Below are 51,289 nucleotides of genomic sequence, written 5' to 3'. Positions count from 1 at the left end.
GGTTGCGGGCGCGGGGGCCGGGCTGGCCGGGCCGTCGGGTGTCGGCGCCGGTCCGGTTGCGGGCGCGGGGGCCGGGCTGGCCGGCGGGGGGCCGGTACAGCCCGGTCCGGGGGCGCGGATCGGGGGCGCGGCGGCCGGCGGGGGGCCGGTCGCCGCGCCGCCGTCCGCCCCGGGCCGGCCCGGGGTGCCGTCCGCGCTGCTCGCGGGGTGGGTGCTCGGCTGGGCGGGGCACGGTGTCGCGCTGGCCCTGGCGGCCGGCTGCGCGCTGGTGCCGCTGGCGATCGGGCGGGCGGCCGGCACCCCGCTGCTGGCCGGCGGTCCGCTGCTGGTGATGGCGCTCGCCCTGGTCGCCGGTGCGCTGGCGGCGGGCGGCCGGACCTACCGGCTGGTCACCGCCGGGCTGCTGGTGCCGGTGCTGGCCGCCGCGCTGGTCCGGCCGGTCGCCGCGCTGCGTCCCGGGCTGTTGCTGCTGGCTGCGGGCCTGGTGGTGGTCGCGCTGGCCGGCGCGGTCCGGGCGCTGCCCGCCGGGATTCGGACCGGCCCGCGACTGGGCGCCCTCGTGGTGGCGGCCGGCCTGGGCCAGGTCGCGACCGTCCTCACCGGACTGGTCGCCGCGGCCACCGCGGCCGCCGCGTTCCCGGCCTGGCAGGGCGGGCGGGCCGCCGCGCTCCCGTCCTGGGGCTGGCAGCTCCCGGTGGCCGTGCTGTGCACCGCCGGGGCGGTCGCCCTGCTGGTGCCCCGGGTCGCCCGGCCGCTGGTCGGGGTGGTCGCTGGCGCGCTCGCCGTGCTGGCGGCGCCGGCCGTGGCGGCCCCCGCGTGGCCGCTGGTGCTGGTCGCCGACCTGGCGGCGGCCACCGTGCTGCTGCTGGCAGTGGTGGCCCGCCCGACCCGGCGGTGCCCGACCGTGGTGGTCACCGCGCTCACGGCGGCCGTCCTGCTCGGGCACGCCCTCCTGGTGGGCTGCGCCGCACCGGCCGGCGCGGGTGCCGTCCTCGCCGTCCTGGCCGTGCTCGGCCCGGTCGTCGCGGCGCTGGGCCGGCGGGGCCGGGGCGCGCAGCCGGCCGTCGGCGGGGTGGCGCTGGCCGTGGCGCTGCTCGCCGTTCCGGCGGGGGTGGCCGTCGCGCTCTTCGGCCTCGGCGCGCCGCCCTGGTGGCAGCTCCGTGGGGCCACCGCGGCCGTCGTGGTGCCGGTGGTCGCCGTGCTCGCCGTCCGTCGCCACTGGCCCGACCTGCACGGGTACGCCTCGACCGGCCTCGCCGCGGCGCTCGCGGGGGCCGGCCTGGCGCCGCTCGTCGCGCCGGGCGGGGAGCCGGTGGCGCTCTACGCCGCCGCCGGGGCGGTGCTGGCGCTGGTCGCCGGGGGCGGTGCCCGGCCCGGTCCCGCCCCGCGGGCGGTCGGCGCCGCGCTGGGCGGCCTGGCGCTGCTCGCCGCCGCTCCCGTCGCGCTGGCGGTGCTGCTGGACCTGCCGGTCCGGCCCTGGTCCGGAGTGCCCGCCGCCGAGCCCGCGCCGGAGGCGGCCCGCGCCGGGCTGGTGCTGGCGCTGCTCGGCGCGGTCGCGGCGGCGTACGCCCGGATCGTGACCGCCCCGGGCGCCACGGGATCGGACGTGCCGGGCGCGGACCGTCGCCGCTGGCTGCCCGCGCTGGCCGCGCTGCCGTTCGCCGCGGTGGCCCTGCCGGTGCTGCTGGCGGCGGCCGGCGCGTTCTGGCCGGTGGTGCCCGCGCTGGTCTTCGGGACCGGGGTGGCCGCGCTTCTGCTGGCCGCGCTGGCCGGACCGCGCCCGGTGACGCCGCTGGTCCTGCTGCCGCTCGGGTTCGCCCTCACCGCTACCGGGTCGGGCGGCCTCGTCGCCACCCGGGCCGGGACCCTCGCCGCACTGGGGGTGCTGGTCGTCGCGTCCGCCGTGACCGGGGCGGCCGGACGGCCCGCCCAGGCCCGGCTCGCCGGCTGGCTGGGCGCCGTGGCGGCGGCCACCGGCTTCGCGGTCACCGCGGCGCTGGCCGGCGGGCTGCCGCTGCGTACCGCCGGGTTCGCGGTGCTGGCCGTCGCGGCGGTGACCCTGCACGCGGCGCCCGCGCTGCGCACCCGGACCCCGGCCGTGGCGGTGGAGGCGGCGGCGCAGGCCGTGGCCCTGCTGGCGTTGCTGCTCACCGGTGGCGCGCTCCGGCACGCGGCGGCGGTCTGCGTGCTGTGGGGCCTGGCCGTGGCCGTCCGGGTGCTGCGCCGGGGCGAGACGCCGGCCGGGCGGTGGGGGTTCGCGGCGGTCGCCGGGGGCAGCGAACTGCTCGGTGGCTGGCTGCTCCTGGCCGCCGGTGGGGTGGCGGTGCTGGAGGCGTACTCGCTGCCGGCGGCCGCGCTCGCCGTCGGCGCGGGCCTGCTGGCCCTGCGGTCCCGGCCGGGACTGAACAGCTGGCTGGCGCTCGGCCCGGGGCTCGGCGCGGCGCTGCTGCCCAGCCTGGTGTCGGTGCTGGTCGCGCCGGACCCGCAGCCGGCCCGCCGGCTGGTCCTCGGCCTGGTGGCGCTCGGCGCGGTGCTCGGCGGCGCGGTCCGGCGCTGGCAGGCGCCGGTCCTGCTGGGCGCGGCGACCCTGGTGCCGCTGGCCCTGCACGAGCTGGCCCGGGGCTGGGACCTGCTGCCCCGCTGGATCTTCCTGGGCCTCGGCGGGCTGGCGCTGATCGCCCTCGCGGCCACCTACGAGCGGCGCCGGCGGGACCTGGCCCGGCTCCGGGCCGCGGTGGGCGGGATGAGGTAGGGCTAGCACCACCCCGGGCTGGGGGGTGTCCAGGATTACCCAGCGCAGTCAACTTCCGCAGAATTGGTTACGCAGAGTCGCGCCGTTGGCGTGGCGCATCAACCGAGGAGCGGGGGAGCGGATGACCTCATCGACGTTGACGGCACCGGCGGCACGGCGGGGCAGCGACTACGCCCGGCTGTCCCGCCGGGTCGCCGCCGAGGGCCTGTTCGACCGGCGTCCCGGCCGGTACGCGGCCCGGATCGCGCTGACCCTGGGCGCCTTCGTGGCCGGCTGGGCCGCGGTGGTGGCAGTCGGCGACTCCTGGTGGCAGGTGCCGATGGCGGTGCTCATGGCGGTGGCCACCACCCAGGTGGCGTTCCTGGGGCACGACGCGGGCCACCGGCAGATGTTCCGCCGGCGCGGCCCCAGCGAGGTCGCCGGCCTGGTCGCCGGGAACCTCGCGGTCGGGCTGAGCTACGGCTGGTGGGTGGACAAGCACAACCGGCACCACGCCAACCCGAACCACGCCGACGAGGACCCGGATGTCGGGGCGGGCGCGCTGGTCTGGACGTACGAGCAGGTGACGGCGACCCGGGGCCTGAGCCGGTGGATGGCGCGGCGGCAGGCGTGGCTGTTCTTCCCGCTGCTGCTGCTGGAGGGTCTGGCGCTGCACGTGGCCAGCGTGCGGGCGCTGATCGGCCGGGAGCCGGACGGCCGGTGGAGCACCCCGGTGCGGCACCGCGCCGTTGAGGGGCTGCTGCTCCTCGCGCACACCGCCGGCTACCTCGGCCTGCTGTTCGCGGTGATGTCGCCCGGCCGGGCGCTGCTCTTCGCGGCCGTTCACCAGGGGCTGTGGGGGCTCTACATGGGCTGCGCGTTCGCCCCGAACCACAAGGGCATGCCGATGCCCACCGCCGAGGACGACCTCGACTACCTGCGTAAGCAGGTGCTCACCTCGCGCAACGTCCGCGGCGGGCGGTTCGTCGACGTCGCGCTGGGGGCGCTCAACTACCAGATCGAGCACCACCTCTTCCCGAACATGCCCCGGGCCAACCTGCGGCGCGCCCGGCCGATCGTCCGCGCCTACTGCGCCGAGCAGGGCATCCCGTACACGGAGACCGGGCTGTTCGAGTCGTACCGGCAGGCGCTGGCGCACCTGCACGAGGTGGGCCGTCCGCTGCGGCGAGGCTGAGCGACAAACGTCGATTTCCGGCGTGCGTCGAGAGGCGCCGGCGGGCCGGGCCGGTAGGGTCGTCGCATGGCAGACCTGCTCACCGCGACGGCGGTGCGAGGCGAGGCGGGGCGGCCGGCCCCGGCTCGGCGGACCGACGACACCGTCCGGAGCGCGGCATGAGATTCGAGATCAGCAAGGTGCTGGACGCCATCGAGGGTCGGGTTTCCACCGATCCCTCGCTGGCCCGGGCGGTGGTCGACCTGGCCGAGGTGATCCGCTGGCAGGACCTGGACGGCGGGCGGCCGGCCAGCCTGCTGCGGCTCGGCATGGTGATCGACGCGCTCTCCCGGCAGATCGAGGAGGACAGCGTCCCGGTCTACGCGATCGTGCACCGGGCCCTGCTCTCCGACGCGGACCTGACCTCCAACGAGCGGATGGTGGTCCGGCGCTGGGCCGACGACGGCCTGGTCGAGGTGCTCGACCATCCCGGCGACCGGATGCTGGAGGTGGCCGACCTGCTCGGCCTGCCGGTTCTCAGCCGGGCCCGGTTCGACGGGCTGGGCGGCCGCTGGCCGTGGCTCGGCCAGGCCGGGCGGGTGCTCGCCCCGGTGCCCGGCGCGGGCGGCCCGGTCTTCATCGCGCACGTCGGCGGCGGGCAGACCCCGGCCACCGGCAGCCGCTCGCCGGTCGGCGCGAAGCTGCTGGCCCGGCAGTGGCGCTGCCCCGAGCCGGGTTGCGCGCTGTTCGGCGGCGGCGGGGGCGGCGGCGCCTTCGCCGACCTGGCCCGGGTGGACCGCGCCCCGGCCGGGCAGCCGCCACCCACGCTGCGCAACGGGGTGCCGACCTGCCCCCGGCACGGCGCCCGGCTCGGCGACGCCGGCCCGCGGCCGCGTACGGCCGTGCTGGCGGTGCGCATCGGCGGGATGGTCCGGCAGCGGTTCGCGCTCACCGAGACCCAGCCGGTGCTGGTCGGGCGGGCTCCCGACGCCACCGGCGGGATCGTGCTCGGGCAGTGGCTCAACGACGAGGCGCGGCGCTGGATCAGCCGCAGCCACGTCCGTTTCGAGCTGCGGGTGGGTGAGGTGATCGTGACGGACACCAGCACCAACGGCTCGGGTGTGCGGCCGGGCGGCTCGATGGCCGAGCCGGACCGGATCGCGCTGGCCCCGCAGCAGTCCCGGGTGCTGGGCGAGGGCGACCTCATCGAGCTCTACCCGGGCGTGCAGATCGGCCGCGCCGACGAGGTGACCAGCGACGCGAAGTTCAGCCCGACCTCGGTGATGGCCGAGGCGCCGACCATGGCGATGCGGCTGCCGCGCCCCTGAGGCGACGCGAAAGGGCGCCGGGACCGTCGCGGTCCCGGCGCCCTTTCCCAGGTACGCGGATCAGCCGGCCAGCACGGCGGCGAGCTGCGCCACCGCGTGGTCGATCTCCTCCTCGGTGATCACCAGCGGCGGGGCGAGGCGGATGGTCGAGCCGTGGGTGTCCTTGGCCAGGACGCCCCGCTCCATCAGCCGCTCGCAGGCCTCCCGGCCGGTCATCAGCGCGGGGTCGATGTCGAGACCGGCCCAGAGGCCCCGGCCCCGGACCGCGACCAGGCCCTTGCCGATCAGGCCGCGCAGGCCGGCGTGCAGCCGCTCGCCCAGCTCGGCCGAGCGGCGCTGGAACTCGCCGGCGGCCAGGAGCCGGACCACCTCGGTGGCGACCGCGCAGGCCAGCGGGTTGCCGCCGAAGGTCGAGCCGTGCTGGCCCGGCTTGAGCACCCCGAGCACGTCGGCGTTCGCGGCCACCGCCGAGACCGGCACGATGCCGCCGCCGAGCGCCTTGCCCAGCAGGTACATGTCCGGGACGACGCCCTCCTGCTCGCAGGCGAAGGTGGCGCCGGTGCGGCCCAGGCCCGACTGGATCTCGTCGGCGATGAAGAGCACGTTCCGCTCGGTGCAGACCTCGCGGACGCCCGGCAGGTAGCCCTCCGGCGGCACCACGACGCCCTGCTCGCCCTGGATCGGCTCCAGCAGCACGGCCACCGTGTTCTCGTCGATCGCGGCGGTCAGCGCGGCCAGGTCGCCGTAGGGGACCACCGTGAAGCCCGGCGTGTACGGCCCGAAGTCGGCGCGGGCGTCCTCGTCCGTCGAGAAGCTGACGATGGTGGTGGTCCGGCCGTGGAAGTTGCCCTCGGCGACCACGATGTTGGCCTGGCCCGGGGTCACGCCCTTGACCTGGTAGCCCCACTTGCGGGCGACCTTGATGCCGGTCTCCACCGCCTCGGCGCCGGTGTTCATGGGCAGCACCAGGTCCTTGCCGCAGAGCGCGGCCAGCTCGCGGCAGAAGTCGGCGAACTGGTCGTGGATGAACGCGCGGCTGGTCAGCGTGAGCCGGTCGAGCTGCGCGTGCGCGGCCTCGATCAGCTTCGGGTGCCGGTGGCCGAAGTTCAGCGCCGAGTAGCCGGCCAGGCAGTCCAGGTAGCGCCGGCCGTCCACGTCGGTCAGCCAGGCGCCCTCGGCCGACGAGATCACCACGGGCAGCGGGTGGTAGTTGTGCGCCGTGTGACGCTCCGCGTCCCGTACCGCGGAGGGCGTCCGCAGCATGTCGTCGATGATCACTTGACTGCCTTTCCCTGACGGAGTCGCAATGTGCAGCACTTCGGTCCGCCGCCGGCCTTGCGCAGCTCGGACAGGTCGATACCGATGGTCTCGTAGCCCCGGTCGCGCAGCTTCGCGGCCAGGTCGGTGGCCTGCGCCGGCAGCACCACGTGCCGGCCGTCGCTGACCGCGTTCAGCCCCAGCACCTCGGCGTCGGCCATGGTGGCGTGGACCGCGTCCGGGAAGAGCCGGCGCAGCACCGCCCGGCTGCCCGGGGAGAACGCCTCCGGCAAGTACGCCACAGTCCGCTCGTCGAGCACGGTGAGCGCGGTGTCCAGGTGGTAGAAGCGCGGGTCCACGAGCTGCATGGTGATCACCGGGTAGCCGAAGACCTCCTGGAGCTGCGCGTGCGAGGCATGCGCGGTGCGGAAGCCGGTGCCGGCGAGCAGGTGGTCGCCGGCCAGCAGGACGTCGCCCTCACCCTCGTTGACATGCTTCGGGTCGTACATCTCGAAGCCGGCGGCCTCGAACCAGGCCCGGTACGCGGGTGCCTCGTCGGCGCGCTGCGGGTCGCGGAACTGCACCGCCATGGCCTTGCCGTCGATCACGGTGCCGCCGTTGGCCGCGAAGACCATGTCCGGCAGGCCGGCGACCGGGTCGATGAGCTCGACCTCGTGGCCCAGGTCGACGTACGTCTGGCGGAGCTGCTCCCACTGCCGGATGGCCAGGTCGGCGTCGACCGGGGCGGTGGGGTCCATCCACGGGTTGATCGCGTAGTCGACGGCGAAGTACGTCGGCCGGCACATCAGGAAGCGCTGGCGGGTCGCGTCCATCGTCATGTCGTGCTCCCAGGGGTCGGGCGCGCCCGGCCACCGTCGGCCCACGGGCTGGCGCCGTGGTCCAACGGTATGCGGCGCGGGCCGACGACATCCACCGCCGGAAGTTGCGTTCGGCGACGGATCGTTGCGTCTGGCTCCGCTTCACCGGACGATCGTTGCGTCCACCACCCGGAACGTCGTCGGCCGACCCCGGACATACTTCGGGGGCGGCGAACCGCCGCCCCCGAAAGAGGTGTGCCCGGCTGGTGAACCACCAGAGCTGATCGGGCGTGCCGGCGCTGCGCCGGCGAGCGAGAAACTGCCCGTCAGAAGAGCTCCGCAAACTGTGAGTCGAGCCACTCCCGGAACCGGCCGATCCACTCGCCGTCGGTGGTCGGCCAGTCGAACTGGCCGGTCATCGCCACGACACCGAGCACCACGGCGGCGAGCCCGACGGCGATGCCGATCAGCGCGTCGGTCTTGCCGGCCACGTGCCGGCGCCGGGTGGCGACCAGGCCGAGCACGGCGAGCACCGCGCCGACCGCGCCGAGGCCGATGCCGTAGCCGGCCAGGGTGCCGGAGAGCACGAACAGCGCGCCGACCACCGAGACGATCAGGCCGAGGGTGGCGAGCAGGCTGGCCCGGGGGCGCTTCGTGGTGAACGGCTCCACCCGCTCCACGGCCGGGTCCCGGTCCACCGGCCGGTCCGGCCGGCCGTCGCCGTTCAGGTCGACGGTGCGCTCGGTGGCCGGTTCGGGGCCGGCGAGCCGGGTGCTCGGGTCGGGCCGGCGGCCGGCGGCCGCACGGGCCGCCGCGGCCCGGTCGGCCGCGCGCCGCTCCGAGTCGGTGACGCGCTCGCCCTCGGCGGTCGAGGCGGCGTCGCGGGCGCGCTCGCCGTCGGTCGCCGTGGCGGCGCTGCGGTACGTGGTCCGGTCCGCGTCCCGGTCGGTGACCACCGGTCGCCCGTCGGTCCGCTCGTCGACCCGGTCGCGCTCGTCGACCACCCCGTCGTTGTTCACGTCGTCAGTTCGCGCCGGACCGTTCCGGCGGGACAGAATCTTCACTTCGACACCTCCTGAACTCCGGCGCGGAGACCGCGCGTGATGCTCGTGACGTACCCCGTTGGCGACACGTCGACACCCGTCGACGCCGTGCCGCTCCTGGTCGGCGGTGTCCGGGGCGGCGGGCTACCGTTGCCGTCGTGCCAGAGGGACACACCATCCACCGCCTGGCGGCCCGCCACGCCGAGCTGTTCGCCGGCGACAAGGTGCACGCCGCCAGCCCGCAGGGCCGCTTCGCCGATGGCGCGGCCCGGCTCAGCGGCACCGTCCTCGACGGCACCGAGGCGTACGGCAAGCACCTGCTGCACCACTACGCCGGCGAGCTGACCCTGCACGTCCACCTCGGGCTCTACGGCAAGGTCACCGACGGGCCGGGCGAACCGCCGCCCCCGGTCGGGCAGATCCGGCTGCGGCTCACGAGCGACGGCTCCAGGTCGCGGCGCGGCGGCAGACGCGCCGAGCTGGAGTCGTCGGACGACCGGCACTGGCTGGACCTGCGCGGGCCGACCGCCTGCGAGCTGCTCACCCCGCCCGAGGTGGCCGCGCTGCGCGACCGGCTCGGGCCCGACCCGTTGCGCGCCGACGCCGACCCCGAGCGGGCGTACGCCCGGATCCGGCGCAGCACCACGCCGCTGGCCGCGCTGCTGCTGGACCAGACCGTGGTGGCCGGCACCGGCCTGATCTTCGTGGTCGAGGCGCTGTTCCGGGCCGGGCTGCCCCCGCTGCTGCCCGGGCGGAAGCTGACCCCGGCCGGCTGGGCGGAACTCTGGGCCGACCTGGTCGCGCTGATGACCGTCGCCGTCGAGCGGGGCCGGATCGACACCGTGCGCGATGTGCACCTGCCGGAGGCGATGGGGCGGGCGCCCCGGGTCGACCGGCACGGCGGCGAGGTCTACGTCTACCGCCGCCCCGGCGTGCCCTGCCACGTGTGCGGCACCGAGGTCAGCCGGGGCGCGCTGGCCGGCCGCAACCTCTACTGGTGCGCCACCTGCCAGGCCGGCTGACCGGCGCGGTCAGCCGACGGCGCGAAGGGTGCCGTGCCGGCGGTGCCGGAGCCCCTCGACGGCCTGCGCGGTCGCCTCGTCGGCGGGCAGGAGGACGACCAGTTCCTGGGCGTCGGTGCTCGGTAGTTCCAGCTTCTCCCGGTGCCAGCGCAGCTCGCCCGCGACGGGATGGCCGAGCCGGAGCGGGACCTGGGGCGGCGGCAGATGCTGCCGGAGCCGCCGGGTGAACTCCGGACCGGCGACGGGCGCGAGCTGGACCGTGAACCACTCGGAGGCTTCGGCGGACGGCCCGAGCCACAGGTCGAAGGCCTGCTCGTCGGCCACCTGGTCCCACTCGGGGAACACGGTGCGCGCGCGGGGGTCGGTGAAGACGTAGCGGGTCAGGTTCGGCGGATCGGCGTCGAGCAGCCCGGTGGCGCTCATGAGCAGCTCGAACCCGCCGGTGTGGGCGAGCACGTCGCCGAGCCGGTTGGTGACGAACGCGACCCCGGGATCGAGCAGCCGGAGGGTCTCCCGCACGGTGGGCCGGACCTCGCGGTTGGGCGGCGCCGGCAGCCGGTGGCCGGGGCAGGCCCCACCGGTGATCTTCGCGAGGTAGCGCAGGTGGTGGCGCTCCCCGGCGTCGAGGCTCAGGCCGTCCGCGAGGGCGTGCAGCACCGAGTGCGAGGGGTTGCGGTCCCGGCCCTGCTCGATGCGGGTCAGGTATTCCACGCTGATGCCCGAGCGGGTGGCCAGCTCGGCGCGGCTCAGGCCGGGGGATCGGCGCCGGCCCCGGTCCGGCAGGCCGAAGGACTCCGGTTGGAGGCTGTCGCGCTTGGCGCGGACGAAGTCGCCCAGTGGCGTACCCATGGGTCGAGAGTCTAGGCCGGTTCCCGGCCGCCGCGGCCGGCCCAGCGTGGCCCTGCGGGGGCCAGCCTGCGCCCGGTCTGGTTGCCGCCGTTCCGGCGGCGGACCGTGGACGGCATGAACGAGAAGCGCAGGTTGGTCATTGTCATCGGAAGCGTCCGCGAGGGCCGGTTCGGCCCGGTCGTCGCGTCCTGGGTCGCCGAACGGGCACGCGAGCACGGCGGGTTCGACGTCGACGTCGTCGACCTGGCCGACGTCGAGATCCCGCTGGCGCTGCCGGCGGAGTCACCGAAGTTCGCGGGCGACGCCTACCCGCGCCCGGCGGGCATGGCGCCGCTCACCGCCCGGCTGACGGACGCGGACGCGTTCATCCTGGTCACCCCGGAGTACAACCACAGCTATCCGGCCGCGCTGAAGGCGGCCATCGACTGGCACTTCACCCAGTGGACGGCCAAGCCGGTCGCCTTCGTGAGCTACGGCGGCGCGGCCGGCGGCCGGCATGCCGTCCTGCACCTGGAGAACGTGCTCACCGAACTGCACGCGGTGACCATCCGGGACGGGCTGGCCTTCCCGAACTACTTCACCGCCTGGCAGGACGGCCAGCCGCTCGACCCGGCGGCGGCCGGGTACGCCAAGACCCTGCTGGACCAGCTCGACTGGTGGGCCGGGGCCCTGCGGACGGCCCGGGAGGCGGCGCCGTACCCGGCCTGACCGCCGATGTGGCGTGACCGGCCGAGGGGACCCGTCACGCCACGCCGGGCGGCGTGCGGACCTGGCGTGGACGGCTCGCGGGGACCGGTCACGCCAGGTCGAGCAGCCAGCGGACCGTCTCGACCTGCTGCGGGAAGACCGCGTCGTCACCCATGCTCCAGGCCAGCGTGTGCACGACCGCCCAGCCGCGCACCCGCTCCCGGTCCAGGCCCAGCCCGGCGCTGAGCCGGTCGAGCCGGTGCCGCACCGCGCCGGGGGTGTTGCCCAGCTCCGGTCCGCGTACCAGTGGCACCGCCGCGAACTCCCGCTCGCCCACCAGTGGCTTCGGGTCGATGGCCAGCCACGGCTCACGGCCGGCCGCCAGCACGTTGCCGGCGTGCAGGTCCTGGTTGACCAGCACCTGCTCGCCCTGGCTGGGCACCAGCCCGGCGAGCAGCCCGAGCGCCGCGTCCAACAGCCGCCGCTCGAACGGCCGGTTCAGCCGCTCCCACTTGGCCGGCATCCGCTCGGCCCAGCCGGCCGCCTCCTCGGCGAGCGAGGTGAACGGCGGGCCGGCCGGCACTCCGAGCCGGGGAAGCAGCCCGATCGCCACGTCGAGCGCGGCATCCTGGGGCAGCCCGTGCAGCGGTGTGCCGGGTACGCAACGCTCGACCAGCAGCGCGCGACGCTCGGCGTCGTGGGCCAGCAGCCGGATGGCGCCCCGGCCGGCCCAGTGCGCCAGCGCGGTGGCCTCGTGGACGCTGTCGTCGTCCGGGTACTGGAGCTTGAGCACCGCCGGGGTGCCGTCGGGCAGCTCCGCCGGTACGGCCAGCGACGCGAACGCGTACGCGAACGGTGGGCCGACCCGCAGCTCCCAGCGCTCGACGCACTCGGCCAGCCGGTCCGGCAGGCCGGCGAGCCAGGTCCGGCCGGCCGGATACCGCTCGGTCCAGCGCAGCCCCTCGGGGATCTCCAGACGCATCCGACCATCCTGGATTCCGGTGGCGATCACGTACAACCGTTTCCGGCACGGTGCCGTCTGGAACAACGAACCCCTAGGGAGGTGGCCGGATGCCGGACGCATCGGACCAGGAATACGTCGAGTACGTCACGGCGCGCCTGCCGGCGCTGCGTCGGCTCGCGTACGGACTCTGCGGCGACCGCGACCAGGCCGACGACCTGGTGCAGGAGACCGCCACGCGGCTCTACCTGCGCTGGTCGCGGATCGCCGAGGTCGAGCAGCTCGACGCGTACGTCCGCACGGTGCTGGTGCGGCACTTCCTGGACATCCGGCGGCGCGGCTGGTGGCGGGTCCACCTGTTCGGCGGGCCACCCGACGTGCGGTCCACCGAGGACCGGGGCGTCGAGGAGCAGACCGTGCTGCGCGACGCCCTGGCCAAGGTGCCGCCCCGCCAGCGTGCGGTGCTGGTGCTGCGCTTCCTGCACGACCTGCCGGTGGAGGAGGTGGCCCGGACGCTGGGCTGCTCGGCCGGCACGGTGAAGAGCCAGACCTCGCACGGCCTGGCGGCGATGCGCCGGCTGCTCGGAGACCGCGAGCTGGCCGGTCGGACCGGAGAGGAGCGGTGAGCATGAGGACCGATGACGAACACGTCGCCGACCGGCTGCGGTGGCTGGACGACGAGCCCGGCGGCCCGCCCCGGATCGACCTGCCGGGGGCGATGCGGGAGGCCCGCCGGCGGCGGCGCAACCGCCGGGTGGCGGTGGCCGGGGCGGCCGTACTGGGTGTGCTGGCGGTGGCCGCGCTGCCGGCGGCACTGCGCGGGGACGGGCGGGCGGCCCCCGCGCCGGCCGCGAGCCCCAGCCCGTCGATGCCGTCGCCGGAACCGCGGCCGGCCGGCCCGTGGCAGGGGGCGTGCACGGCCACGCTGCTGCCCGTGCCCGGCGATCAACGGGCCGCGGTCACCGGCGGTGACCCGGACGGCCGGTGGCTGGTCGGCCGCCGGGCCCCGCGAGGGCCGGGTCTCCTGGATCTCGGCCTGCTGATCTGGGAGGGCGACCAGGTCCGGGAGGTCCGGCTGCCGGGCTCGATGCAGGAGTTGACGGATGTGAACCGGGCCGGGCTGGCGGTGGGTTCGTCGTTGGCGTCCGGCAACGAGTGGCGGGCGTGGGCGGTGCGCGACGGCGAGGTCATCGGTCTGCCCGTGGTGACGTCCGGCGGCGCGACGGCCGTCAACGACGCCGGCCGGATCGTCGGCTACCGCAATCTGGTTCCCGGGAAGCCCTGGATCCAACGGCCGGTGGTCTGGGACTCGTACCGGAGCCGGCCGGTCGACCTGCCACTGCCCGGTCCGCGGTGGGAGGGCACGGCCATCGGCATCGACGAGGACGGCACCATCCTGGCCGCGATGTCCGACGGGCACCCGGACAAGCCCACCCGCGCGGTGGTGTGGCGTCCGGGCGCCGCCCACCCGGAGGTGCTGCCGTTGCCGCGACTGCCCGGCGGGAAGGCGGACCGGTTCCTGCCCCTGTCGTTGGCCGGCGGCTGGGTGACCGGCACCGCCGAACGCGACACCGAGGTGGTGCCCCGGAACGGCATCCCCAGCTACCCGGTGCGGATCAATCTGCGGACCGGGCAGACGGACGTGCTGAAGGGCGTGCTCTGGTCCGGGACCGGCAACGGTCAGGGCTGGCTGGCCGGCTGGGTCTCCGACGACGTCCCCGGCGTGATCAGCGACACGAGGTCGGTGACACTGCCCGTGCCCGACGGCTGGCGCGGCAAGCGGCAGGGCGGGGTGACCAGTTTCAGCGACGACGGCCGGGTGATCGGCGGGAAGCTCGAATCCGACGATCAGGTCCGGCCGGTCCGCTGGACCTGCCGGTGACCGGTCCGGGGGCGGTCCCGCACCGCCCCCGGACCGGAGTCGTTCAGCGCAGCCGGCGGATGTCGCCGTATGCCCGGTAGAAGCCGCCCCGGCCGGCCTCCCGGACCTCGGTGACCAGGTAGCGCGCGCCCGGCTCCCGGATGCCCTTGGGGAACTGCACCGACCAGTCGCGCCGAAAGCCGTCGGAGAGCACGTGGATGCGCATCCGGCCGCCCTGCTCCACGCACTGCACCACCACACCCGCCCGGTCGTCGGTGGTGACCTCGACGCTGGTCCAGGCGGCCGGCTCGGGCAGCCGGGCCGGTGCCTTCACGTCGACCACCTCGGGCACGCTGCCCGCCTCCGCCGCGCGGATCGCCGGCTCGCTGGCGTCGATGCAGGCCAGGTAGCCGCCGGTGGTCACCACGTAGAGCCGCTCGTCGTGGTACTGCATCGAGTAGGCCGAGCCGCAGCCCGTGCCGAGCTTCCACAGCCGGTTGCCGGCCTCGTCGAAGCAGTAGATCGAGGAGGCGCTGTCGCCGGCGAAGACGTAGCGGCCGCCCTCGGCCGTGGCGCAGGAGAAGACCGCGGCGTCGCACCGGTAGGTGCGCTCGGCCCGCCCGTCCTTGCGCAGCCGCACCACCTCGCGGGTGCCGGTGCCGGCGAACACGGCGTCGCGTTCCTGCCAGCCGAAGAGCACCGCACCGGTGCGGGTGTGCCACAGCTCCCGGCCGGTCCGCCAGTCGTAGCCGGTGACCCCCTGCGAGTGGCCGTGGTAGAGGGCGTCGGTGTCGCACCGCACCATCCAGGCGGAGCGGCCCCGGCCCGGCCGGCGCCAGAGGAACTCGTCCTCGTGGTCGATCGCGGCGATGCCGCCCTCCCGGTCGGAGACGCCCAGCACACCGTCGTGGATGTCCAGCCAGTAGATGTCGATGTCGGGGGCGATCGCGTACGCCACCCGGGGCACCTTGCCGGACAGGTCGTAGACGTTGCCGTCGTCGCAGCCCGCGTAGATCCAGGCGTCGTCGGCGACGATGCACTTGACCCCGTCGGGGAGCCGGACCTGGTTGAGCACCCGGGCGTCGTGGTCGAGCGTGGTGATGACCCCGTGCTCGTTGCCCACCATGCAGGTCTGTCCGTCGATGAAGATGCCGAACGCGGGGGCGCCGGAGGCGAAGCGCCAGAGGACCGGGGCGGTGCGGGCGGTGGAGCGGGTGCTGACGATCTGCCGGCGGGAGACCGGGCGCTTCTGGCGTACGCCGGGCACCGCCGGCGCGTATCCCTTGCGGACCTTCTCGCCGATCTTCCTGGCCGCGGCGGCCCGGGCGCGGGCGTTGTCCGGGAAGCCGCTGGTCTTCACCTGGCCCTGGTCGCCGATCCGGCCGTAGCGCACGGTCAGCGTGGCGTTGTCGACCACGACCTCGTAGAACTTGTGCGCTCCACCGTCCACTTCGGACAGTTCGAGATAGGTCGTCTCCTGCGACATGAAAGCCTCCGAGGGGAATGCGCCGGACCCGGCGACAGCCCGCACAAGGTAAACCGGCCCCCCGACAGGATCGGGCGCTCGCCTACCGGCCGGAGTGGGCGAGGGCGTCGACGGCCTTGCGGGCGGCGATCAGCACCGGATCCCAGACCGGGGCGTACGGCGGCGCGTAGCCCAGGTCGAGCGCGGTCATCTCGTCCACCGTCATGTTGTTCCACAGCGCCACGGCCAGCGCGTCGATCCGTTTGGCCGCCTCGGACCAGCCGACGATCTGCGCGCCCAGCAGCCGGCCGCTGGGTCGCTCGGCGATCAGCTTCACGGTCATCGGGCGGGCGCCCGGGTAGTAGCCGGCCCGGTTGGTCGACTCGGCCAGCACGGTGACGAACTCGAAGCCGGCGGCGACGGCGTCCCGCTCGCGCAGGCCGGTCCGCCCGACCTCCAGCTCGCAGACCTTGGTCACGGCCGTGCCGATGACACCGGGGAAGGTCGCGTAGCCGCCGCCGATGTTGATGCCGGCGACCCGGCCCTGCTTGTTGGCGTGCGTGCCGAGCGGGATGTGCACCGGCATGCCGCTGACCCGGTGCAGGCTCTCCACGCAGTCGCCGGCCGCGTAGACGCCGGGCACCCCGGGCACCCGCATCCGCCGGTCGACGCGGATCGCCCCGGACGGGCCGACCGGCAGGCCGGCGGCTTCGCCGAGCGCCGTGTTCGGGCGTACGCCGAGACCCAGCACCACGACGTCGGCCGGGATCGGCCCCTCGCCGGTGACCACCGCGCTGATCCGGCCGTCCCGCTCGTCGAGGCCGGTGACCGTCAGGCCGGTGCGGATGCCGATGCCGGTGCCGCGCATCGCCTCGGCCACCAGCTCGCCCATGTCCGGGTCCACGGTGGACATCGGCTGGTCGGCCTGCTCGACCAGGTCGACCGAGAGCCCGTGGTGCAGCAGCGCCTCGGCCATCTCGACCCCGATGTAGCCGCCGCCGACCACCACCGCGCGGCGGGGCCGGGGCGCGCGTTCCAGCCAGTCCAGCAGGGCGGCGCCGTCGTCGAGGGTCTGCATGCCGAACACCCCGGCCACGCCGCCGCGCGCCCAGTGGGGCTGGATGGGGGTCGCGCCGGTGGCGTACACGAGGGTGTCGAAGCCGGTGCGGACCTCGCCGCCGCCCTCCAGGTCCCGGGCGATCACCTCGCGGCGGTCGAGGTCGATGGCGGTGACCTCGTGCCGCAGCCGGACGTCGATGTCGAACCGGTCGCGGAAGGTGGCCGGGTCGCGGGCGACGAGCTGGGCGCGGTCGGGGACCAGCCCGCTGATCCAGTAGGGGATGCCGCAGGCCGAGTAGGAGGTGAAGTGCCCCCGCTCGAAGGCGACGATCTCCAGGTCGTCGCGGCCGCGGAGGCGCCGCGCCTGGGACGCCGCCGACATTCCGGCGGCGTCCCCGCCGACGACGACCATCCGTTCCGCCACGACGCCATCCTGTCACGCGCGCCCGGGCCGGCGGGCGCGCTCAGCCGCGCGTCTGCCGGGCCACGTCCGCGACCACGTCGACCAGGTTGCCGGTGCGCGCGAACACCGCCCGCTGCCGGGCCGCGCCGCTGCCGTGCCGGCGCAGCCCGCCCAGCAGGTCGGTCACCTGGTCGAGGTCGCCGTGCCGCTCCAGTTCCGGGCGGACCCGCTCGACCAGCCCGTCCAGCAGTTCCCAGGCCGGGCGCAGCTCGCCGTCGGTCAGGTCGACGCCCTCGCCCTCCAGCCCGTCGTGGGCCGCCCGCCAGTGCGCCGCGACCAGCAGGTGGTGGTCGGTGTTGATGGCCGGCCGCCCCTCGTCGATCTCCGTCCTGGCGCTGGCCACCAGGGCCCGGACCAGGGCGGCGACCAGCACGGCGTCGTCCACGGTCGGGCAGACGTCGCCGATCCGGATCTCCACGGTGGGGTACTTGGCGGAGAGCCGGGCGTACCAGTAGAGCATTCCCTCGTCGAGCATCACGCCGCTGGCGATGAGCTGGCGGATCAGCCGCTCGTAGTGCTCGTGCGACTCGAGCCAGGGGGTGGGCGCCACCGAGGGCCAGCGCTCCCACTCGACCGAGCGCCAGCTCGCGTAGCCGGTGTCCTCGCCCCTGGCGAAGGGGGAGTTGGCGGTGACCGCGTGCAGGATCGGCAGCCAGGGCCGGACGTGGTTGAGCACCTGCACCCCGGTCTCGGCGTCCGGGACGCCGACGTGCACGTGCATGCCGTTGTTGCCGGGGCCCGGCACCAGCAGCCGGAACCGCTCGATCATCCGGTCGAAGCGGGGCTTGTCGACCACCGGCGGCACCGGCCCGTCCACGGGGCCGGTGCCGATGGCCAGCAGCCGGACGCCGGCCCGCTCGGCGGCGGCGGCCAGCTCGGCGCGGAGCATGCCCAGCGAGTGCCGGATCGAGGAGAGCTCCAGCCCCGGCGGGCTGCCGATCTCGATCTGGCTGGTCTGGAACTCCCGCTCCACCTGGCCCCGCAGCTCGGCCGGCACCTGCTCCATGACCAGGTCCACGGCGGGCACGGCGGCCCCGGTGTGCGGGTCGACGAGAAGGAACTCCTCCTCCACGCCGACTGTCAGCAGGTCGGTGCCGCCGTCCGGTGCGGCGCTCCGTTCCCGCTCCGCCACTGACCCGCTCATCCAGACCACCGTCCGCTCCGTACCGGCCGCGGCACCGTGCCGCCCGGTCGATGCCCTGTTACCCACCGTGTCGACGGGGGGAAACGCGGCGGGCGGCGTGTCGTCGGCTACGCGCCGGTTCATGTCCCCCGTTGGTGTCATCCGGCCCGACGCCGACGGGAATTCCGCCCGTGACGACCGGCCGGCCGGCGGGCCTCGACCCCCGGCGTCCCCCCTCGGCGCCACGTCGCGGACGGTGACGACCGGCGCCCCCGGGGCGCTCGCCCGAGCGATCACGTCCCGGGACGTGACAGCGGGTTCTAGAGTCGGCGTGTGCTCGGGATGCTGGTGACGGGGACGTGGGCGTACGCCCTCACCCTGCTCGCGGACCGCCCGGCCGGTCTCCTGGCCGGCGCGGCGGTGGCCGCCGCGCTGCTGCTCGCCACGCTGCTCGCGCTGCGGGTCCGGGCACTGCCCGCGCCGCCCGCCGGCCGGCTCGCCGTCGCCCTGCGGGCCCGGGCCCGGCACCGCCGGGTGCCCCGCCAGGTCGACCCGGACGCGCCGGGGCGGCCGCGTCCCCGCGCGCCCGGGCTGCGCCCCTCGGCCGCGTAGCCGTCGCACGCCGGTTCCTCCTCCGGCGGGGTCGTCGCCGCGCGGCCGGTTCCGTCGCCATCCGTCCCGCCGGGACGCGTCGTCCCGCGGGGCCTCCGGAATCGGACCGAGGGGTCTCATGCTCGCCTTCGCACCACTGCACGCCGCGGCGTCCGCCGCCGCCACTGTCGTCACCTGGCTCGCCGACACGATCGCCCCGCTCACCGGTGGGGCCGCCACGGCGGCCGCGATCGTCCTGTTCACGGTCGGGGTCCGGCTGCTGATCTCGCCGCTCAGCCTGGCCCAGGTCCGCGGGGAGCGGCGCCGCGCGGCGCTCGCCCCCGAGGTCCGCGACCTCCAGCGGCGGTACGCCGACGATCCCGGCCGCCTCCAGAGCGAGCTGTTCGCGCTCTACCGGCGGGCCGGGGCCAGCCCGGTCGCGGGCTGCCTGCCGGCCCTGCTGCAGGCGCCGTTCTTCCTGGTCATGTACCGCCTCTTCGCCACCGGTGACGGTCACCCCCGACTGCTCGACGAGACGCTCGCCGGCGTACCCCTGGGCTGGCATCTCGGCGACGGGCTCACCGGCCCGGTGGCGGCGGTCTTCGGGGTGCTGCTGGCGGTGCTGCTCGTGCTGGCCTGGTGGTCGTCCCGGCGGGCGCGCCGGGCGGCGACGGCGACCGGCACCATCGCCGGCGCGCCCACCGAGGGCCCGGGCGCCGCGGTGCTGGGCCGGCTGGTGCCGCTGCTGCCCTTCACCACGGTGCTGGTGGCGCTCGTGGTGCCGCTCGCCGCGGTGCTCTACCTGGTCACGACGACGGCGTGGACCGCGCTGGAGCAGGCGGTGCTGCGCCGCCCGCAGCCGGAAGGCATCGACGTACGTTGACAACTGTGGGGACGGGCGCGTAGAAATCGCACTCAGAGAGCGCTCTCTCCTGCCCGTCCCCGCAGAGAGGCACCCCGATGAACCCTGTCCCGGCGGCCACGGCCGCCCTCCCCGCCGTGCGCCGGTCCCGCCGGCGGCTCTCCCTGGCGGCCGCCGTGCTCGCCACCACCACCGCCCTCGCGACGGTCACGATGACCGCGCACGCCGCCGTGCCCCCGCCGCCCTCCGGCTGGAGTCTGGTCTGGAGCGACGACTTCACCGGCGCGGCCGGCACCCTGCCCTCCTCCGCCAACTGGATCATCGACACCGGCACCAGCTACCCGGGCGGCCCGGGCAACTGGGGCACCGGTGAGATCCAGACCTACACCTCCAGCACCGCGAACCTCGCCCACGACGGGGCCGGCAACCTGCGGATCACCCCGATCAAGGACGCCGCCGGCCGGTGGACCTCGGCCCGGATCGAGACGGTCCGCGCCAACTTCAAGCCGCCCGCCGGGGGAGTGCTGGCCCTGGAGGGCCGAATCCAGATGCCGAACGTGACCGGCGCCCAGGCCGCCGGCTACTGGCCGGCCTTCTGGGCGCTCGGCTCGCCCTACCGGGGCAACTACCAGAACTGGCCGGGCATCGGCGAGTTCGACATCATGGAGAACGTCAACGGGATCAACTCGGTCTGGGGCGTGCTGCACTGCGGCGTCGCCCCGGGCGGGCCCTGCAACGAGTTCAACGGCATCGGCGCCTCCCGCGCCTGCCCGGGCAGCACCTGCCAGTCCGCGTTCCACACCTACCGCTTCGAGTGGGACGCCTCGGTCAGCCCCCAGCAGCTGCGCTGGTACGTCGACGGCCAGCTCTTCCACACCGTGAGCCAGAACCAGGTCGGCGAGCCGTACTGGGGTCAGATGACCAACCACGGCGGCTACTTCATGCTGCTCAACGTGGCCATGGGCGGCGGCTTCCCGGACGGGGTGGCCGGCTCCGCCACGCCCACCGCGTCGACCGTCTCCGGTCGGCCCATGCTTGTCGACTACGTGGCCGCGTATACCCGTGGTGGCGGCGGCACGCCGTCGCCGACCCCGACCACGCCGCCGCCCGGCGGGGTGGTGGACGCGTACGCGACCATCCAGGCCGAGGCGTTCACCGGCCAGAACGGGGTGCAGGTGGAGTCGTGCAGCGAGGGCGGCCAGGACATCGGCTGGCTGGCCAACGGCGACTGGGCCCGCTACGACAACGTGGAGTTCGGCGCCACGCCGCCGAGGGACTTCGTGGCCCGGGTCGCCTCCGGGGCGCCGGCCGGGGTGAGCGGGCTCGTGCAGGTCCGGGTGGACAGCCCCACCAACCCGCCGATCGGCAGCTTCGCGGTGGCCGACACCGGCGGCTGGCAGAGCTGGCGCTCGGTGCCCGGCAACGTCGGCGCGGTCACCGGCCGGCACACCGTCTACCTGACCTTCAGCAGCGGCCAGCCGGCCGACTTCGTCAACGTCAACTGGTTCACCTTCCGCCGCTGAGCGGCCGGGCCGGGGGTCTCCGCGGAGATCCCCGGCCGGCCTCTGGACAGAAACAGTTAACAGTCTTAATAATGAGCGCACGTCGACGGTCGTAAATGCCCACCCTCCACCACAACGGTCCCTGGAGGACGCCGTGAGACTTCGCTCCACCCGCGTGGCGACGTTCGCCGCCGCGCTCGCCGCCGCCCTGGTCGCGGGCACCGTGCTGGCCGCACCGCCCGCCTCCGCCGCCACCGCCGCCTTCGTGCGCACCACCACCTGGGACACCGGGTACGAGGGCAAGTTCACCGTCACCAACAACACCTCGACCGGCATCTCCTCGTGGAACGTGCAGTTCGACCTGCCCGCCGGCAGCACCCTGGGCTCGTTCTGGGACGCCCGGCTGACCACCTCCGGGCAGCACGTCACCGCGGTGAACCAGTCCTGGAACGGCACCCTCGCACCGGGCGCCAGCACGACCTTCGGCTTCAACGTCAACGGCACCGGCAACCCGACCAACTGCACGGTCAACGGCGGCTCGTGCACCGGCGGTGGCGGCCCGGGCGCCCCGGCCACACCGGGGGGCCTCCGGGTCACCGGCACCACCAACACCTCGATCTCGCTGGCCTGGAGCGCCGTCTCCGGCACGGTCACCGGCTACCGCGTCTACGAGGGCGGCACCGTGAAGGCCACCGTCACCGGCACCTCGGCCACGATCTCCGGGCTCGGCACCTGCACGGGGCACAGCTACACGGTGGCCGCGTACAACAGCAGTGGGGAGTCGGCGAAGTCGGCGGCGGTGTCCGCCACCACCACGGGCTGCACCGGCGGCGGTGGCGTGATGGCCGCCGCGCCCTACCTCTACCCGGGCTGGGGTGACCCGCCCGCGCCGTCCACGGTGATGGGCGCGACCGGGATCAAGTGGTTCACCATCGCGTTCGTGCTCTCCGGCGGCGGCTGCACCCCGGCCTGGGACGGCAGCGGCCCGCTCACCGGCGGCACGCACGCCAGCACCATCGCCGCGATCAAGGCGGCCGGCGGCGACGTCATCCCGTCCTTCGGCGGCTGGAGCGGCAACAAGCTCGGCCCGAACTGCTCCTCGGCCAGCGCGCTGGCCGGTGCCTATCAGCAGGTCATCAACGCCTACAACCTCAAGGCGATCGACATCGACATCGAGAACAGCGACGAGTTCGAGAACGAGGTGGTGCAGGACCGGATCCTGGACGCCCTGAAGATCGTCAAGCAGAACAACCCGGGGATCAAGACGATCGTCACCTTCGGCACCTCGACCACCGGGCCGTCGTACTACGGCACCCGGCTGATCAACCAGGCCGCCGCGAAGGGCGCCAACATCGATGTCTTCACCATCATGCCGTTCGACTTCGGCGGCGGCGCGAACATGTACCAGAGCACGGTCAACGCCGCCGAGGGCCTGAAGAACGCGCTCAAGACGGCCTTCGGCTGGTCCGACGCCACCGCCTACGCCCACATGGGCCTCTCCGGGATGAACGGCCTCTCCGACCAGCAGGAGCTGACCTCTCCGGCGACCTGGACACAGATCCGGGACTGGGCCAAGGCCCGCGGGCTCGCCCGGTTCACCTTCTGGTCGGTCAACCGGGACCGGCCCTGCCCGGGCGGCGGGGTGGTCTCCAACTGCTCCGGCATCGCCCAGAACACCTGGGAGTTCACCACCATCACCGCGGGATTCTGATCCCGCGCCGCGGTCAGCGCCCGGCGGTCACCGACTGCCGGGCGCGCCGCCGGCGTACCTTCTTGACCACCCAGCTGACGATCATCACGGCGAAGACCGCGAAGATCGCGTAGTTGAACCAGTCGCTGTACTGGTTGACCTGTTCCCAGCGCGAGCCGAGGGCGAAACCGGCCCCGACGATCAGCGCGTTCCACACCCCGCTGCCCAGTGTGGTGAGCAGGATGAACTCGCCCAGCGGCATGCGGTTCGCGCCGGCCGGCACGGAGACCAGGCTGCGCACCACCGGCACCACCCGGCCGATGAGCACCGCCCATCGGCCGTGCCGTTCGAACCAGCGGTCGGCCTTCTCCAGGTCCTCCCGGTCCACCAGCGGGATGTGGTCCAGCCAGCGCTTCAGCCGCTCCTCGCCGAGCGCCGCGCCGAGCCAGTAGAGGACCAGCGCGCCGAGCAGCGAGCCGACCGTCGCGGCCAGCACGATCAGCACCACGTTGAACCGGCCCTCGGCGGCGAGGTAACCCGCCATGGCCAGCACGACCTCGCTCGGGATCGGCGGGACGATGCTCTCCAGGGCGACCAGCAGGGCCACTCCCACCGCGCCGAACGAGTCGATCACGCTCGCCACCCAGCCGGTCAGCCCGGTGAACTGGTGCGGGTCGACGTTCTGGGCGAGTGCCATGGGGATCCTTCCGCGGTGCCGGGGATCCGTAACCGGTACCCCGGCCGCCGCCGGTCACACCTGCCCGTGACCGGCCCCACGGAGGGCTCAGTCCTCGGGGTGCAACGCGGCGTCCGCCGGGCCGTGCCGCCAGCCGGTGAAGCGGACCACCAGGCCGCCCCGGCTGGGCGAGCAGCAGTACGGCCCGGCCGCCGCCTCGGCCTCCGGAGCCAGCGGGGCGACCCGGACCAGCCGCCACGGCTCGGCCGCCACCCGCGCGCGGACGGTCAGCGCGTCCCCGGCCCGGCTGACCCGGACCGTGACGTCCCGCCCCGACCACTCCGGCACCGGCGCCACCGACCAGTCGGACCGCTCGTCGGTGACCACCGCGCCGACCTGCGGCTGCCCGTCGCTGACCTCCACGCCGGCCTTGGTCCACCGCCGCTCGTCCACCCGGACCAGCACGCCGGCCTGGTCGAACTGGGCCGCATAGTCCAGCCGGAAGCTCACCTCCACGGCACTGTCCACGGGGAACGGGGCGAGCAGCGCGGAGCCGTCGTCGTGCACGAAGCCGTAGCTGGTCCGCCGCCAGAAGTCGCTGCCCCCGCGCGGCTCCACCAGCAGCTCGTCGCCGGCCGGGTCGGCCCGCTCCGGCGGGTTCAGCCAGGTGCCGGCGGACCAGTCGAGGGCGTGGTTGTCGGCGCTCATCCCGGCACCGTACCGGCCGGACGGGCCGGGCGTGGGTTTGCCGCGGTCGGCAACCGGAGAAGTAAACCGGGCATGGGTGACAGGTGGTATCAGGAGGCGGTGGTCTACTGCCTCGACGTTGACACGTTCGCCGACTCCGACGGCGACGGGGTGGGTGACTTCCGTGGCCTGATCGGCCGGCTCGACTACCTCGCCCGGCTCGGGGTGACCTGCCTCTGGCTGCACCCGATCCACCCGTCGCCGAACCGGGACGACGGCTACGACGTCACCGACTTCTACAACGTGAGCCCGAGGCTGGGCACCCTCGGTGACTTCGCCGAACTGCTGCACCAGGCGCGGAACCGCGGCATCCGGGTGATCATCGACCTGGTGGTCAACCACACCTCGGACGAGCACCCCTGGTTCCAGTCCGCCCGGTCCTCGCCCGACTCGCCCTACCGCAACTGGTACGTGTGGAGCGACGAGGCGCCGCCGGACCGGCACCAGGGCATGGTCTTCCCGGGCGAGCAGAACGAGACCTGGAGCTACGACCGGACCGCGAAGTCCTGGTACTACCACCGCTTCTACAAGTTCCAGCCGGACCTGAACGTGGCCAATCCCGCGGTCCGTGCCGAGATCAAGAAGATCATGTCGTTCTGGCTCCAGCTCGGCGTCTCCGGCTTCCGGATGGACGCGGTCCCGTTCATCATCGAGCTGACCGAGCCCGGCAACCCGGACTCGCCCAAGGACCTGGACTTCCTCACCGAGCTGCGCCAGCACGTGCAGTGGCGCCGGGGCGACGCGGTCCTGCTGGCGGAGGCGAACGTCGAGCCGGACCAGCTCCCGGTCTACTTCGGCGACAGCGGCGGCTCGGCGAACCGCATCCACATGCTCTTCGACTTCATGATGAACGGGCGGCTCATGCTGGCCCTGGCCCGGCAGGATCCGGAGCCGGTGATCGAGGCGCTGCGGGACACCCCGGCCCTCCCCGAGGGCGGGCAGTGGACCACCTTCCTGCGCAACCACGACGAGATCGACCTGTCCCGGCTCACCGCCGAACAGCGCAACCAGGTGTACGAGCAGTTCGGCCCGGACGAGGACATGCGCCTCTACGGCCGGGGCATCCGTCGCCGGCTCGCCTCGATGCTCGGCAACGACCGCCGCCGCATCGAGCTGGCGTACGCGCTCCAGTTCTCGCTGCGCGGCACGCCGGTGCTGCGCTACGGCGAGGAGATCGGGATGGGCGAGGACCTGTCGCTGCCCGGGCGGGAGGCGATCCGCACCCCGATGCAGTGGTCGTACAAGGAGAACGGCGGCTTCTCCACGGCCGACCCGGACAAGCTGGTCCGCCCAGCGATCGACAAGGGCGAGTACGGCTACCAGAAGGTCAACGTGACCGCCCAGCGCAAGGATCCGAGGTCGCTGCTGGGCTGGTTCGAGCGGATGATCCGTACCCTCCGGGAGGCCCCGGAGATCGGCTCGGGGAGCACCAGCCACATCGACGTGCCGATGCCGCCCGGTGTGCTGGCGCACCGGGCGGACGGGCCGACCGGGACGATGGTCTTCCTGCACAACCTCGGCACCGAGGACGCCGAGGTCGACCTGAGCGTCCTCGCCCCGGAGGCCGACCTGCCGATCGACGTGCTGACCGACCGCAACTACGAGGAGGTCGGCAAGCTGGACCGGCTGAAGCTCGCCGGCTACGGCTACCGGTGGATCCGCATCTGCCGGGGCAGCGGCATCTGACGGCGCACCTGGGCGTTAAGCTCCTTCGATCGAGCCCAAGTTACCGGGAGGTAATCATGTCGGAGGAGCCCCGCGTCGCCATCGTGACCGGAGCCGCGCGCGGCATCGGCGCGGCCACCGCCCGACGGCTGGCCGCCGACGGCATGGCCGTCGCCGTGGTCGACATCGACGAGTCGGCGACCAAGGAGACCGTGGACGCCATCGCCGCGGCGGGCGGGCGTGCACTCGGCGTGGGCGCCGACGTGTCCGACCGCGCCCAGGTCGAGGCCGCCGTGGAGCGGGTCGCCGCCGAGCTGGGCGCGCCGACCGTGCTGGTCAACAACGCCGGTGTGCTCCGCGACAACCTGCTGTTCAAGATGACCGACGCCGACTGGGACACCGTCATGGGCGTCCACCTGCGCGGCGCGTTCCTGTTCAGCCAGGCCGCCCAGAGGCACATGGTCGAGCGGAAGTGGGGCCGGATCGTCAACCTCTCCAGCACCTCGGCGCTGGGCAACCGGGGCCAGGCGAACTACTCGGCCGCCAAGGCGGGCCTCCAGGGCTTCACCAAGACGCTCGCCATCGAGCTGGGCCCGTTCGGGGTGACCGTCAACGCCGTCGCGCCGGGCTTCATCGTCACCGACATGACCGCCGCCACCGCGGCCCGGATGAAGGTCGACTTCGCGGCGCTCCAGCAGCACGCCGCCGCCGAGATCCCGGTGCGCCGCACCGGCCGCCCGGAGGACGTCGCGCACACCATCTCGTTCCTGGCCAGCGAGGGCGCGTCCTTCGTCTCCGGCCAGGTCATCTACGTGGCCGGCGGCCCCAAGGACTGACCCGTGCCGCCCGGCACGGCCCCGTCAGGCGGGGTCGTGCCGGGTGCGCCAGAGCCAGAACAGGCCGAGCACCGGCAGCACCAGCGGGATGTAGCCGTAGCCGCTGCCGAAGCCCGACCAGACCGTCTCGTCGGGGAACAGCTCCTTGTCGGCCAGGCTGAGGATGCCGACGCCGACCACCCCGACCAGCTCCACCGAGCAGCAGGCCAACGCGACCCGGCGGCCGGTGTGCCCGGCCCGGGCCAGCCCGACCGCCGCCACGATGTAGATGAGCGCGGCGAGCGCGGAGAGCAGGTACGCCACCGGCGCCTCGTCGAACTTCGTGGCGATCTGGAGCCCGGCCCGCGAGGTCGCGGCGATGGCGAAGAGGATGTAGACCGCGATCAGCAGCCGGCCCGGCCCCCGGTTCGTCGCCCGCTGCTCAGCCACCGACGACCTCCCAGGTCTGCTGCAACCGGACCACCACGACCGGGGTGACCAGGCAGACGGCGCAGACGATCGCCGAGCCCCACCGGGTCGGCTCCATCCGGGCCAGCACCCAGGCCAGCGGCGGCAGGCACACCAGCGTCACCAGGTAGCCGAAGAACGCTCCGGGCTCGCCCGGCCGTTCGCCGCCACCGAGCGCCACCAGCGCCACCACGGCGAGCGCCAGCAGGGCCACCTCCACCACGGCCAGGCCGACGAACTGGAGCCGGTCCGGCGCGCGGTGGCGGACCGCCGCCACCAGGGCCCAGACCGCGACGAGGAGCGACAGCACGATCGCGGCCGTCGCGAGGATCCCGTCCACCGGCGAGCCGGCCGCCGCGGCGGTGGTCATCGACGCCGTCCCGGCGCAGTCGAGTTCACCGGCACAGCCTACTAACTCTCGTAGTAGCCACCGTCGACGGCTCTCCGACGGGGTCGCGGCGCGCCGACCGGGCCGGACGACTAGCGTGAATCACGGCTACCGGCGTACGCCGTGGCGCAGGAGCGACAGCAGGGGGTCCGTGGTGCGGTTCGGCTTGTTCGGCACGGGTCACTGGGCGGCGGAGACGCACGCCGCGGCCATCGACGCGCACCCGCGGGCCGAGCTGGCCGGGGTCTGGGGGCGTGACCCGGGCAAGGCGGGCGCGCTGGCCACCCGGCACGGCGTACCGGTCTTCGAGGACGTCGACGAGCTGCTGGCCGCCTGCGACGCGATCGCCGTGGCGCTGCCGCCGGACGTGCAGGCCGAGATCGCCGTCCGGGCCGCCACCGCGGGGCGGCACCTGCTGCTGGACAAGCCGCTCGCGCTGAACCTCGCCGACGCCGACCGGGTGGTCGCCGCCGCGGAGGCGTCCGGGGTGGCCTCGGTCGTGTTCTTCACCCAGCGGTTCCACCCGAACGTCACCGGCTTCCTCGCCTCGACGGCGGCGGCCGGCGGCTGGCAGCACGCCCGGGGCACCATGTTCGCCTCGATCTACCAGCCCGGGAACCCGTACGGGAACTCGCAGTGGCGGCGCGACCGGGGCGCGCTCTGGGACATCGGCCCGCATGCGCTGTCGCTGATCCTGCCGGTGCTCGGCCGGGTCACGCGGGTCGCCGCCGCGGACGGCCCGAGCGGCCTGGTGCACCTGCTGCTCACCCACGACGGCGGCGCCACCAGCTCGCTCTCGCTCACCCTCGACGCGCCGGCCGAGGCGGTCACCCGGGACTTCGTCTTCTTCGGCGAGAACGGCATCGAGACCGTCCCGCCCGGCGACGGCAGCGTGCTCCAGGCGTTCGGCACGGCCATCGACCAGCTCCTGGAGGAGGTCGAGGCCGGCACTCGCGACCACCGCTGCGACGTCCGGTTCGGGCGCGAGGTGGTGGCGGTGCTCGACGCGGCCGAGACGGCCCGCAGCCGGCGGTGCAGCGTCGACCTCTGACGGTTATTCCGTCGCGGGCCGGCCGGGCCGCCGCTAGCCTGGCCGCATGTTCACGCATGCCCTGATCGACGTGGCCGTCGCGCCGGCCACGCGGGGGCTCCTTCCGGTCGCCCGCCCGCGGGTCCGGCGCCCGGCCCTGGCCGGCCGGGACGCCCACCGCGCCTGACCTGACCGTCCGCACCGCCGGCCCCTGACCGGGCCGGCCGCCGCCGGCTGCCCGGTGCGCCTCCGCCCACCCCGATCCGGGGTGTGCCGTCGCGTCCCCGCCGAACCTCCAGGGTCGTCCGAGTCCCGATCCGCTCGGACAGGCCCGCCTCCGCGCCGCCTGTCCGTTCCCGTCGCCGTCCGGCGACAGACAGGACGATCTCCGTGGCGCCCCGCCGAACCACCGCACGCGACCGGTTCCGTCGCGTACTGTCCCAGAACTTCCTCGCCGACCCGGCCGCCGTGGCGCGGATGGTCCGGGCGGCCCGCCCCGGCCCGGACGACCTGCTGCTGGAGGTGGGCGCCGGGCGCGGCCGGCTGACCCGGCCGCTCGCCGCCCGGTGCGGCCGGCTGGTCGCGTACGAGGTGGACCCGGCCGTGCTGCCGGAGCTGGCCGCGGCCTGCGCGGACCTGCCGCACGTCGCGGTCCGGGCGGCCGACTTCCTGACCGCTGTCCCGCCCGGAGAGCCGTTCGCGGTGGTCGGCAACATCCCCTGGTCGCTGACCGCGGCCGTGGTCCGGTGGTGCCTGGCTGCGCCCGGCCTGCGCTCGGCCACCCTGCTCACCCAGCTCGACTACGCCCGCAAGCGCACCGGCGACGACGGCCGCTGGAGCCGCCTCACCGTGCTCACCTGGCCCGAGCACCACTGGCGGCTTGCCGGCCGGGTGTCCCGGGGTGCGTTCCGGCCGGTCCCCGCCGCCGACGGGGGCATCCTCCGGCTGGACCGCCGCCCGGAGCCGCTGCTGCCGGCGGCGGCGCTGCCCGCGTACCGGCGGATGGTGGAGCTGGGCTTCGGCGGAGTCGGCGGCTCGCTGGCCGCCTCGCTGCGGACCGGTCACCCGCGCCGGCGGGTCGACGGGGCGTTGCGGGCGGCCCGGCTCGCCCCGGACACCCCGGTCGGGCTGGTCTGGCCCGAGCAGTGGCTGGTGCTGTTCCGGCTGCTGCACGCCGTGGACCCCGGGCGGGCCGTGCGGTGAGCGGTTCAGACCAGGGTGTTGAGTGCCTCGCCCAGCTCGGCGGGGGTGTCGAACTCCTCCGCCGGCAGCGCCTTGAGCATCTGCAACATCTCGGTGCTGGCGCCGTTCTCCTGGCCCCAGCGGACCAGGTCCGCACGGGAGACCGGGTAGTCGAGCCCGGCCAGGAACTCCTGCAACTGCACCCCGGTGACGGTCATGCCGGCGGGCTACCCGCTGCGCCGGGCGCCATGCCCGCCGGCCTGACCGTTTGCCCGGACGGGTCCCGGGTAGCCGCTCGCATGCTGGTACAGCGGCTCGGCGCGCCGAGCGACTTCGACCCGCTGCTGGAACGCGTCCGGGACGCGCGGATCGTCATGATCGGCGAGGCGACGCACGGCAGCTACGACTACTACCGGCTGCGCGAGCAACTGACCCGGCGGCTCATCGCCGAGCAGGGCTTCGACTTCGTCGCGGTGGAGGGGGACTGGCCGGACTGCGACCGGGTGAACTGCTCGGTGGTGGGCGCACCGGGCGCGCTGGCCGATCCGCAGACCGCGCTGGAACGGTTCGAGCGCTGGCCGACCTGGATGTGGGCCAACGCCGAGGTGACCCGGTTCTGCCGCTGGCTGCGGGCGTGGAACCTGGAACGCCCCGAGGGGGAGCGGGCGGGTTTCCACGGGCTGGACGTCTACAGCCTCTGGGAGTCGATGCAGGCCATCTTCGACTACCTGGGCGAGGAGGACCCGGCCTCCCTGGAGGCGGCGCAGGAGGCGTACCGGTGCTTCGAGCCGTACGGCAAGCGGGTCGAGGACTACGGGACGGCCAGCCGGTTCGTCTCGGCCCGGTGCGAGGAGGAGGTCGTCCGGCTGCTCGCGCGTACCCGGGAACAGGCCGCCACCGACGGCGCGGACCGCTTCGCGGCCTGGCAGAACGCGGAGGTGGTGGCCGGCGCCGAGCGCTACTACCGGGCCATGGTGGGCGGCGGCCCGGAGTCCTGGAACATCCGCGACATCCACATGGCCGACACACTGGACCGGCTGCTCGACCGCTACGGCCCGCAGGCGCGCGGGATCGTCTGGGCGCACAACACCCACGTCGGCGACGCGCGCGCCACCGACATGGCGGCGGACGGGTTGGTGAACATCGGCCAGCTCGGCCGGGAACGGCACGGCCGGGACGCGGTGGCGCTGGTCGGCTTCGGCAGCTACCGGGGCACGGTGGTCGCCGCGCCGCGCTGGGGCTCGCCGGCCGAGGCCATGGTGGTGCCGCCGGCCCGTGAGAGCTCGGTGGAACGGCGGCTGCACGAGCTGATGCCGGAGCGTGCGGTGCTGGTCTTCGGCGGCGAGGACCAGCCGGAGTGGGTGACCGCGGCGACCGACCACCGGGCCATCGGGGTGGTCTACGACCCGAGCTTCGAGGCCTGGGGCAACTACGTGCCGACGCGCCTGGGCGAGCGCTACGACGCGTTCATCTGGTGCGACGAGGCGACCGCGCTGCACCCGTTGCCGGCGCCGGCCGCCCCCGGCGAGATGGAGACCTACCCGGCCGGCGTCTGACACCGGCCGGGCAGGTCCGCGTCACACCTGGGCGTGCTCGCGCTCGGCGAGGTGGGCGCGCAGGCCCTCGCCCTCGACGTCCACGTTGGGCAGCACCCTGCCGAGCCAACGCGGAAGCCACCAGGCGGCGTTGTTCAGCAGCGACATCACCGCCGGGACGATGGTCATCCGGACCACGAACGCGTCGATGGCGACACCGATCGCGAGCGCGAAGCCCATCGACTTGATGACCGGGTCCTCCAGGAAGACGAAGCCACCGAACACCGAGATCATGATCAGCGCGGCCGCGGTGACCACCCGGGCGCCGTGCCCCATGCCGTTGATGGTGGCCTGACGCGCGGTGTCGCCGTGCACGAAGTCCTCGCGCATCCTGGACACCAGGAAGACCTCGTAGTCCATGGCCAGGCCGAACAGGATGCCGATGAGCAGGATCGGCAGGAAGCTGACCAGCGGGCCCGGGGTGTCCAGCCCGACCAGGTCGGCGAGGTGGCCCTGCTGGAAGACCGCGACCGTGATGCCGAAGGTGGCCGCCACGGTGAGCAGGAAGCCCAGCGCCGCCTTGACCGGCACGAGGATCGACCGGAACACCAGCATGAGCAGCAGCACCGACAGCCCCACCACGAGCAGCAGGTAGACCGGGAGCGCGTCGGAGAGCTTCTCCGACACGTCGATGCCGATCGCCGTGACGCCGGTGAGCATCACCTCGGCGTTCTGGATGCCGCCGACCTGCGCGCGGATGTCGTGGACCAGCGTCTCGGTGTCCGCGTCGGTCGGCCCGGTCTTCGGGATCACCCCGAGCAGCGCGGTGCGGCCGGTCTGGTCGACCTGCGGCGGGGCCACCGCCAGCACCCCGTCGGTCTTCTGGATCAGCGCGGTGACCTGCGGTAGTGCGGCCTGGGTGGCCTGCGGCGAGTCGGCGGTGACGACGACCGCGAGGCGGCCGGTGAAGCCCGGACCGAAGCCCTCCCGGATCAGGTCGTTGTTGACCCGCGCGGGGCTGCCCTCGGCGGCGGTGGCGGCGTCCGGCAGGGCCAGCCGCATGTCCTGCGCCGGGATGGCGAGCAGGCCGAGGCCGAGCAGGCCGACCAGGATCACCGGGATGCGGAACCTGGTCACCCAGTGCGCCCAGCGGAACCCGAAGCCCGACCGGTCCTCAGAGCCGGTGCCCGGGTCCTCGACCGCCCTGTGGTCGCGCAGCTTGCGGGGGAGCACCTTGCGCCCGGCGAAGCCGAGCAGGGCCGGGGCGAGGGTGATCGCCACCAGCACGGCCACGGTGACGGTGCCGGCGGCGGCCAGGCCCATCACGGTGAGGAACGGGATGCCCACCACGGCCAGGCCGGCGAGCGCGACCACCACGGTGGCGCCGGCGAAGACCACGGCGGAGCCGGCCGTGCCGACCGCCCGGCCCACCGCCTCCTCGGGGGAGAGGCCGTCGAGCAGGTTCTGCCGGTGCCGGGAGGTGATGAACAGTGAGTAGTCGATGCCGACCGCGAGGCCGAGCATCAGGGCCAGGATCGGTGCCGTGCTGGTCAGCTCGACCGCGCCGCTGAGCGCGTACAGGCCGGCCATGCCGACGCCGACGCCGATCAGCGCGTTCAGCATGGTCATGCCCGCCGCGACCAGCGAGCCGAAGGTGACGATCAGGACGATCGCCGCGACAAGCACGCCGAGCGCCTCGGTGGAGCCGACCTCCGGCTCGGCGTTCAGCACCTCACCGCCGGGGGCGATCTGCCAGCCCTGGGCCTCGGCCTGCGCGCCGACCTTCTCGTACGCGTCGCGCTGGGCGTCGGTCACGTCGTCGGCCCGGCCCTGGAACTGCACCTGGATCAGCGCGTACCGGCCGTCCGGGGTGAGCGCCTGCGCCTGGTACGGGTCGACCGCGCCGACCACCCCGGGCAGCGTGGCCGCCTCCTGAGTGACCTGCTTGACGATGGCCTGCCCCTCGGGCGTGGTGAGCTGACCGGCCTGGGGCGCCTTCACCGCGATGGTGCCGGTCGCGCCGCTGGCCGCCGGGAACCGGTCGGCGAGCAGGTCGATCGCCTTCTGCGACTCGGTGCCCGGCATGGTGAAGTTGCTCGCCGTCGGGCCCTTCAGGGTGGCCGCGGCGAGGCCGAGGCCGACGAGTACGACGAGCCACACGACGGCGACGAGTCGCCGTCGGCGCAACGATGCCCGGCCGAGCCGGTACAGCAGGGTCGCCATGGGTTTCCTTGTCCTCGGGGTCGGAACGGGGATCAGGTGACGGGTTCGAGGGCCCGCCGGACCACGGCCAGCAGGGCGGGCCGCAGTTCCTCGTCGGGGATGTCGATGAACTCGGCGCACGTCTCGGCGATGCCGGCGAGCACCACGAGCGCGGCGATCCGTGCGGAGGGCCGGTCGGAGTTGCCGGCGAAGGCCGCGATGAGCCGTTCGGAGATCTGCTGGACGTGCGCGAAGGCGGGCTGCTGGAGCAGGTCGGGGAACTCTCCCCGGAGCAGCGCGATCTGCCGCCGGAAGCGCACCGCCAGGTCGACGAAGCCCTCGCCGGCGATCTCCTGCGCTTCCGCGCCGGTGGTGCCGGCGAGGCGGGCGTCGAGGGCCTCCAGCACCGCGATGGCAGGTGCCATCAGCTCACTGAGCAGCGCTTCCTTGTTGGCGAAGTGGTAGAGCACGGTCGCCTTCGAGCAGCCCACCGCACGGGCGATGTCCTGGAGTGAGGTGCCCTTGTAGCCGGTGACGGCGAAGCGCCGCGCCGCCGCTGCGAGGATCTCGCCGTGGGTCTCCGGTACCGCTCGTGCCATGCCCTCCAGCATGCCTGACCGATCGGTCAGGGTCTGACCGATCGGTCAGACGGATTGGGTGGCCTTCGCCACAGCGGCGCTCAGCCGACCGGTGCCCCATGCTCCCGGTCGTACGCCGCCCGCGCCGCGCTGATCCCCTCGCGGTGCCGTTCCGCCCAGCGGGTGAGCGCCACCAGCGACTCGTAGAGCTCCTGTGCCATCGGGGTGGCCGTGTACTCGACCCGGGGCGGCACGGTGGGGTGTACGTGCCGGTCCAGCAGGCCGTCCCGCTCCAGGTTGCGCAGGGTCAGCGTGAGCATGCGGCGGCTGATCCCCTCCACCTGGCGCTCCAGCTCGGTGAAGCGGATCGGGCCCTGGGAGGCGGCGATGAGGATGCCGATGCTCCACTTGCCGCCGACACGGTCCAGCGCCTCCCGCACGGTGCAGGCCCGCGCCTGGTCACCCTGGATGGTCACACACCTGTTCCCCTGGGACATGAAAGTGCCTCCTTCCGCTCGGCCTCATGGTCACAGACGATGGCCTCAGTAACAAACCGTGCACCAAGGAGGCGTTCCACAATGACGGGGACCAACCGCTGGCCCGCGCTGCTCGTGCTCTGCGCCGGCAGCCTGATGATCATCCTGGACGGCAGCATCGTGGCCGTGGCGCTGCCCGCTGTCCAGTCCGACCTCGGCTTCCCGGCCGCCGGACTGGCCTGGGTGGTGAACGCGTACCTGGTGGCCTTCGGCGGGCTGCTGCTCCTGGCCGGGCGGCTCGGCGACCTGCTCGGGCGGCGGCAGGTCTTCCTGGTCGGGGTCGCCCTGTTCACCCTCGCCTCACTGCTCTGCGCGGTGGCCGCCGGACCGGGGACCCTGGTCGCCGCCCGGTTCGCGCAGGGCGTCGGAGGTGCGCTCACCACCGCGGTCAGCCTCGGCATGATCGTGCGGATCTTCCCCGAGCCGGCCGAGCGGGCCCGCGCCATCGCCGTCTTCAGCTTCACCGGCGCGGCCGGCGCCTCGCTCGGGCTGCTGGTCGGGGGAGTACTCACCGACCTGGCCGGCTGGCGGTCGATCTTCCTGATCAACCTGCCGATCGGGGTGGCCATCGTGGCCGGCGCCGTACGCCTGATCGCGCCGGACCGCGGCGCCGGGCTCCGAGCCGGGCTGGACCTGCTCGGGGCGGTGCTGGCCACGGCCGGGCTGATGGCCGCGGTGCTGGCCATCGTGGGCGCCGGCGAGCACGGCTGGGTCGCGCCCCGCACCCTCGGCGCCGGTGCGCTCGCCGCGGCGCTGCTCGCCGGTTTCGCCGCCCGGCAGCGGCGCGCCGCCACCCCGCTGCTGCCGCCCCGGGTGCTGCGCGCGCCCGGCCTGGTCGCCGCGAATGCCACCCAGTTCCTCATGGTCGCCGCCTACTTCGGCTTCCAGTTCCTGCTCGCCCTGCACCTGCAACTCGTCCTCGGGCTGGACCCGGCCGCCACCGGCTTCGCCTTCCTGCCCACCCCGCTGGCCATCGCGGCCGTCTCGCTGGGGCTGGCCGGGCGGCTGGTCGCACGGTTCGGTGCCCGGACCGTGCTGGTCAGCGGGCTGGCGCTCGCGGTGGTCGGGTTCCTGCTGCTGGCCCGCCTCCCGGTGGACGCCCGCTACGCCGCCGACGTGCTCCCGGCGCTGCTGGTCTTCGGCGTCGCGGGTGGGCTCACCCTGCCGGCGGTCACCACCCTGGCCATGGCCGGGGCGGAGCCGGCCGACGCCGGACTCGCCTCCGGGCTGGCGAACACCACCCAGCAGGTCGGCGGGGCGCTCGGGCTGGCCGTGCTGGCCACCCTGGCGGCGAGCCGCACGGAGGCGCTGCGCGCCACCGGCACCGACCAGGTCGCCGCCCTCGCCGCCGGCTACCGGTCCGCCTTCGCGGTCGCCGCCGGCCTGGTGGCAGCCGCCCTCCTGGTCGCCCTCGTCACCGCCCGCCGTCCCGCCCCCGCCGCGCTTGCCGCGCCTGCCAGCCCCGCTGCGCCCACCTCGCGGGTGCGCTGAGCAGATCTTGGCGAGTTTCCGTTCCTCACGAACGGAAACTCGCCAAGATCGGCAGGGGCGGAGCCGGAGGAGATCCAGGACGTGGTGCGGGAGGTCCCCATCGCCCGCTACCAACTTGATGTCGTGGACGAATCAGCCGGCCCGGCCGGGCGGATGGGCTCGGCCGGGCGGTGCGGACTCGGCCGGGTGGATTCGGTCCGGCGGTGCCGACCGGGTCGGGTGGATCCCGCCCCGGGGGACTGATGCGGACGGATCCGGGCCGCGCGATCAGGACTGGACCGGCGGATTCGGGATGACGGCATCGACTGGGCCGGACGGACTTGGCCGCGCGGTGGAGATTCGGTCGGGCGGCGGTTTCAGCCGGCGGGGCCGGACGGGCAGGGCTGGCCGGGTCGAGCGGGTCCGTGGCGGTTGGTGGGTGCGATGAGTCGTTGGCGACATCAAGTTCGTAGTCGGCCACGAGCTACACCAGGCCCGCAGCGGTGAGCGGCTCCGCCGATGGTGCGGCGCGCGGTGTCGGTCAGGCGCCCAGGTCGTGCAGCACCCGAGCCAGGAGGTCCACGGCGGAGGGGTAGGCGTGCGCGGGCGGGTGGGCATAGCCGACCACCAGGCCGGGCGCCCCGCCCGCCGGGTCGTGCCGGTGCGGTGCCAGCCCGCCGACGGCGAGCCCGCGCGCGGCGGCCGCGGCCAGCACCTCCGCCTCGGGCGGGCTGTCCGCTCGCAGGTGGATGGTGGCGTGCAGGCCGGCCGCCACCCCGTCCAGGTCCGACCGGCGGCCCAGCCGCGCCAGGAGCAGGTCCCGCCGCTGGCGGTAGCGGCGCCGGACGGTGCGGACCTGCCGGTCGTACCCGTGGCCGTCGATCAGCTCGGCGAGGGCGAGCTGGCCGATCGTCTCGCTCTGGAGGTCGAGGTGGCGCTTGGCCTCCACCACCGGCTCCACCAGCCGCGCCGGCAGCACCAGCCAGGCCAGGCGCAGCGCCGGACCGAGCGTCTTGGCCGCCGTGCCGACGTACGCGACCTGCTCCGGTGCGGTGCCCTGGACGGAGCCGACGGGCTGCCGGTCGTAGCGGAACTCGCCGTCGTAGTCGTCCTCGATCACCAGGCCGCCGGTGGACCGGGCCCACTCGGTCAGTGCGTGCCGGCGCGCCGGGTGCAGGGTCACCCCGGTGGGGAACTGGTGCGCCGGGGTCACCACGGCGGCGCCCACCCGGGCCAGCGGTCCGGTGCCGAGCAGGTCGGTGCGCGCGCCGAGCCCGTCCACGGGCAGCGGCAGCACGGTGCCGCCGTGCCGGCGGACCACGTCGCGGTGGAAGGCGAGCCCGGGGTCCTCCATGGCCAGCGTGGGCGTGCCGGCGTCCCGGAGCACGCCGGTGAGCAGCACGAGGGCCTGGACGTAGCCGGTGGTGACCACGATCCGTTCCGGGTCGGCCAGCACGCCGCGGGCCCGCCCCAGGTAGCCGGCGAGCGACCGGCGCAGCTCCGGCCGGCCACGCGGGTCGCCGTAGCCGTACGCCTCGGCGGGTGCCACGGCCAGCGCGCGGCGGGTGGCCCGCAGCCAGGCGGTGACCGGGAAGAGGCCGACGTCGGGGCTGCCGGGGCGCAGGTCGTACCGGAAGGCCGGCAGCCCGGGCGGCGGAGCGGCCGGCGGCGGCACGGCCGCGCGCAGCGCGCTGACCTCGGTGCCCGCGCCGATCCGGGCGACCAGCCAGCCCTCGGCGACCAGCTGGTCGTAGGCGGCGCTCACGGTGCCCCGGGACAGGCCCAGCTCGGCGGCGAGGGTGCGGGTGGCCGGCAGCCGGGTGGCGGGCGGGAGCCGGCCGTCGCGGATGGCGTCCCGCAGCGCCCGTTCCAGCCCGGCCCGCCGGCCACCGGTGATGTCCAGCTCCAGATGCAGGTCGACGCCGAGATCGGCCCAGTCCGTCGGCACGGAATTGGAGCTTACGGGCGGGCCGCCGGGCCGGCGAGACTGACCGCATGACCGAGCTGAGCCGGCGGGCGGCCGCGCTGCGCGCGCTGCACCGCCCCGGGGACCCGCTGATCCTGCCCAACGCCTGGGACCCGGGGTCCGCGCGGGCCGTGGTCGCGGCGGGCTTTCCGGCCGTCGCCACCAGCAGCGCCGCGGTCGCCGAGGCGCTCGGTCACGCCGACGGCGAGGCCACTCCGGTGGGCGAGTTGTTCGCGGCGATCGCCCGGATCACCGCCGCGGCGCCGGTCCCGGTCACCGCCGACCTGGAACGGGGGTACGGGCTGCGCCCGGCCGAGCTGGTCGAGCGGCTGCTGGCCGCCGGGGCGGTGGGCTGCAACATCGAGGACTCCGACCCGCGTACGCGGGAGGTGTCCGACGTGGAGGAGCAGGCCGAGCTGCTGGCCGGGATCCGGGCCGCCGCCCGGGCGGCCGGCGTGGATCTGGTGCTCAACGCGCGGGTCGACGTGCACCTGCGGGCGTACGGCCCGGCCGAGGAACGGCTCGCCGAGGCGGTCCGCCGGGGACGTCGCTACCTGGCCGCCGGAGCGGACTGCGTCTACCCGATCCTGCTGGCCGACCCGGAGCAGATCCGCGAGCTCGTGACCGAGGTGGCCGCCCCGGTCAACATCCTGGCCCGGCCCGGCGCCCCGGCCCCGGCCGAGCTGGCCGCCTTGGGCGTGGCCCGGATCAGCTACGGCTCCGGCCTGTACGCGGCCACCCGCGCCCGTCTGGCCGGGATGCTCGCCGCGATCCGGGCGGGCGACGAGGCGACCCCGTGACCGGCCGGCCGCCGGCCACGCCGACCCGGTCGCCGCGCCGCCGGAACGCCGTGTCGGGGTTGCCGACCCGCGCCCGGCCCGGGAAGGTGGGCGGATGGGCGCCGCTGACGAGACCCGGGCCGGGGTGTCACTGACCAATCTGGACCAACCGCTGTTCGACGAGGCCGGGGCCACCAAGCGTGACCTGGTCGACTACCTGGACGCCGTCCACGAGCGGATCCTGCCCGGGCTGCGGGACCGGCCGCTGTCGGTGGTCCGGGTGCGGCCCGGCCAGGAGCCGTTCATGCAGAAGAACCTGCCGAAATACACGCCGGACTGGGTGCGTCGCACCTCGGTCTGGGCGGAGGCCTCGCACCGCACCATCTCGTACGCGCTCTGCGACGACCGGCGCACGTTGCTCTGGTTCGCCAACCAGCGGGCCGTCGAGTACCACCCGACGCTGGGCCACGCGGGCCACCCCGAACACCCCACCCACCTGGTGCTCGACCTGGACCCGCCGCCGGGCGACTCGTTCACCATGGCGGTCCGCACCGCGCTGCTGGTCCGGCAGGCGCTCACCGAGGCCGGGCTGGCCGGTGCGGTGAAGACCAGCGGGGCGAAGGGCCTGCACGTGATCGTGCCGGTGGACCCGGCGACCACCGCCGAGGAGGCCGCCGCCGCGACCCGGGCCCTCGCCGCCCGCGCCGAGCGGCTCGACCCGGCGCTGGCCACCACCGCCTTCATCGTCGAGGACCGCGGCGGCCGGGTCTTCGTCGACTCCACCCGGTCGTACGGGGCGACCGTGGCGGCCGCGTACAGCCCGCGGATCCGGCCGGGCACACCCGTGTCGTACCCGGTCGGCTGGGCCGATGTCGAGGCGGCGACCCCGGCCGACTTCACCGTGAAGACGGTGCCGGGGCTGCTCGGCGACCGGGATCCGTGGGCGGAGGCGTTGCCCGCGCCGCAGCGGCTGCCGGAGGATCTGGTGGCGGAGGGGCGCACCATCCCGGTGGCCCGGGTGCAGGCCATGCACGAGGGCAAGCGCCGCGCGAAGGCCCGCCGCGAGGCCGGCTGAGCAGCGAAAAAGCCCGGGCCAGCGGCCCGGGCTTCTTCCTGTCTGTGCCCCCGGCAGGATTCGAACCTGCGCCCCCGCCTCCGGAGGGCGGTGCTCTATCCCCTGAGCTACGGGGGCTCAGCGACCCGAGAAGAGTAGCAAACGCCCTCCCGGATCACCGAATCGGCATCCCGCGCACCGTTCGCGATGGATCAGGCGGCGGCCACGGGGCGGCCGCAACTCGGCAGCGGGTGGAGGACGATGCGGCGGGGCAGGCGGCGCGGCCATTCGTTGCGCGGCCAGGAGCCGTCGACGATCAGGTGCACCGTGCGTTCCTCGGCGCCGCTGAGCCGCAGCACGAATTCGCGGGGGAGCGGCGGGTCGACCGTGGGAGTAGTGATCATGAAGCGCACCCGGCCGCGCGACGAGACCGCGGAGATCACGTCGGCCGCCGGCATGGTGCCACGCAGGCGTACGCGGCCGATCCAGTAGACCTCGGCGGCGTGCTCCTGGGCGGACCGGGTGATCGACGGGTACTCGCTGCGTACCCAGCGCTCGACCGCGCCCACGCAGAGCCCGCAGGCCCGCTCGCGGGGCTCCCGCGGACCCAACCCCCAGGCCCGCAGGTACGCCCCGACCGTGCCGGCGTCCATGGTCAGCTCGAACTGGCGCTCGATGAGGGTGGTGAGGCTCTGTCGCGTCCAGAGCTCCTCGTCCAGGCCGAACTCGTCGGGGTGGACGCCCCGCAGCACGTCGATCAGTTCGAGTTCCTGTTCGCGGCTGAGCGTTCCCGGCTCGCCCTGCCGCAGTCCGCGACGGACGGCTGCCACCGCCCCGTCACCGCCGATGGTGTGGCGTCGGCACCAGCTGGTCACCGACCGCCCTGCGTCTCTGAGTGCAACCCCCACGTCCTGCGCAACGAGCCCGAATCGCAACTGGTCACGATATGTGTGGAGAAAAGTCTCCAAGCAGCGCAATGGGTTGTACAGCTCAAAACATTATAAAGCGGCATAACGGACGCAGCCTGACCCGAGGTACGCGAAGGGCCCGCGTCGCGCGACGCGGGCCCCCGGGCGAGCGGTGTTACAGCGTGCCGCCCAGGCGCTTGAGCGCCGCCGTGAGGTTGGCGAGGTCGTTCTGCTGGGTGTTCTTCATGACCTGCGCGACCTTCAGCACGTCGTCGTCGTGCCCCTGGTCGAGGATCCCGTCGATCATGTGCACGCCGCCGACGTGGTGCCGGATCATCATCTGCAGGAAGAGCACGTCGAAGTCGCGCCCGCTGGCGGCCCGCAGCTTCGCCATCTCCTCCGGCGTGGCCATGCCCGGCATCAGGCCGTTCTTCACCAGCGCGGGGCCGTCCGACATCCAGGTCATCGGCGCCTGGTCGCCGGTCGGGTCCAGCTTCCAGGAGCGCAGCCAGGTCTGCATGGTGCCGATCTCGCCCTGCTGCCCGGTGGCGATGTCGCCGCCCATCTGGCGTACCTCCGGGTCCTGGCCCTGCCGGAACGCCAGCAGCCCCATGGCCACCGCCTGCGAATGGTGGGCGGTCATGTCCCGGGCGAAGCCGGCCTCGGCCGAGTTGTCGCCCGGACGGGTGAGTGTCGGGGTGAGCAGACCGCCCGCGTACCCGAGGAGGAGGCCGACCACGACGGCGGCGGCCAGGGCCAGGGCGCCGAAGCGCCGCGCGGCCCCCCGGTCACCGGCGTCGGTGACCGGGGCCTCGTCGAGGTCGGTGTCCGTGGTCGCGGCGGTCATCGCGGCGTCCTCACTGGGTCGGCTGCTCGGGCATGTTGTTGCCCAGGTTGTCGCGCGGCGTGGTGCCGGTGGCGGTGACACCCTGGTCGCAGAGCGCGGTCGGGCCCTCCACGGAGGCGTTCACGCGCAGCGTCTTGATGAACTCGTCGATCCGGCCGTCGTCGGCGTTGTCGACCTTGAGCTGGAAGCCCCAGGCCTGGAGCGAGATCGGCTTGTCCAGCCCCTCGAACGGGCTGAGCATCATCTTCTCCTTGCCCTGCACCTTGGCCTTGAGCTTGGCCACCTGGTCAGCGGGCAGGTCGGGGCGGTAGGTGATCCAGACCGTGCCGTGCTCCAGGCTGTGCACCGCGTGCTCGTTGGCGATCGGGGCGTCGTAGACGTCGCCCATGCAGTTCTGCCAGGCCTGGTTGTGCGGGCCGCCCACCGGCGGGAGCACGTCGTACTTGATCGAGCCCGGCTGGTGCTGGCCGCCCTTGACCAGGTCCTTGTCCTTCTTGCGGAAGTCGACGATGCCGTTGATCGCGTCGGCCCGCTTCTGCCACGGCTGCGCGCCCTGGTAGACCGCCCAGGCGCCCACGCCGATGATGCCGACGGCCAGCACGCCGACCGCGACGAAGAGGGCGATCGGACCCCACGAGCGACCCTGGCTGACCTTCACCGGGGTGACCGGCTTGCGGCCCTTGCCGCCGCTGCGCGGCGGGGTGCCCTTGCCGGCCTTGCCACCGGCGGGCTTGTCGGCAGCCGCGGGCCGGCCGGCGGCCGGCTTCTTGCCGGTGCTGACCACGGTCGGACGGCGCTCCGGGCCGCCCGGGGTGCTGATGCTCATCGTGCCTCGTCAGGTCGGTCGGTCAGGGGAGCCGCGGGGCCGGTTCACATGCTGGGTCGCCGCCGCGGGGACCGAGTCTACCCCCGATAACATGGTTCGGTGACTCCCGCAGAACTCGCCGAGGTCGTCCTCTCCGCAGCCCACGCCGTCTTCGAAGACCGGGGCCTGGATCGCTCCGCGCTGCCCGCGCAGACCACCGTCGAGCGACCCCGCAACCCCGAGCACGGCGACTACGCCTCGACGCTGGCACTCCAGCTCAGCAAGAAGGTCGGCGTGCCCCCGCGGGAGCTGGCCGCCGCCCTGTCCGACCAGCTGGGCAAGGCGCCGGGGGTCAAGTCGGTGGAGATCGCCGGCCCGGGCTTCCTCAACATCCGGCTCGACGCGGCCGCCGCGGGCCAGCTCGCCAGGGTCATCGTCGAGGCCGGCCCGGCGTACGGCCGCAGCGACGCCCTCGCCGGCCAGCGGATCAACCTGGAGTTCGTCTCGGCGAACCCGACCGGCCCGGTGCACATCGGCGGCGTCCGCTGGGCGGCCGTCGGCGACGCGCTCAGCCGGCTGCTCCGCGCCACGGGCGCCGACGTCGGCACCGAGTACTACTTCAACGACGCCGGGTCCCAGATCGACCGGTTCGCCCGCTCACTGCTCGCCGCCGCCCAGGGCCAGCCGGCCCCGGAGGACGGCTACGGCGGCGCGTACATCGCGGAGATCGCGGCCGAGGTGGTCAAGCGCCGGCCCGAGGTCCTCGACCTCGACGAGGCCGCGGCCCAGGAGGTGTTCCGGGTCGAGGGCGTACAGCTGATGTTCGCCGAGATCAAGTCGTCGCTGCGCGACTTCGGCGTGGAGTTCGACACCTACTTCAACGAGAAGGACCTGCACGACCGGGGTGAGCTGGACAAGGCGCTCGACCGGCTGCGTGAGCAGGGCCACCTCTACGAGTCCGAGGGCGCCACCTGGCTGCGCACCACCGACTTCGGCGACGACAAGGACCGGGTGCTGCGCAAGTCCAACGGCGAGTGGACCTACTTCGCCGCCGACTGCGCCTACTACCTGGACAAGCGGGAGCGCGGCTTCGAGCGGGTCGTGATCATGCTGGGCGCCGACCACCACGGCTACATCGGCCGGATGAAGGCCATGGCCGCGTGCTTCGGTGACGACCCGGACACCAACCTGGAGATCCTCATCGGCCAGCTGGTCAACCTGCTCCGCGACGGCGCTCCGGTCCGGATGAGCAAGCGGGCCGGCACGGTGGTCACCCTGGAGGACCTGGTCGACGCGATCGGCGTGGACGCCTCCCGCTACGCGCTCGCCCGCTACTCCAGCGACTCGCCGATCGACATCGACGTGGAGCTGTGGACCCGGGCCACCCGCGACAACCCGGTCTACTACGTGCAGTACGTGGCCGCCCGCACGGCCAGCGTGGGCCGCAACGCCGCCGAGGTCGGGCTGACCCGGGGCGAGGCCGGCGGCTTCCACGCCGAGCTGCTCTCCCACGAGAAGGAGAACGAGCTGCTCAAGGCCCTGGCCGAGTTCCCCGCCGTGGTCTCCTCGGCGGCCGAGCTGCGCGGCCCGCACCTGGTCGCCCGCTACCTGGAGCGGCTCGCCGGCGCATACCACCGGTTCTACGACAACTGCCGGATCCTGCCGCGCGGCGACGAGGAGGCCACCGACCTGCACCGGGCCCGGCTCTGGCTCAACGACGCCACCCGGGTGGTCATCGCCAACGGCCTGCGCCTGCTCGGCGTCTCGGCTCCGGAGCGGATGTAATGCGGGCGCACGAGGCCGGTGCCCTGCACGGCGACATCGGCAACCGGGGGCCGGCCTGGCTGCGTACCCCGATCGACGTCAACGACCTGGTCCCGCAGCTGTGGCCGCGCAACGTGGCGCGCGGCGCGGGCGGCGCGCTGACGGTCGCGGGCCTGGACGTCCGCGACCTGGCCGCCGAGTTCGGCACCCCGGTGTACGTGCTGGACGAGGACGACCTGCGCGCCCGCGGCCGCGAGTTCCGCGAGGCCTTCCCGGACGCCGACGTCTACTACGCCGGCAAGGCGTTCCTCTGCCGGGCGGTGGTCCGGATGATCGCCGAGGAGGGCCTGTTCCTCGACGTCTGCAGCGGGGGTGAGCTGGCCACCGCGCTGTCGGCCGGCATGGACCCGGCGCGGATCGGCTTCCACGGCAACAACAAGTCGGTGGCCGAGCTGACCCGGGCCGTGGACGCCGGGGTGGGCCGGATCATCGTCGACTCGTTCGCCGAGATCGACCGGCTCACCGCGCTGGCCCGGGAGCGCGGGGTGCGCCCGAGGGTGCTGGTCCGGGTGACCGTAGGCGTGGAGGCGCACACCCACGAGTTCATCGCCACCGCGCACGAGGACCAGAAGTTCGGCTTCTCCCTCGCGGGCGGTGCGGCCGCGGCGGCCGCCTTCAAGATCCTTGACGAGGACGTGCTGGAGCTGCGCGGGCTGCACTCGCACATCGGCTCGCAGATCTTCGACGCCAGCGGCTTCGAGGTCTCCGCCCGGCGGGTGCTCGCCCTCCAGGCGCAGATCCGCGACGCGCGCGGGGTCGAGCTGCCCGAGCTGGACCTGGGCGGCGGCTTCGGCATCGCGTACACCACGCAGGACGACCCGGCCACGCCGCACGAGCTGGCCAAGCGGCTGCGCAAGATCGTTGACGGGGAGTGCGCGGCGGAGAATCTGGCCGTGCCGCACCTGTCCATCGAGCCGGGCCGGGCCATCGTCGGACCCGCGGTGTTCACCCTCTACGAGGTGGGCACGGTGAAGGACGTCGACGGGATCCGCACCTACGTGAGCGTCGACGGGGGGATGAGCGACAACATCCGCACCGCGCTCTACGACGCCTCGTACTCGGCGACCGTGGCAAACCGGGTCTCCGCAGCCGAGCCGATGCTCGCCCGCGTGGTGGGAAAGCATTGTGAGTCCGGGGACATCGTGGTGAAGGATGAATTCCTGCCCGCCGACGTGCAGCCCGGAGATCTTGTCGCGGTGCCCGGCACCGGGGCCTACTGCCGGAGCATGGCCAGCAACTACAACCATGTCCCGCGGCCCCCGGTCGTCGCCGTCCGTGACGGTCGGGCGCGGCTGATCGTCCGCCGGGAGACCGAAGACGACCTGCTCGCATTGGATGTCGGATGACCTCACCCGTTCGCTTGGCCCTGCTCGGCTGCGGCACGGTCGGCAGCGACGTGGTGCGGCTGCTGCACGAGCAGTCGGCCGACCTCGCCGCCCGGATCGGCGCACCGCTGGAGATCGCCGGCATCGCCGTGCGCCGGGTCGGCCGCGACCGCGGCGACCTGCCGGTCGACCCCGCCCTGTTCACCACCGACCCGCTCGGCCTGGTCAAGCGGGACGACGTGGACGTCGTGGTCGAGGTGGTCGGCGGGATCGAGCCGGCCCGCACCTGGCTGGTCGAGGCGCTGCGCGCCGGCAAGAGCGTGGTCACCGCCAACAAGGCGCTGCTCGCCGAGGACGGCGCGACGCTGCACGACGCGGCCGCCGAGGGCGGGGCGGACCTCTATTACGAGGCCAGCGTCGCCGGGGCCATCCCGCTGCTGCGCCCGCTGCGCGAGTCGCTGCACGGTGACCGGATCAACCGCGTCACCGGCATCGTCAACGGCACCACCAACTTCATCCTCTCCGCCATGGACGCCACCGGGGCCGGCTTCGCCGAGGCCCTGGAGGAGGCCACCGAGCTGGGCTACGCCGAGGCCGACCCGACGGCCGACGTGGAGGGCTTCGACGCCGCCGCCAAGGCGGCCATCCTCGCCTCGCTGGCGTTCCACACCCGCGTCACCGCCGCCGACGTGCACCGCGAGGGCATCACCGAGGTGACCGCCGCCGACGTGGCCAGCGCCAAGGCCATGGGCTGCACCATCAAGCTGCTCTGCATCGCCGCCCGGGGCACCGACGCGGCCGGCCGCGAGACGGTCAGCGTGCGGGTGCACCCGGCCATGATCCCGCTGGCGCATCCGCTGGCCGGCGTCGGCGACGCGTTCAACGCGGTCTTCGTCGAGGCCGAGGCGGCCGGGCAGCTCATGTTCTACGGCCGGGGCGCGGGCGGCGCGCCGACCGCCAGCGCGGTCCTCGGCGACGTGGTGGCGGTGGCCCGCAACCGCCTCGCCGGGGTGCACGCGGCCAGCGAGTCGGCGTACGCGGACCTGTCGGTGCGGCCGATGGGCGAGGCGCTCACCCGCTACCACGTCAGTCTCGACGTGGCCGACCGGCCGGGTGTGCTGGAGGCGGTGGCCGGGGTCTTCGCCCGGCACGAGGTCTCCATCGCCACCGTGCGACAGGGCCCGGCCGGCGGCGGCTCCGACGCCGAGCTGGTCATCGTGACCCACGTGGCCCCGGACGCCGCGCTCGCGGCCACCGTCCGCGAGCTGCGCGGCCTGGACATCGTCCGCTCGGTGACGAGCGTGCTGCGGGTCGAGGGCGGGGCGTAGCCGGGCGTCCCGCCTGATGGTTAACCGGAGGTGTGCCGGCGGCCGGTCGGGAAGGCTGGTCCACGCTGGTAGGGGCCCCGCGGCGACCGGGGCGGCAGAGGCGAGGAGCGCGACATGTGGCGGGGTCTGATCGAGGCGTACCGGGACCGGCTGCCGGTCACCGACGCCACTCCCGTCGTCACCCTGCACGAGGGAAACACGCCGCTGCTGCCGGCGCCGGTGCTCTCCACCCGGGTCGGCGCCGACGTGTGGCTCAAGGTCGAGGGGGCCAACCCGACCGGCTCGTTCAAGGACCGGGGCATGACGGTCGCCGTCTCCAAGGCCGTCGAGGCCGGTGACAAGGCGATCATCTGCGCCTCCACGGGCAACACGAGCGCCTCCGCCGCCGCGTACGCGGCCCGGGCCGGGATCACCTGCGCCGTGCTGGTGCCGCAGGGCAAGATCGCGCTGGGCAAGCTGGCCCAGGCGCTGGTGCACGGCGCCAAGCTGCTCCAGGTGCAGGGCAACTTCGACGACTGCCTGTCGCTGGCCGGCAAGCTCGCTCAGGACTACCCGGTCGCGCTGGTCAACTCGGTCAACATCGACCGGCTGCACGGGCAGAAGACCGCGGCGTTCGAGATCGTCGAGGCGCTCGGCGATGCGCCCGACATCCACTGCCTGCCGGTGGGCAACGCCGGCAACATCTCCGCCTACTGGATGGGCTACTCGGAGGACCTGCGTGACGGCAACGCCACGAAGGCCCCGAAGATGTACGGCTTCCAGGCGGCCGGCGCCGCGCCGATCGTCACCGGTCAGGTGGTGCCGGAGCCGTCGACCATCGCCACCGCGATCCGGATCGGCAACCCGGCGAGCTGGACCAAGGCGCTCGACGCCCGCGACGCCTCCGGCGGGCTGATCTCGGCGGTCACCGACCGGGAGATCCTCTCGGCGTACCGGCTGCTGGCCCGCGAGGTCGGGGTCTTCGTCGAGCTGGGCAGTGCGGCCAGCGTGGCCGGGCTGCTCCAGCAGGCCGCCGCGGGTCACGTGCCGGCGGGCGCCACCGTGGTCTGCACGGTGACCGGCCACGGCCTCAAGGACCCGGAGTGGGCCATCTCCACGGCCCCCGCCCCGCTCACCATCGCCAACGACGCCCTCGCCGCGGCCCGCTCCCTCGACCTGATCTGACGCGTCGGCGCGGGGCCGGGGCGCGCCCCGTCACGCCGGCCGGGGTCCATGCGTGGGAGCGTGATCGCGTGCGGCAGACTCGGTGCACCCCGTACACCCCTTTCCAGGAGTGAGTAACGCCCATGTCGCTGCTCGCCAGATTCAGTCTCGCCAACCGGGGGCTGATCGCCCTCATCGCACTGGTGACCGCGGCGTTCGGGGCGTTCGCCGTGCCGTCGCTGAAGCAGCAGCTGCTGCCGTCGCTGGAGTTCCCCGCCGCGTTCATCGTGGCGCCGTACCCGGGTGCCGCGCCGGAGATCGTCGAGGCCCAGGTAGCCGAGCCGATCGAGAACAGCCTCCAGGGCATCCCGGGGCTGGAGAAGGTCACCTCCACCTCGCGCGAGGGCTCCGCGACCGTTCAGGTGCAGTACGAGTTCGGCACCGACCTGGACGACGTGGTCAACAAGATGCAGACCGCGCTGAGCCGGATCGACGCCCAGCTTCCCGAGGGCGTCGACCCGCAGGTGATCGCCGGCAGCACCGACGACCTGCCCGCCGTGGTGGTCGCCGCGACCGGCGGCGACGAGCAGGCCCTGGCCGAGAAGCTGCGCGCCACCGTCGTACCCGAGCTGGAGGGGCTGGACGGGGTCCGCGCGGTCGACGTGACCGGCGCCCGCGACCAGGTCGTGACCATCGTTCCCGACGCGGCGAAGCTGGCCGCGGCCCGGCTCGCCCCGACGGCGATCGCCCAGGCACTGAAGACCAACGGCGTGGCGCTGCCGGCCGGCGCGGTGACCGAGGGCGGCCGCTCGCTGCCGGTGCAGGTGGGCACCCCGATCCGCACGGTGGACGACCTGCGCGGGATCGTGCTCAGCACCGCCCCCGCCGCCCCGGTACGCCTCGGCGACGTGGCGCGGGTGGAGCAGCAGCTCGCCCCGGCCACCGCCTTCACCCGCACCAACGGCAAGCCCAGCCTCGGCATCGCCGTCACGGCCTCGCCCGACGGCAACGCGGTGGCCATCTCGCACGACATCCGGGACCGCCTCGACAAGCTGGAGGCCGCCTCCGGCGCCGACCTGACCGTGGTCTTCGACCAGGCCCCGTTCGTCGAGCGGTCCATCGAGAGCCTCACCACCGAGGGCCTGCTCGGCCTGCTCATGGCGGTCGTGGTGATCCTGGTCTTCCTGCTGTCGGTCCGCTCGACCGTGGTCACCGCGGTCTCCATCCCGCTGTCCGTGCTGGTCGCGCTGATCGTGCTGTGGGCCGGCGACTACTCGCTGAACCTGCTGACCCTCGGCGCGCTGACCATCGCGGTCGGCCGGGTGGTCGACGACTCGATCGTGGTGCTGGAGAACATCAAGCGGCACCTGGAGTACGGCGAGCCGAAGCGGGACGCCATCCTGGCCGCCGTCCGCGAGGTGGCCGGCGCGGTCACCGCCTCCACCCTCACGACGGTCGCCGTCTTCGCACCGATCGCCCTGGTGGGCGGCTTCGTCGGGCAGCTCTTCGCGCCGTTCGCGATCACCGTGACGGTGGCCCTGCTCGCCTCGCTGCTGGTCTCGCTGACCGTGATCCCGGTCCTGGCGTACTGGTTCCTCAAGCCGCCGCGCGGCGGCGCCGACGAGGCCGCCGCCCGGCACGCCGCCGCGGAGAAGGAGCTGCGCAGCCCGTTGCAGCGGGCGTACCTGCCGGTGATCGGGTTCGCCACCCGCTCCCGGGGCACCCGCTGGGCGACCGTGGCGCTGGGCCTCCTGGTGCTGTTCGGCACCTTCGGCCTGGCACAGAAGCTGGAGACCAACTTCCTGGACGACTCCGGCCAGGACACGCTGGCCATCCGGCAGGAGCTGCCGGCGGGCACCGGCCTGACCGGCACCGACCAGGCCGCCGCCAAGGTCGAGGAGATCCTGCGGCGTACGCCGGGGGTGGCGACGTACCAGGTCACCGCGGGCGGCGGCGACAACCCGTGGGCGGGCGGCGGCAACGACACCGCCTCCTGGTCGCTGGCGCTCACCGACGACACCGACGCCGCGGAGGTGCGCGAGAAGCTGCGCAAGGAGTTCGACGCGCTCGGCCCGGAGGCCGGCGAGGTGACCTTCGGCGGCGGGCAGAACGCCTCCGCCAACCAGCTCGAGGTGGTCGTGCAGGCCGCCGACCAGGAGACGCTGACCCGGGCCGCCGAGGCCGTCCGGGAGGCGATGGCCGGCACCGCGGGCGTCGAGGACGTCACCACCGGCCTGGCCACCCGGGTGCCCCGGGTCGAGGTGACCGTGGACCGGGTCGCCGCGGCCCGTGCCGGGCTGACCGAGGCTGCGGTGGGGCAGGTCGTGGCCCAGGCGTACCGGGGGGCGCCGCTCGGCCAGGTCACTCTCGACGGCACGCCGCAGGACGTGGTGCTGAGCACCGGGGCCCGGCCGCCGCTGAGCGTGGCCGAGCTGCGGGCGCTGCCGGTCGGCCCGGTCAAGCTGGACGACATCGCCGACGTGAACCAGGTCGAGGGCCCGCAGCAGGTGACCCGGATCGACGGCGAGCGCAGCGTGTCGGTGACCGGCACGGCGACCGGCTCGAACCTCGGCGCCACCACCCAGGAGCTGCAGAAGAAGCTGGATGCGCTGGACGTGCCGGGGGCGACGTTCGTCATCGGCGGGGTCAGCGCGGACCAGGCCGACGCCTTCGCCGACCTGGGGCTGGCTGTGCTGGCCGCGATCGCGATCGTCTTCCTGATCATGGTGGGCACGTTCCGCAGTCTGACCCAGGCGCTGATCCTGCTGATCTCCGTGCCGTTCGCGGCGACCGGCGCGATCGGGCTGCTGCTGCTCACCGGGACCCCGCTGGGCGTGCCGGCGCTGATCGGCGTGCTCATGCTGGTCGGCATCGTGGTGACCAACGCGATCGTGCTGCTCGACCTGATCAACCAGTACCGGGGACAGGGCATGGGCGTGACCGAGGCGGTGGTCGAGGGCGGCCGGCGCCGGCTGCGGCCGATCCTCATGACCGCGGTCGCCACCGTGTTCGCGCTGCTGCCGATGGCGTTCGGCCTGACCGGTGAGGGCGGCTTCATCTCCAAGCCGCTGGCCGTCGTGGTGATCGGTGGTCTGCTCAGCTCGACGCTGCTCACGCTGATCCTGGTGCCGACGCTCTACACGATGGTGGAGCGCACGAAGGAGTCCCTCCGCGAGCGGCGGAGCCGCCGCCGGGGCGCGTCGGCGCCCGTCGAGCCGCCGGCACCCGCCCCGGTCCCGGTTCCGGTGACTGTCGGGGGCGGGGACGGCCCGGCCGAGGCCGCCCCGGCCGCCGAGCCGCCGGCCCGCCCGGCACCGTCGGCCGCGCTGGTCGACGGTACGGACCAGTTCGAGGTGCTGCGCCTGCCGAAGAGCCGCCGGTCCCCGCTCCCGCCGACGGAGTAACCGCGCGATCCCCCGGAGAGGTGGGGGGGGGGGGGGGGGGCGCCGCCGCCCCGGGGGGGGGGGGGGGGGGGGCCCGGGGGGGGGGGGGGGGGGGGGGTTTTGGGGAGAGTGGTTGGCCGGCCGGACCC

General features: G+C 74.3%; 44 protein-coding genes and 1 tRNA gene. 24 read left to right on the top strand and 21 right to left on the bottom strand.

The window, feature by feature from the left end; genetic code table 11:
* From ABZW14_RS31175 to ABZW14_RS31165, 3 genes are all read left to right on the top strand, one after another.
* Positions 1 to 2,752 (top strand): hypothetical protein (locus tag ABZW14_RS31175; protein ID WP_355353720.1); only part of this gene is annotated, 2,752 nt, incomplete at its 5' end.
* 121 nt (positions 2,753 to 2,873) lie between these two features.
* Complete coding sequence (locus ABZW14_RS31170; protein WP_355353717.1) at positions 2,874 to 3,926, top strand: acyl-CoA desaturase; 1,053 nt, start codon at positions 2,874 to 2,876, stop codon at positions 3,924 to 3,926.
* Between the two features lie 158 nt (positions 3,927 to 4,084).
* Entirely contained in the window at positions 4,085 to 5,233 is a 1,149-nt protein-coding gene (locus ABZW14_RS31165) for an FHA domain-containing protein (RefSeq protein WP_355353714.1), read from the top strand.
* 60 nt (positions 5,234 to 5,293) lie between these two features.
* Here ABZW14_RS31165 and rocD read toward each other — a convergent pair whose 3' ends face one another.
* From rocD to ABZW14_RS31150, 3 genes are all read right to left on the bottom strand, one after another.
* Positions 5,294 to 6,508, bottom strand: coding sequence for an ornithine--oxo-acid transaminase (rocD, locus tag ABZW14_RS31160; protein ID WP_355353729.1), 1,215 nt, complete (start codon positions 6,506 to 6,508; stop codon positions 5,294 to 5,296).
* Complete coding sequence (gene ddaH / locus ABZW14_RS31155; protein WP_355353726.1) at positions 6,508 to 7,323, bottom strand: dimethylargininase; 816 nt, start codon at positions 7,321 to 7,323, stop codon at positions 6,508 to 6,510. The genes rocD and ddaH overlap by 1 nt, the downstream gene beginning before the upstream one ends.
* Positions 7,324 to 7,634: 311 nt before the next feature.
* Positions 7,635 to 8,372 carry a DUF4190 domain-containing protein gene (locus ABZW14_RS31150; protein WP_355353711.1) on the bottom strand — a complete coding sequence of 246 codons (738 nt, stop codon included), beginning with the start codon at positions 8,370 to 8,372 and terminating at the stop codon, positions 7,635 to 7,637.
* A gap of 137 nt (positions 8,373 to 8,509) precedes the next feature.
* Between ABZW14_RS31150 and ABZW14_RS31145 the strand changes: the two genes are divergently transcribed.
* Positions 8,510 to 9,373 (top strand): DNA-formamidopyrimidine glycosylase family protein, encoded by an 864-nt coding sequence (locus ABZW14_RS31145; RefSeq protein ID WP_355353708.1) that lies wholly within the window; start codon positions 8,510 to 8,512, stop codon positions 9,371 to 9,373.
* A gap of 9 nt (positions 9,374 to 9,382) precedes the next feature.
* Here the strand turns inward: ABZW14_RS31145 and ABZW14_RS31140 are convergent, their stop codons facing one another.
* Positions 9,383 to 10,222, bottom strand: a complete 840-nt coding sequence (locus ABZW14_RS31140; protein WP_355353705.1) for a helix-turn-helix domain-containing protein — start codon at positions 10,220 to 10,222, stop codon at positions 9,383 to 9,385.
* A gap of 114 nt (positions 10,223 to 10,336) precedes the next feature.
* Between ABZW14_RS31140 and ABZW14_RS31135 the strand changes: the two genes are divergently transcribed.
* Positions 10,337 to 10,930, top strand: coding sequence for an NAD(P)H-dependent oxidoreductase (locus tag ABZW14_RS31135; protein WP_355353702.1), 594 nt, complete (start codon positions 10,337 to 10,339; stop codon positions 10,928 to 10,930).
* 88 nt (positions 10,931 to 11,018) lie between these two features.
* Here the strand turns inward: ABZW14_RS31135 and ABZW14_RS31130 are convergent, their stop codons facing one another.
* Positions 11,019 to 11,891, bottom strand: a complete 873-nt coding sequence (locus ABZW14_RS31130) for an aminoglycoside phosphotransferase family protein (RefSeq protein WP_355353699.1) — start codon at positions 11,889 to 11,891, stop codon at positions 11,019 to 11,021.
* 89 nt (positions 11,892 to 11,980) lie between these two features.
* Here ABZW14_RS31130 and ABZW14_RS31125 point away from each other — a divergent pair, with 89 nt between their 5' ends.
* Positions 11,981 to 12,496: a SigE family RNA polymerase sigma factor gene (locus tag ABZW14_RS31125; RefSeq protein WP_355353696.1), complete on the top strand. Its 516-nt coding sequence runs from the start codon at positions 11,981 to 11,983 to the stop codon at positions 12,494 to 12,496.
* A gap of 2 nt (positions 12,497 to 12,498) precedes the next feature.
* Positions 12,499 to 13,752: a hypothetical protein gene (locus ABZW14_RS31120; RefSeq protein WP_355353693.1), complete on the top strand. Its 1,254-nt coding sequence runs from the start codon at positions 12,499 to 12,501 to the stop codon at positions 13,750 to 13,752.
* A gap of 43 nt (positions 13,753 to 13,795) precedes the next feature.
* Here ABZW14_RS31120 and ABZW14_RS31115 read toward each other — a convergent pair whose 3' ends face one another.
* The 3 genes from ABZW14_RS31115 to ABZW14_RS31105 all read right to left on the bottom strand — a co-directional run bounded on the left by ABZW14_RS31115 (position 13,796) and on the right by ABZW14_RS31105 (position 17,871).
* On the bottom strand, positions 13,796 to 15,217 hold the full coding sequence (locus tag ABZW14_RS31115) for a WGR domain-containing protein (RefSeq protein ID WP_355353690.1): 1,422 nt from the start codon (positions 15,215 to 15,217) through the stop codon (positions 13,796 to 13,798).
* Between the two features lie 82 nt (positions 15,218 to 15,299).
* Positions 15,300 to 16,679, bottom strand: coding sequence for an FAD-dependent oxidoreductase (locus tag ABZW14_RS31110; protein WP_355353687.1), 1,380 nt, complete (start codon positions 16,677 to 16,679; stop codon positions 15,300 to 15,302).
* Between the two features lie 40 nt (positions 16,680 to 16,719).
* Complete coding sequence (locus tag ABZW14_RS31105) at positions 16,720 to 17,871, bottom strand: glutamate--cysteine ligase (RefSeq protein WP_355353684.1); 1,152 nt, start codon at positions 17,869 to 17,871, stop codon at positions 16,720 to 16,722.
* Between the two features lie 312 nt (positions 17,872 to 18,183).
* On the opposite strand from ABZW14_RS31105, the gene ABZW14_RS31100 reads away from it, so the two are divergent.
* The 4 genes from ABZW14_RS31100 to ABZW14_RS31085 all read left to right on the top strand — a co-directional run bounded on the left by ABZW14_RS31100 (position 18,184) and on the right by ABZW14_RS31085 (position 22,507).
* Entirely contained in the window at positions 18,184 to 18,453 is a 270-nt protein-coding gene (locus ABZW14_RS31100) for a DUF6412 domain-containing protein (RefSeq protein ID WP_355353723.1), read from the top strand.
* Positions 18,454 to 18,571: 118 nt separating this feature from the next.
* On the top strand, positions 18,572 to 19,315 hold the full coding sequence (locus ABZW14_RS31095) for a membrane protein insertase YidC (protein ID WP_355353681.1): 744 nt from the start codon (positions 18,572 to 18,574) through the stop codon (positions 19,313 to 19,315).
* A gap of 77 nt (positions 19,316 to 19,392) precedes the next feature.
* The gene (locus tag ABZW14_RS31090) at positions 19,393 to 20,817 is read left to right on the top strand and encodes a carbohydrate-binding protein (RefSeq protein ID WP_355353678.1); all 1,425 of its coding nucleotides are present in this window, start codon (positions 19,393 to 19,395) and stop codon (positions 20,815 to 20,817) included.
* Positions 20,818 to 20,950: 133 nt separating this feature from the next.
* Positions 20,951 to 22,507, top strand: a complete 1,557-nt coding sequence (locus tag ABZW14_RS31085; protein WP_355353675.1) for a cellulose binding domain-containing protein — start codon at positions 20,951 to 20,953, stop codon at positions 22,505 to 22,507.
* 13 nt (positions 22,508 to 22,520) lie between these two features.
* On the opposite strand, the gene ABZW14_RS31080 is transcribed toward ABZW14_RS31085, so the two are convergent.
* Complete coding sequence (locus tag ABZW14_RS31080; RefSeq protein WP_355353672.1) at positions 22,521 to 23,183, bottom strand: DedA family protein; 663 nt, start codon at positions 23,181 to 23,183, stop codon at positions 22,521 to 22,523.
* An 87-nt stretch (positions 23,184 to 23,270) separates the two neighbouring features.
* Positions 23,271 to 23,870: a DUF1349 domain-containing protein gene (locus ABZW14_RS31075; RefSeq protein WP_355353669.1), complete on the bottom strand. Its 600-nt coding sequence runs from the start codon at positions 23,868 to 23,870 to the stop codon at positions 23,271 to 23,273.
* Positions 23,871 to 23,942: 72 nt separating this feature from the next.
* Between ABZW14_RS31075 and ABZW14_RS31070 the strand changes: the two genes are divergently transcribed.
* The gene (locus tag ABZW14_RS31070) at positions 23,943 to 25,595 is read left to right on the top strand and encodes an alpha-amylase family protein (protein WP_355353666.1); all 1,653 of its coding nucleotides are present in this window, start codon (positions 23,943 to 23,945) and stop codon (positions 25,593 to 25,595) included.
* A gap of 56 nt (positions 25,596 to 25,651) precedes the next feature.
* Entirely contained in the window at positions 25,652 to 26,410 is a 759-nt protein-coding gene (gene fabG, locus ABZW14_RS31065) for a 3-oxoacyl-ACP reductase FabG (protein ID WP_355353663.1), read from the top strand.
* Between the two features lie 24 nt (positions 26,411 to 26,434).
* Here fabG and ABZW14_RS31060 read toward each other — a convergent pair whose 3' ends face one another.
* A complete protein-coding gene (locus ABZW14_RS31060) occupies positions 26,435 to 26,839 on the bottom strand; it encodes a hypothetical protein (RefSeq protein WP_148430358.1) in 405 nt (134 codons plus the stop codon).
* Positions 26,832 to 27,227, bottom strand: coding sequence for a hypothetical protein (locus ABZW14_RS31055; protein ID WP_355353660.1), 396 nt, complete (start codon positions 27,225 to 27,227; stop codon positions 26,832 to 26,834). Before ABZW14_RS31055 ends, ABZW14_RS31060 begins: the two co-directional genes overlap by 8 nt.
* A 169-nt stretch (positions 27,228 to 27,396) precedes the next feature.
* Between ABZW14_RS31055 and ABZW14_RS31050 the strand changes: the two genes are divergently transcribed.
* Complete coding sequence (locus ABZW14_RS31050) at positions 27,397 to 28,296, top strand: Gfo/Idh/MocA family oxidoreductase (RefSeq protein ID WP_355353657.1); 900 nt, start codon at positions 27,397 to 27,399, stop codon at positions 28,294 to 28,296.
* Positions 28,297 to 28,665: 369 nt separating this feature from the next.
* Positions 28,666 to 29,478, top strand: a complete 813-nt coding sequence (gene erm / locus ABZW14_RS31045) for an ErmE/ErmH/ErmO/ErmR family 23S rRNA (adenine(2058)-N(6))-methyltransferase (RefSeq protein ID WP_355353654.1) — start codon at positions 28,666 to 28,668, stop codon at positions 29,476 to 29,478.
* A 5-nt stretch (positions 29,479 to 29,483) separates the two neighbouring features.
* On the opposite strand, the gene ABZW14_RS31040 is transcribed toward erm, so the two are convergent.
* The gene (locus ABZW14_RS31040) at positions 29,484 to 29,675 is read right to left on the bottom strand and encodes a DUF2795 domain-containing protein (RefSeq protein ID WP_355353651.1); all 192 of its coding nucleotides are present in this window, start codon (positions 29,673 to 29,675) and stop codon (positions 29,484 to 29,486) included.
* A gap of 81 nt (positions 29,676 to 29,756) precedes the next feature.
* On the opposite strand from ABZW14_RS31040, the gene ABZW14_RS31035 reads away from it, so the two are divergent.
* Complete coding sequence (locus ABZW14_RS31035) at positions 29,757 to 31,013, top strand: erythromycin esterase family protein (RefSeq protein WP_355353648.1); 1,257 nt, start codon at positions 29,757 to 29,759, stop codon at positions 31,011 to 31,013.
* Positions 31,014 to 31,034: 21 nt separating this feature from the next.
* On the opposite strand, the gene ABZW14_RS31030 is transcribed toward ABZW14_RS31035, so the two are convergent.
* The 3 genes from ABZW14_RS31030 to ABZW14_RS31020 all read right to left on the bottom strand — a co-directional run bounded on the left by ABZW14_RS31030 (position 31,035) and on the right by ABZW14_RS31020 (position 34,269).
* Positions 31,035 to 33,215 carry an MMPL family transporter gene (locus ABZW14_RS31030; RefSeq protein WP_355353645.1) on the bottom strand — a complete coding sequence of 727 codons (2,181 nt, stop codon included), beginning with the start codon at positions 33,213 to 33,215 and terminating at the stop codon, positions 31,035 to 31,037.
* Between the two features lie 32 nt (positions 33,216 to 33,247).
* Positions 33,248 to 33,793 carry a helix-turn-helix domain-containing protein gene (locus ABZW14_RS31025; RefSeq protein WP_355353642.1) on the bottom strand — a complete coding sequence of 182 codons (546 nt, stop codon included), beginning with the start codon at positions 33,791 to 33,793 and terminating at the stop codon, positions 33,248 to 33,250.
* A gap of 80 nt (positions 33,794 to 33,873) precedes the next feature.
* Positions 33,874 to 34,269 (bottom strand): helix-turn-helix domain-containing protein, encoded by a 396-nt coding sequence (locus ABZW14_RS31020; protein WP_355353639.1) that lies wholly within the window; start codon positions 34,267 to 34,269, stop codon positions 33,874 to 33,876.
* A gap of 81 nt (positions 34,270 to 34,350) precedes the next feature.
* On the opposite strand from ABZW14_RS31020, the gene ABZW14_RS31015 reads away from it, so the two are divergent.
* Entirely contained in the window at positions 34,351 to 35,799 is a 1,449-nt protein-coding gene (locus ABZW14_RS31015; protein WP_355353636.1) for an MFS transporter, read from the top strand.
* A gap of 520 nt (positions 35,800 to 36,319) precedes the next feature.
* Here the strand turns inward: ABZW14_RS31015 and ABZW14_RS31010 are convergent.
* Positions 36,320 to 37,726 carry a PLP-dependent aminotransferase family protein gene (locus tag ABZW14_RS31010; protein ID WP_355353633.1) on the bottom strand — a complete coding sequence of 469 codons (1,407 nt, stop codon included), beginning with the start codon at positions 37,724 to 37,726 and terminating at the stop codon, positions 36,320 to 36,322.
* Between the two features lie 47 nt (positions 37,727 to 37,773).
* Here ABZW14_RS31010 and ABZW14_RS31005 point away from each other — a divergent pair, with 47 nt between their 5' ends.
* Both ABZW14_RS31005 and ligD read left to right on the top strand, forming a co-directional pair.
* A complete protein-coding gene (locus ABZW14_RS31005) occupies positions 37,774 to 38,544 on the top strand; it encodes an isocitrate lyase/phosphoenolpyruvate mutase family protein (protein WP_355353630.1) in 771 nt (256 codons plus the stop codon).
* Positions 38,545 to 38,638: 94 nt separating this feature from the next.
* Positions 38,639 to 39,598 (top strand): non-homologous end-joining DNA ligase, encoded by a 960-nt coding sequence (gene ligD / locus ABZW14_RS31000; protein ID WP_355353627.1) that lies wholly within the window; start codon positions 38,639 to 38,641, stop codon positions 39,596 to 39,598.
* 45 nt (positions 39,599 to 39,643) lie between these two features.
* On the opposite strand, the gene ABZW14_RS30995 is transcribed toward ligD, so the two are convergent.
* The 4 genes from ABZW14_RS30995 to ABZW14_RS30980 all read right to left on the bottom strand — a co-directional run bounded on the left by ABZW14_RS30995 (position 39,644) and on the right by ABZW14_RS30980 (position 42,158).
* Positions 39,644 to 39,715: transfer RNA gene (locus ABZW14_RS30995), tRNA-Arg, on the bottom strand.
* A 74-nt stretch (positions 39,716 to 39,789) separates the two neighbouring features.
* The gene (locus ABZW14_RS30990) at positions 39,790 to 40,485 is read right to left on the bottom strand and encodes a winged helix-turn-helix domain-containing protein (RefSeq protein ID WP_091263069.1); all 696 of its coding nucleotides are present in this window, start codon (positions 40,483 to 40,485) and stop codon (positions 39,790 to 39,792) included.
* A gap of 175 nt (positions 40,486 to 40,660) precedes the next feature.
* Positions 40,661 to 41,332 carry a DUF305 domain-containing protein gene (locus ABZW14_RS30985; protein WP_355353624.1) on the bottom strand — a complete coding sequence of 224 codons (672 nt, stop codon included), beginning with the start codon at positions 41,330 to 41,332 and terminating at the stop codon, positions 40,661 to 40,663.
* A 10-nt stretch (positions 41,333 to 41,342) separates the two neighbouring features.
* Positions 41,343 to 42,158: a DUF3105 domain-containing protein gene (locus ABZW14_RS30980; RefSeq protein WP_355353621.1), complete on the bottom strand. Its 816-nt coding sequence runs from the start codon at positions 42,156 to 42,158 to the stop codon at positions 41,343 to 41,345.
* Between the two features lie 99 nt (positions 42,159 to 42,257).
* Here ABZW14_RS30980 and argS point away from each other — a divergent pair, with 99 nt between their 5' ends.
* From argS to ABZW14_RS30955, 5 genes are all read left to right on the top strand, one after another.
* Entirely contained in the window at positions 42,258 to 43,922 is a 1,665-nt protein-coding gene (gene argS / locus ABZW14_RS30975) for an arginine--tRNA ligase (RefSeq protein ID WP_355353618.1), read from the top strand.
* Complete coding sequence (gene lysA, locus ABZW14_RS30970) at positions 43,922 to 45,307, top strand: diaminopimelate decarboxylase (RefSeq protein ID WP_355353615.1); 1,386 nt, start codon at positions 43,922 to 43,924, stop codon at positions 45,305 to 45,307. The genes argS and lysA overlap by 1 nt, the downstream gene beginning before the upstream one ends.
* Positions 45,304 to 46,614: a homoserine dehydrogenase gene (locus tag ABZW14_RS30965; protein ID WP_355353612.1), complete on the top strand. Its 1,311-nt coding sequence runs from the start codon at positions 45,304 to 45,306 to the stop codon at positions 46,612 to 46,614. The genes lysA and ABZW14_RS30965 overlap by 4 nt, the downstream gene beginning before the upstream one ends.
* 114 nt (positions 46,615 to 46,728) lie before the next feature.
* Positions 46,729 to 47,778, top strand: a complete 1,050-nt coding sequence (gene thrC, locus ABZW14_RS30960; protein ID WP_355353609.1) for a threonine synthase — start codon at positions 46,729 to 46,731, stop codon at positions 47,776 to 47,778.
* Positions 47,779 to 47,900: 122 nt separating this feature from the next.
* Positions 47,901 to 51,161, top strand: coding sequence for an efflux RND transporter permease subunit (locus tag ABZW14_RS30955; RefSeq protein ID WP_355353606.1), 3,261 nt, complete (start codon positions 47,901 to 47,903; stop codon positions 51,159 to 51,161).
* Positions 51,162 to 51,289: the final 128 nt, after the last annotated feature.

Source organism: Micromonospora sp. NPDC004551 (assembly GCF_040609975.1).
Lineage (GTDB): Bacteria > Actinomycetota > Actinomycetes > Mycobacteriales > Micromonosporaceae > Micromonospora.
Note: the sequence above shows the minus strand (reverse complement) of the source record. Positions and strands in the feature narration are given on the sequence as shown.

What these genes read in the sequence shown, in the direction of transcription:
- ABZW14_RS31170 (WP_355353717.1), top strand. Translation starts at nt 2,874, where the DNA reads ATGACCTCATCGACGTTGACGGCACCGGCGGCACGGCGGGGCAGCGAC.
- ABZW14_RS31165 (WP_355353714.1), top strand. Translation starts at nt 4,085, where the DNA reads ATGAGATTCGAGATCAGCAAGGTGCTGGACGCCATCGAGGGTCGGGTT.
- ddaH (WP_355353726.1), bottom strand. Translation starts at nt 7,323, where the DNA reads ATGGACGCGACCCGCCAGCGCTTCCTGATGTGCCGGCCGACGTACTTC.
- ABZW14_RS31140 (WP_355353705.1), bottom strand. Translation starts at nt 10,222, where the DNA reads ATGGGTACGCCACTGGGCGACTTCGTCCGCGCCAAGCGCGACAGCCTC.
- ABZW14_RS31135 (WP_355353702.1), top strand. Translation starts at nt 10,337, where the DNA reads ATGAACGAGAAGCGCAGGTTGGTCATTGTCATCGGAAGCGTCCGCGAG.
- ABZW14_RS31130 (WP_355353699.1), bottom strand. Translation starts at nt 11,891, where the DNA reads ATGCGTCTGGAGATCCCCGAGGGGCTGCGCTGGACCGAGCGGTATCCG.
- ABZW14_RS31125 (WP_355353696.1), top strand. Translation starts at nt 11,981, where the DNA reads ATGCCGGACGCATCGGACCAGGAATACGTCGAGTACGTCACGGCGCGC.
- ABZW14_RS31120 (WP_355353693.1), top strand. Translation starts at nt 12,499, where the DNA reads ATGAGGACCGATGACGAACACGTCGCCGACCGGCTGCGGTGGCTGGAC.
- ABZW14_RS31115 (WP_355353690.1), bottom strand. Translation starts at nt 15,217, where the DNA reads ATGTCGCAGGAGACGACCTATCTCGAACTGTCCGAAGTGGACGGTGGA.
- ABZW14_RS31100 (WP_355353723.1), top strand. Translation starts at nt 18,184, where the DNA reads ATGCTGGTGACGGGGACGTGGGCGTACGCCCTCACCCTGCTCGCGGAC.
- ABZW14_RS31095 (WP_355353681.1), top strand. Translation starts at nt 18,572, where the DNA reads ATGCTCGCCTTCGCACCACTGCACGCCGCGGCGTCCGCCGCCGCCACT.
- ABZW14_RS31090 (WP_355353678.1), top strand. Translation starts at nt 19,393, where the DNA reads ATGAACCCTGTCCCGGCGGCCACGGCCGCCCTCCCCGCCGTGCGCCGG.
- ABZW14_RS31080 (WP_355353672.1), bottom strand. Translation starts at nt 23,183, where the DNA reads ATGGCACTCGCCCAGAACGTCGACCCGCACCAGTTCACCGGGCTGACC.
- ABZW14_RS31075 (WP_355353669.1), bottom strand. Translation starts at nt 23,870, where the DNA reads ATGAGCGCCGACAACCACGCCCTCGACTGGTCCGCCGGCACCTGGCTG.
- ABZW14_RS31070 (WP_355353666.1), top strand. Translation starts at nt 23,943, where the DNA reads ATGGGTGACAGGTGGTATCAGGAGGCGGTGGTCTACTGCCTCGACGTT.
- fabG (WP_355353663.1), top strand. Translation starts at nt 25,652, where the DNA reads ATGTCGGAGGAGCCCCGCGTCGCCATCGTGACCGGAGCCGCGCGCGGC.
- ABZW14_RS31055 (WP_355353660.1), bottom strand. Translation starts at nt 27,227, where the DNA reads ATGACCACCGCCGCGGCGGCCGGCTCGCCGGTGGACGGGATCCTCGCG.
- ABZW14_RS31040 (WP_355353651.1), bottom strand. Translation starts at nt 29,675, where the DNA reads ATGACCGTCACCGGGGTGCAGTTGCAGGAGTTCCTGGCCGGGCTCGAC.
- ABZW14_RS31035 (WP_355353648.1), top strand. Translation starts at nt 29,757, where the DNA reads ATGCTGGTACAGCGGCTCGGCGCGCCGAGCGACTTCGACCCGCTGCTG.
- ABZW14_RS31030 (WP_355353645.1), bottom strand. Translation starts at nt 33,215, where the DNA reads ATGGCGACCCTGCTGTACCGGCTCGGCCGGGCATCGTTGCGCCGACGG.
- ABZW14_RS31025 (WP_355353642.1), bottom strand. Translation starts at nt 33,793, where the DNA reads ATGGCACGAGCGGTACCGGAGACCCACGGCGAGATCCTCGCAGCGGCG.
- ABZW14_RS31020 (WP_355353639.1), bottom strand. Translation starts at nt 34,269, where the DNA reads ATGTCCCAGGGGAACAGGTGTGTGACCATCCAGGGTGACCAGGCGCGG.
- ABZW14_RS31015 (WP_355353636.1), top strand. Translation starts at nt 34,351, where the DNA reads ATGACGGGGACCAACCGCTGGCCCGCGCTGCTCGTGCTCTGCGCCGGC.
- ABZW14_RS31005 (WP_355353630.1), top strand. Translation starts at nt 37,774, where the DNA reads ATGACCGAGCTGAGCCGGCGGGCGGCCGCGCTGCGCGCGCTGCACCGC.
- ligD (WP_355353627.1), top strand. Translation starts at nt 38,639, where the DNA reads ATGGGCGCCGCTGACGAGACCCGGGCCGGGGTGTCACTGACCAATCTG.
- ABZW14_RS30985 (WP_355353624.1), bottom strand. Translation starts at nt 41,332, where the DNA reads ATGACCGCCGCGACCACGGACACCGACCTCGACGAGGCCCCGGTCACC.
- ABZW14_RS30980 (WP_355353621.1), bottom strand. Translation starts at nt 42,158, where the DNA reads ATGAGCATCAGCACCCCGGGCGGCCCGGAGCGCCGTCCGACCGTGGTC.
- lysA (WP_355353615.1), top strand. Translation starts at nt 43,922, where the DNA reads ATGCGGGCGCACGAGGCCGGTGCCCTGCACGGCGACATCGGCAACCGG.
- ABZW14_RS30965 (WP_355353612.1), top strand. Translation starts at nt 45,304, where the DNA reads ATGACCTCACCCGTTCGCTTGGCCCTGCTCGGCTGCGGCACGGTCGGC.
- thrC (WP_355353609.1), top strand. Translation starts at nt 46,729, where the DNA reads ATGTGGCGGGGTCTGATCGAGGCGTACCGGGACCGGCTGCCGGTCACC.
- ABZW14_RS30955 (WP_355353606.1), top strand. Translation starts at nt 47,901, where the DNA reads ATGTCGCTGCTCGCCAGATTCAGTCTCGCCAACCGGGGGCTGATCGCC.